Raw genomic sequence first — 55837 nt, forward strand, 5'->3', positions numbered from 1 at the left:
CGAAAATGCCAGCGCCGGATCACGCTCAGTAACGCCATGTCGATCACTCCAGAGCCCCCGCTGAAACACGCGAGGGACGGTTGAAACATGGGTCAATTCTCGATGGAAATATCGGGCTGCGCCGGGTCAGCTCTCAGTGGAAATCAACAGTCCGACCTCTCTAAGCGGCCTCGTCCATAGCAAAATCTTCGCGTAGTGCGGGAAGCCAGTAGGCCTCAAGGTCCTTGCCGTCCTGCCAGTCGCGCAGAAAGTCCCGAGCTATGCCTGCATCTGGGATCGATAGGGCAAGCTGTATGGCAAGGCGAGGATCGGCGGTGAGTTCGGCTGCTGTGGGCAGGGTATCGGCTGTGAGGGGCATCAGGCGTTTCTCCGAATTGAAGTTACGCGCCCTATTATGTGCATATTACTTTGTTTGGCAACAGATATAAACAGTGCTGAAGCATAGTGTTGTTTTCTGCAAATTCATAATAATTGTAATGTATTATGGATTTACATCGTGCAATTGCGTAGTGTCAGTCTTCTATTTGGCAGCGTAAGGCCTGCATCTCGGCGCGTCGGGCCACTAGAGCCCTCTAGGCTGGTTGAGCCTGCGCAGGTTTGCTGTTATGGTTTTGAGTGAACTGGCTATGAAAAGCTAAATGTTTTCAATGCTTGGTGTGCCCTTTGAGGAGCTTCAATCCTCTCTGGCAGCACCATTCTCCTCCCTTGATATTTCAAGAAGTTAAGTGTTATCAGGCGCTTGAGGATGCCCCGGCTATGTGCAGAGGGCATGTACATGGTGCTTCCTGTGCCCAATCCCTCAAATTCCAAAGACGGCGCCTACTACTTCATTGAGCGCGTCCTTACTCAAGCTCTTGCTGAACCTGCTTGCCTCCATCGCTGAGTTCGAGCGGGAGTTGATGCTGGAGCGGCAGCGCAGGGCCTCGCCAAGGCCAAGGCGGAAGGGATGTACCAGGGACGCGCCCGACCGCACGCTGCAAGGCTGATGACATTCACCGGATGAAGGCCAAGGCAAGACGGTGGACGCCATCGTGGTTGCGCTAGGTGTGAACCGGTCCAGTGTCCTTAGGATGCTACGCGAGGCGTGATGCCGCGCGCATCTGAATTGATCTGACCTTGTCTCTGATGGGGCGATAATGTCTTTTTGTGGCACAGAGAAGTTGTTGCGCCAAAGTTCCAGAGTTTGCTATCCGCATAGCCACTATCTAGTGGGGAAGACGAGAAGTATGAAATTTCGGAAGCCGCTCAAAATAACTCAGAGAACCTCATCAATTACAAACAGTTTTGTTCAATCTATCATCCCGTGGGTTCCGCCCACGCAAGACGAGCGGGTCGAAGCTCTTGGTGTTTTGGGCATGTCCGAGGATGATATCGTTTGTGCGTATTGCGGAGGAGGTGCGTCGGATTGGGATCATCTTCGGCCACTGGTGAGGGCTAAGCGACCAACAGGATACATATCGGACTATAAGAACCTCGTCCCTGCATGTGGTCGATGCAATCAGTCCAAAGGGGCACAAGAGTGGCGTACGTGGATTTCTGGAAAGGCTACAGGCTCTCCCGCTACGAGGGGGGTCGCAAATCTCCAGTTAAGAGTTGAGGCACTTGAGCGGTTTGAATCGTGGGGAAATGTCGAGCCGATACCTTTGGACGAAATGGCTCCTGCTGATATGTGGGAGACGCACTGGAACAATCTCCTAAAACTGGAAGAGGCACTACAAAAAGCGCAAGAGCACGCTTCTTTGCTTCAATCCGAGGTGCATCGCCGCGTAAGTTTTTCGTGATGGCTTGGGAGTAGGGGGGACGTGCTTGTGAGTAGAGATGATATTCAGAAGCTGATCGATGCCGAGAAACCAGCATTCGAGTATGCACGCATGTTCCTAACCACGATAGCGTGGTGGACATTGCTCATCATTGTCGGGACGGCGATGATTGGTCGAGCTAAGGGGACTTTTTTCGTCTACGTAGTGGGCGCGCCGATCTTTGCCATTGGTGGCCTGTTTGGCCTGTTCCTGCTGGTGCGTATAAATCTGCTTACTGAACGCCTCGTTGAAATGTTTCTTCAGCAGGCTAAGACCCTCCCTGTGTATGTCAGGTTGCCTTTGATTTCTGTTGTTAGTCTGACGCCTATATCGTCGGCGTGGCTGATTGTGTGGGCGCTGATGTTCTCGGATTTGTCTGGGCAGTAGACTAGAGGCCCCAATACCCCGTGTGAACTGCTCGCGCCCTCGCAATGGGCGGCGGTGAGGCATAGCTATCGCATGTTCCACCGCTCGCAACAGGTGTCGGGACGTCTAGGCCTTTCCGGCTGTGGCGGGGCGCTCCTGGACATACGCATTCCTAGAACGCGACTTGGCTTAGTTCTGACAACTGATGACGCAAGGCGGGGGGAAGATTGACGGTGGATGCGCTGGACTAGTTTGGGCGCCATACAGGCTGGGAGGGGTTCTAGCCACGGGTTATGTGCGGGGCTTGTTTACTTGGGAAGATATTATTTTAAATCAATTTGTTAGCTGAATTTCGCCGGGTTCAATGCTCTCTGGCAGCACCATTTCCCCCTTAAGAAAGTTGCCCGGTCTTGCGCGCTCAAGCGTTCGCGCGCCGTGGCCTTCGTCACCACAGCATGTGCGATGTTGCTGAGACGAGCGAGTGTTACGCTTTGTTAAGCGGCGATCTGACCAGGGCCTGCAGGCTCGACAGCCGACAAAACCCACTCCCTATGTCCCAAAACGCCCGTTTGCTCTGTGCGCGCCGGTTTGGGCTGTCGATTTGAGGCGCTGATGGCGCAGGCAACTGAAAGCCGAACGGTTCGGCGGGCATGCCGCCGCGCTCTGTCCAGTATTCGTCCAGATCGGCCTGCATCAGCCGGCGGCGCTTGCGGCGGCGCTGGTTGATGACATGCTTTGCATTGGAAACGGCCATGATGTGCGGCGGGTTGGCCGCCGAAACCAGGCCATGAAGCACGAGCAACATGGCATCCTTGGGCCGCAACCCGCCAAGGCAACGGGTTGCGGTGATGACCGAGCGCTTGGCGTCAGCGCCCTTGGGGCCTTGCATGCCGCCGATCGCCAGGCTGGGGGTGCCGTCTGCGCCGCGGACAAAGACGAAGCTGGCCGTCCACAGGCTGTAGTCGTCGCTTGCCCGCGCCATTTTGAGGGCGAAGACGCCTTCGTGGCGGCTGCCGCAATGATCGGCGAGCAGCATCTGCATGTTGTAGGTTTCATTGCGTCCGCTGACGCTGCCGAGATCGAGGCGCTCGCCGCGCCAAAGGGCCGCGAGATCGTCGTGCCTCAGCATATTGGCCGCGATTCGAAAATGCCCGGCCATCAGCTTGAGACGATCGGGGCTTGGGATTTTCTGGATGAAAAAGACATCCAGCGACTTGCGCAGCAGGTCGTCATGCGGACGGCCGAGCGAGAGCTGTCGCGAAAAATCGTCGAGGAACTTTATCCAGCCAAAGGTGCTGACCGGGCGGCAGGCGAATCGCAGGCAAAACACCACCGAGCGCTTGAGCGAGACGCGTGCGCCAAGGCCTAGCGTCTGGAGGAAGACAGAGGGCCGCCTCGTGGCGCGTGCCGGCAATGACTGGGCCTGCGCGGCGCACTGATCCAGTTCCGGCTTCCATTCATGTCGCACGGGAAGGCTCCTTTAGACTGCTTGCGCCGGTTCCGCAGAATTCTGGAACCGGCCAGGCGATCTAAAGGGCGAGCCGCATTGCGCCTGCATTGCATCTTTTTGGTCAGTGCGCGGCTTTTGATGTGAAGTCGATTTGTGGCGTTTGGCTGAGCTTGTCAGCTCACAGCTGCGACTCGATCGGCAGATAGCTGATGACCTTGGCCAGCAGGCGGCGCCGGAGGCTGGCGCGTGGCTCGTGTGTGAGTTCGCGTGCGCCGTTTGCGGCACGGTCGCTCCAGGTCAGTCTGCCGCCGCGCAGCGAAAGTTTGTAGCTGCCGCGCGGCGAGATCTGTGCCGCGATCACTGCTTCCACTTCACCGGCCAGCTCGTTTTGGCGGAACAGCACCCCCATCTCGGTGTTGAGCGAGGTCGAGCGCGGGTCAAAGTTGAAGGAGCCGACGAAGCCTGCCTGTCCATCGGCGATGAACGCCTTGGTGTGCAGGCTCGCGCCCTTGGAGCCAAACAGCGACATGTCAGTGCGCTCGTCGTCAGGCTTCAATTCGTATATTTCGATGCCGCTTTTCAGCAGCGGCTTGCGGTATCGAACATAAGCGCCGTGGACGGCGGCGACGTCGGTGGCGGCGAGCGAATTGGTCAGCACGGTAACCGCAACCCCATCCTTGGCCAGTGTCGTCAACTGATGGGTGCCAGCCTCGCCGGGGATGAAGTAGGGCGAAACGATCTTCAGCTCGCGCTTCGCTGAAGCCAAAATTGGTTTGATAGCCGTCATCAGCCAGCTGTCCTGGCCTCCGCCATAGGCCTTTTCCGGCGGGTCGGAGGCGACTTCAGCCTCGTTTGTCCAGCGCAGCTTGCCCATGCCCGACGACGCCCATTGCCGGCTCTCTTCGGTGACACGGTGAATGTATGGCTCGGCCAGGCCGGTGGTTGCCGTGCGTTCGAGGCGGACGCGTAGGGCCGGCAGGTCGCCTTTCGCCATGCCGGTGACATGACGGATCGGCAGCACCGCCTCGCTGTTCCAGAAGCGGTCGAAGATGGCTTCCGTCTGGTCGACCACGTCGCCGACGAGCAAAAGGTCCATGTCGCGGAAATTGGCGTCCTCGGACGCGTCGAAATAGGCGTCGCCGATATTGCGTCCGCCAACGATGGCCAGCCTGCCGTCGGCGATCCACGCCTTGTTGTGCATGCGCCGCGTCGTTCGCACCGCGCGCAGCAAAAGTTCCAGCCCGCGCTGCAGGCCAAAGGCCCGTGCCCAGCTCGGATTGAACAGGCGGACCTCGATGTTGGGGTGGCTGTCGAGTGCGAGATAGTTCGGGTCGTAGCCCTTGGCGTTGATGTCGTCGAGCATGAGCCGCACGCGCACGCCGCGATCGGCGGCAGCGAGCACCTCGCGCGCCAGAAGGCCGCCCGTTAGGTCGTCCTTCCAATAATAATATTGCAGGTCGAGGCTGCGCTGCGCATTGCGCGCGGTATAGGCGCGGACGGCAAAGGCATGAAGATTGGAGGAGAGCAGTGCCAGCCCGCTCTGATGCGGGCGGTTGGCCAATAGCGGGGCAACCATCGAATCGAACGGGGTTTCGTCTTCTGCTGTTGCAAGTGCCTCAGACGGCGCGCCGCGCGCGCGTTTGGCAAAGCGGCCATAGGCATAGACCGCAAACAGGGAGGCAAGGACCAGCGTTCCGACGACAGCTATGGCAATTGCGATGAGATTCATGCGTCGGGCGGCCAATTTGTTAAGTATGGAACCATAGCCTCACGATACCATTTCGGTGGAAGGCTATCGTGACGCATGTGGAAAAACTCGAACACCACGACCATATAGGCTAGAGTTGGCAACACGCCTGCCGCAACTGAACACGAATTTCCCAGAGATTCCAGACAAGTGATGGCTAGCAGACTAGGCTTTGAGATTCCCGCCGCAGCAGGTGCAGGGCACCTGCCTACAGCACAGCCGAAGCAGGACGCGTCTTCGAGCGCTGCAACCGGCAGCCACAGCGAAATTGTCGTTGCCTCATACAACGTCCACAAATGTGTCGGGCTGGACCGTCGTTTTGATCCTCAGCGCACGATGGAAGTCATTTCCGAGATCGACGCCGATGTGATTGCGCTGCAGGAAGCCGACCAGCGCTTTGGCGAGCGTGCCGGCTTGCTCGACCTCGATGCGCTTGCGCGCGAGACCGGGCTTGTTCCGGTTCCGCTTGCCGGCCGGCGCATGAGCCATGGCTGGCACGGCAACGTGGTGCTGTTTCGCAAGGGGTCGGTGAGTTCGGCGCGGCAGATCGTTTTGCCCGGGGCCGAGCCACGCGGAGCTGTCGTCGTCGATCTCGAACTCGAGGCGGGTCCCTTGCGAATCATCGCGGCGCATTTCGGCCTGTTGCGCCACTCGCGCAAGCTGCAGGCTGGTACGCTTTTGACCGCAGCCGAACTGCACAGCGACAAGCCGACGGTGCTTGTCGGCGACCTCAACGAATGGCGGCTGGGCAAACGCTCGTCGCTGCGCAGCCTGGAGCCGGCCTTCGGGCCGATGCATGCGATCGTTCCGAGTTTTCCCTCGCGCTTTCCAGTGTTGGCGCTCGACCGCGTCATGGCGAGGCCGCACAATTTGCTCACCGAGATCGAGGCCCACGATACGGCACTTGCGCGTATCGCCTCCGATCATCTGCCGATCCGGGCCGTCATCCGGCTGAACGTCAAGCGCAACGGCTTGGCCGAAGCGGCCTGACGCCGCCCGCATCCGCGTCACAATCGCCCCTTGCACCGACATGAGGATGCCATATCAGGTAGCCTCAATGGGGCGAGGAACGAAGCGCAACGGCTGGAGCGAGGCGAGACATGGTGCAAACGCGGATAGGCTGCGAAAGCCTGCGATCCAAGGTGATGAGCGCCGAGGATGCGGCCTCCCTGATCAAGTCGGGCTCCACGGTCGGCATGAGCGGCTTCACCGGTTCAGGCTATCCCAAGACAGTGCCCTTGGCTCTGGCTGCCCGCATCGAGGCGGAGCATGCCAAGGGCAATCCGTTTAGGCTGCGTGTCTGGACCGGCGCTTCGACCGGCCCTGAACTCGATGGCGCGCTTGCCAAGGCCGACGGCATCGAGTTCCGTCTTCCCTACAATTCCGATCCTATTGCCCGCGAAAAGATCAATCGCGGCGAGATGGAATATTTTGACATGCATCTGAGCCAGGTGGCGCCGATGGCCTGGCAGGGCTTTCTCGGCCCGCTCGACACCGCCGTCGTCGAGGTCTCGGGCATCTTGCCGGACGGCTCGCTCATCCCCTCGTCGTCGGTCGGCAACAACAAGACCTGGCTCGACCGCGCCGACCAGGTAATCCTCGAGGTCAATCGCTGGCAAAACAGCCAGTTGGAAGGCATGCACGATATTTACTATGGCACGGCGTTGCCGCCGCACCGCGTGCCGATCCCGCTGGTGCGCGCCGACGACCGCATCGGCGAGACAGTCTTTCGCTGCGACCCCGCCAAGATCGTTGCCATCGTCGAGACCGATGCGCCCGACCGCAATTTGCCGTTCTCCAAGCCGGACGGCGTCGCCCATGCGATCGCCGGGCATCTGCTGGAGTTCTACGGCCATGAGGTCGCCAAGGGACGGCTGCCGGCGTCGCTGCTGCCGATCCAGTCGGGCGTTGGCAACATCGCCAATGCGGTGCTGACCGGTCTTGTCGACGGCCCGTTCGAAAACATGACCGCCTACACCGAGGTGATCCAGGACGGCATGCTGGATCTGATCGATTCCGGCAAGCTGCGCATGGCCTCGGCAACGGCCTTTTCGCTCAGCCCCGAGGCGGCCGACCGGCTCAACACCGACATGGGGCGCTATCGCGACAAGATGATCCTGAGGCCGCAGGAGATCAGCAACCACCCCGAGCTGATCCGGCGGCTCGGCTGCATCGCCATGAACGGGCTGATCGAGGCCGACATCTATGGCAACGTCAACTCGACCCATATCATGGGCTCGCGTATCCAGAACGGCATCGGCGGCTCAGGCGATTTCGCTCGCAATGCCTATGTCTCGATCTTCATGACGCCCTCGACTGCGAAGGGCGGCAAGATCTCTGCGATCGTGCCTCAGGCAAGCCATGTCGACCACATCAACCAGGATGTGCAGGTGCTTGTCACCGAGCAGGGACTTGCCGATCTGCGCGGCCTGTCGCCCAAGCAACGCGCGCGGCTCATCATCGAAAAATGCGCCCATCCGGACTACCAGCCGGCATTGGCCGACTATTTCGAGCGCGCGCTGAAGCATTCCTACGGATTGCAGTCGCCGTCGCTGCTCAATGAGGCTTTGTCCTGGCACCAGCGCTACATCGAGACCGGCTCGATGCGGCTGTAGCTACTGGACGACGAAGAAGTCGCTGATCCGCCCCGCCATCTGCCTGAGGATCGGCAGGATTTCGGTTTCCATCTCGGCAGGCGAATGACGGGAGGTCTGCGTCGAGACGTTGATCGCCGCGATGATCGCGTTCGAGCGGTCGCGCAACGGTACAGCGATGGAACGCAGGCCGATTTCCAGCTCTTCATCGACGATGGCGAAATCGTCTGCGCGTACTTTTGCGATGATGGCGGTAAGCCGGGCCCTGTCGACAGTGGTCTTGGGCGTGCGCTGCGTGATCGTTGCCCGCGCCAGAAATGCTTCGAGATCGCTTTCGGCGAGCCCCGAAAGCAGCACGCGCCCCATGGCGGTGCAGTGGGCGGGCAAATGCGCCCCGACCTGCAGGTCCACCGCGATGATGCGCGGGCCTGGAACACGCGCGACATAGACCATATCTTCGCCCGACAGGATCGCCGCCGAACAGGATTCCTGCAGCTTGGCTGCGGTTTCGCGCATGAAGGGCTCGGCGAACGTCCATAACGGCACGCCATGAAGCCAGATGCGGGCCTGCGCCAGAAGCCTGGGCGACAGCGAGAAATTGCGACCTGCTTGGACTGCGTAACCCGTCGCCACCAGCGTCAGCAGGAATCGTCGCGCGCCGGCGCGGGTGAGGCCTGCCTTCTCAGCTGTTTCGGTAAGCGTCAGGCCGGTGGGATTTGCAGCCAGGATCTCCATGACGGCGAGCCCGCGTTCCAGCGAGGTGACGTGATCGCGGCCAGCTTCTTCGTCACTCATGCGGCATTCCTCGGGAAATAGCAGCGCTGCGAAGTCATCTCATTGACTCCAGCGTCATCTTGGCTCAAAAATGTATCGCATAGAAAACAAATGTTCGCAATACGAACTTTCTAGCAAACTTTGGACAAACGGGACGAAACGCGATGACCAAATTTCTCCCCCTGTCGCAGGCGGTCGCCGACAATCTCAACAGCGGCGACACCGTGGCCTTCGAAGGGTTCACGCACCTCATTCCCACCGCGGCCGCGCATGAGGCGATCCGCCAGGGCTTCAAGGACCTGACGCTGGTCCGTATGACGCCTGATTTGATCTACGACCAGATGATCGGCATGGGCATGGCCAAGAAGGCGATCTTCTCCTACGCCGGCAATCCCGGCGTCGGCCTGCTGCGCCGTTTGCGCGACGCGGTCGAAAGCGGCTTTCCGCACACGCTTGAGATCGAGGAGCACAGCCACGCCGCCATGGCCAACGCCTATGAGGCGGGAGCGGCAGGCCTTCCTTGCGCGATCTTCCGCGGTTATCGCGGCGCAGAGCTTGCCAGGGTCAATCCGAACATCAAGTCGGTGACCTGCCCGTTCACCGGCGAGGTGCTGGCAGCCGTTCCGTCGGTTCGTCCTGACGTCACTTTCATCCACGCCCAGAAGGCCAACAAGAAGGGCGACGTGCTGGTCGAAGGCATCATCGGCATCCAGAAGGAAGCAGCTCTTGCCGCCAAGCGCGCCGTGGTCACTGTCGAGGAGGTGGTCGACAATTTCGACGACCTGCACCCCAACCTGACAGTGCTGCCCAACTGGTCGGTGACGGCGATTTCCGTTGTGCCGGGCGGGGCGCATCCGTCCTACGCGCATGGCTATTACATCCGCGACAATGCTTCTTATCTCGAATGGGATGAGATCGCGGCAGACCGCGACCGCTTTCGTGAGTGGATGCAGAAGAACGTCATCGAAAAGAGCGCCGACGATTTTGCGGCCCGCGTCGAACACCTGAGGAACGTGGCATGAGCGAACTCGGCTTCACCCCCAATGAGATGATGACGATTGCCGCGTCGCGCGCCTTGAAGGGCGACGACGTCTGCTTCGTCGGCATCGGCGCGCCTTCGGCCGCTTGCAATGTCGCGCGTCTCACCCATGCGCCCGACATCACGCTGATCTATGAATCAGGCACCATCGGCACGGCACCTGACGTGCTGCCCCTGTCGATCGGCGACGGCGAACTGTGCGACACCGCCGTCACCACCGTCTCGGTGCCGGAGATGTTCCGCTACTGGCTGCAGGGCGGACGCATTTCGATCGGCTTCCTCGGTGCCGCCCAGCTCGACAAGTTCGGCAACATCAACACGACGGTCATTGGCGACTACGCTCATCCCAAGACGCGCCTTCCGGGCGGCGGCGGCGCACCGGAGATCGCGACGTCGTCGAAGGAAATCTACATCACCATGGCGCAGACCAAGCGCGGCATGGTCGAAAAGATCGATTTCTACACCTCCTTCGGCCACGGCGAGGGCGGCGATCATCGCCAGCGTCTCGGCATCGACACCAAGGGACCGACGCTGTTGATCACCGATCTAGCGATCTGGAAGCCGGACCCCGTCACCAAGGAGTTCACTGTCGTTTCGCTGCATCAGGGCGTGACCCGCGAAAAGGTGCAGGAAACCTGCGGCTGGACCGTCAAATTCGCCGATACGCTTGAGGAAACCCCAGCACCGACCGAGCTGGAACTGAAGACGCTGCGTGATCTCAAGGCACGCACCGACGCCGCCCACAAGGGCGAGGCCGTTGGCGCAAAGAGAGGATCGAAGGATGGCTGAGGCCTATATCTGCGACTACATCCGCACGCCGATCGGCCGTTTCGGCGGTTCCTTGTCGTCGGTTCGGGCTGACGATCTGGGTGCTGTGCCGCTCAAGGCGCTCATGGAACGCAACGCCTCGGTCGACTGGGCTGCGGTCGACGACGTCATCTATGGCTGCGCCAACCAGGCCGGCGAGGACAACCGCAACGTGGCCCGCATGTCGCTGCTTCTGGCCGGCTTGCCGCAGGCAGTGTCGGGCACGACGATCAACCGGCTCTGCGGCTCGGGCATGGACGCGCTGATTGCGGCTGCCCGCGCAATCAAGGCCGGCGAAGCCGAGCTGATGATCGCTGGCGGTGTCGAAAGCATGAGCCGTGCGCCCTTCGTCATGCCCAAGGCGGACGCGGCGTTCTCGCGCCATGCCGAAATCCATGACACCACCATTGGCTGGCGCTTCGTCAATCCTGTGATGAAGAAGCAGTACGGCGTCGATTCGATGCCCGAGACCGGGGAGAACGTGGCGGAAGACTTTGCCGTCTCCCGCGCTGATCAGGATGCCTTCGCGCTTCGCAGCCAAAACAAGGCCGTTGCCGCCCAGGAGAACGGCCGTCTCGGCAAGGAGATCACGCCGGTGATCATCCCGCAGCGCAAGGGCGACGCAGTGGTTGTTGCCAAGGACGAGCACCCACGCGCCGGCACCACCATCGAAACGCTGGCCAAGCTGCCAACGCCGTTCCGCCAGGGCGGCTCGGTGACGGCAGGCAACGCTTCGGGCGTCAATGACGGTGCGGCGGCACTGATCGTTGCTTCTGAAGCAGCGGTGAAGAAGTATGGCTTGACGCCGATCGCCCGCGTGCTGGGCGGTGCGGCTGCTGGCGTTGCCCCGCGCATCATGGGCATCGGTCCGGCGCCGGCAACGAAGAAGCTGTGCGCTCGCCTCGGCATTCAGCCATCAGACTTCGACGTCATCGAACTCAATGAAGCATTCGCCTCCCAAGGCATTGCCGTGCTGCGTGAGCTTGGCATCGCCGAGGACGCGGAGCACGTGAACCCGAATGGCGGGGCCATCGCACTGGGCCATCCGCTTGGCATGTCGGGCGCCCGCATCGCTGGTACCGCGGCGCTGGAGCTCGGCTTGCGCGGTGGCAAGCTGGCGCTTGCCACCATGTGCATCGGTGTCGGGCAAGGCATTGCGATCGCACTCGAAAGAGCCTGAGCAGTACCGTCCTGATACCGAAAATGAAAACGCCCGGCTTTGCCGGGCGTTTTGGTCGGTAAAGCTCACTCGAAGAGACTGAACAGGAATCGCACGCTGATCAGCAACAGGAATATGCCGAAGGCGACTTCCAGTTTCCGCTTCGACAGCGAATGGGCCAGGCGCGCGCCCAATGGTGCAGTCAGCACGCTCGTCGGAACGAACAGGATCAGCCCGACGAGCGAGACATAGCCCAGCGAGAGCGGAAACTGCAGGGCTGCGACATCCGGGTACTCTGCCGCGCGGGGCCAGCCGGCATAGATGTAGCCGAGTGCACCGGGGATGGAGATCAGCACCCCGAGGCCAGAGGAAGTCGCAACCGCCTGGTGGATCGGCCGGCCGTAAAAGGTCATGAACAGGTTGGAAAGCTGGCCGCCGCCGATGCCCATCAGGCTCGACAGCACGCCGATGATCCAGCCATAGACGTTCATGATGAGCTTGCCCGGCATGTCGAGTCCGAGCCGCCACGAATCCTTGCCAAACAAAAGCCGGATCGCCGAGAAACCGGCGACGACGACGAACACCGCCTTGAACAGGTCGGCCGGTGCGTAGCGCGCGATCACGCTGCCCATGGCGACGCCGACAATAACCGGTATAGCCCATTGCTTGAGGATCGCCATGTCGACAGCGCCCTTGGCACGGTGTGCGTTGAACGAGCGTATCGAGGTCGGGATGATGATGGCGAGAGAGGTGCCGACGCATAGCGGCATGCGAACCTCCTCGGGGACTCCGACTGACTGGAACAGTTCGTAGAGCACCGGCACGATGACGGTACCGCCGCCGACGCCGAAGACGCCCGCGAGCAGGCCGGTGATGGCGCCGGCGCCCAGAAGGGCAACGGCGAGCCAGATGATTTCAAACGTCGATATACCGGCCATGTCGGGAAAATCTCTTGCGATAAGGAAGCGGGGGCGGGGTGCGCAGGCACGCAGGCGCGCCCATCGAACCTCCCCTAGGGTTAGCGGCGCCACATATGGCACGAAGCATCGGGTCAGTCTCCCCCCGAATGCCATGCCAGAGTCAGGTTCGATTGGCCGTCAAAACATCGCAACAGTTTTGCTGAAAACCACCCGGATGGGTGGTTGCCTGTCATGTGTTATATCCATATGAATATAACGAATGCGGCTGTGCTGCGGCTTGAACAATCATGGAGGACTGACGATGTTCACGCGTAGGGGATTTGGGGTGTGGCTCGCCGCGATGGTCGGTGGTCTTGCAGCGGTGCTATCGCTTGGGCTGCCGGCAGCACGCGCCGATGGCGACGTGGTCGTGTTCGCTGCTGCCAGCCTCAAGAACGCGCTTGATGCCGTCGATGCCGCCTGGAAGGCTGAAGGCGGCAAGTCCGCAACCGCCTCTTATGCTGCAAGCTCTGCGCTTGCCAAGCAGATCGAAGAGGGCGCTCCCGCCGATGTGTTCATCTCCGCTGACCTCGACTGGATGAAGTATCTCTCCGACAAGAAGCTCATCAAGGATGGCTCGGAAGTGAAGCTGCTCGGCAACCGCATCGTGCTCGTTGCGCCGAAGGATTCTGCCGCCAAGGCAGAGATCGCCCCCAATTTCGACCTCGCAGCACTGCTCGGCGACGGCCATCTCGCCATGGGCGACGTCAAGGCCGTGCCCGCAGGCAAATACGGCAAGGCGGCACTGGAAAAGCTCGGCGTCTGGTCGTCTGTCGAAGGCAAGATCGCCCAGGCTGAAAACGTGCGCGCCGCACTCAAGCTGGTCGCGACCGGCGAAGCCCCGCTCGGCATCGTCTACCAGACCGACGCGAAGGCCGAACCCGGCGTGAAGATTGTTGGCATTTTCCCGGAAGACTCGCATCCTCCCATCGTCTATCCGGTAGGCCTGACGGCGGACTCGAAGAGCGCGGACGCGGCTGCGTACGTGAAATATCTTCAGTCCGCCAAGGCTAAGGAGCTGTTCGAGGCGCAAGGTTTCACTATGCTTGCGCCCGTCGCTTCCAACTAAAGGCATTCAGACTGACGCATGACATGGCTGGACCTCACTCCTGACGAATGGAATGCGGTCCATCTGTCGATCAAGGTGGGGCTGTGGGCGATGGCCGCCACCCTGCCTTTCGGCATTGCGATTGCCCTGTTGCTGGCGCGGGGCAAATTCTGGGGCAAGTCGCTGCTCAACGGCGTCGTCCATTTGCCGCTCGTCCTGCCCCCCGTCGTCACCGGCTACTTGTTGCTTTTGAGCTTCGGCCGACGCGGGCCCATCGGCTCGTTTCTCGACGAGCATTTCGGCATCGTCTTTTCCTTCCGCTGGACCGGTGCCGCCCTTGCCTGCGCTGTCATGGGCTTTCCCTTGATGGTGCGGGCCATCCGCCTGTCCATCGAGGCGGTCGACCGGCGGCTCGAGTCGGCAGCCGGGACGCTGGGCGCTAGCCCATTGTGGGTGTTTCTCACGGTGACGCTGCCTTTGATCCTGCCTGGCGTTGTCGCCGGCATGATCCTGTCTTTCGCCAAGGCGATGGGCGAGTTCGGCGCCACCATTACCTTCGTCTCCAACATCCCCGGCGAGACCCAGACGCTGCCATCGGCGATCTACACCTTCACCCAGGTGCCAGGCGGTGACGCTGGCGCCATGCGCCTGACGCTGATCTCGATTGCCATTTCGATGATCGCGCTGATCGTCTCCGAGATATTCGCCCGCCGCATCGGCCAACGCATGGATGTCGGATGACGCTGCTCGTCGATGTCCGCCACAGCCTCGGCGCGCTGGATCTTGAGGCCCGTTTCGAAAGTGCGGGTCACCTGACTGCCTTGTTCGGCCCGTCCGGCTCGGGAAAAACCTCGCTCATCAACATCATCGCCGGCCTGATCCGCCCCGATGCCGGTCGCATCGTCATAGGCGAGAAGACGCTGGTCGACACGGCTGCTCGCAAGTTCGTGCCCGCCCACAGGCGCCGGGTCGGCTTCGTCTTCCAGGACGCGCGGCTGTTTCCGCATCTAACAGTGCGCTCGAACTTGCTCTATGGCCGCTGGTTCACGCCGCGCACGGAACGCTATGCCGAGTTCGATCGCGTCGTAGACATGCTCGGCATTGGCCATCTCCTGGCGCGGCGTCCGGCGCTGCTTTCGGGTGGCGAAAAGCAGCGCGTCGCCATTGGCCGGGCCCTGCTGGCAAGCCCGAGACTGCTCCTGATGGACGAGCCGCTTGCCTCGCTTGACGACGCCCGAAAGTCCGAGATCATGCCCTATCTCGAACGGCTTCGCGACGAGACCAGGATACCGATCGTCTATGTCAGCCATTCCATATCGGAGGTCGCGCGGCTCGCCACCGACATCGTGGTGATGGCCGAGGGCAAGGTTGCAGCGTCCGGGCCGACAATCGAGATCATGCAGCGCCTAGACCTGTTGCCGCCGGAAGAGGTGGGCGAGGGCGGTGCCGTGCTTGATATGAAAGTCCTGCACCACGACGAAATTTTCGGCATGACCGTCCTTGGCGCTGCGGCTGGCGAAATGCGTGTGCCGCGTATCGGGCTGGCCGAAGGCACGACGGTTCGCGTCCGGGTGAGGGCGCGCGACGTGATGATCGCCACCGAGCGGCCGCAAGGGTTGAGCGCGCTCAATATCCTGCCCGGCCGCATCGCCGAGATCGGCCAGGTCAATGGTGCGCAGATCGACCTTCGACTCGACTGCCACGGCGACATGCTTGTCTCGCGCATCACCCGCCAGTCGCTGGAGACACTTCAGCTCAGTGTTGGCCGCGACGTCTTTGCCGTCATCAAGACCGTTGCATTCGATCGCGCCAATCTTTCTCCAGGGGCGCCGCTTGTGCTAACCAGCGACTGACTGGAGCAGCCGATGCCATCTCTGACCTTGCGCTTGTATCTCGACCCAAAGGGCCGTCTGGGGCCGGGTAAGGTCGAACTTCTCGAACAGATTGCCGCAACCGGTTCGATCTCAGCTGCGGCGCGCGCCATGGAGATGTCCTACAAACGCGCCTGGGACCTTGTCGAAGAACTCAAGGAAATGTTCGGCAAGCCGCTGGTTGCGGCCAAGACCGGGGGCAAGCATGGCGGCGGTGCCGAGCTTACCTCAGTCGGCGAAGAAGTCGTGCGCCAGTTCCGCGACATGGAGCGCGCGGTCAACGAGGCCGCAGCACCTCACATCAAGGCGCTGCAAGCCGAAGCTGACGCGAAGTAGTTTATTTCCCGAGTTCGATCGAACGAACCCGCGCTGCCTCGACCGCTTCAGTGAGCAGGTTCTTCAGCCGGTCTTCGCCCATCAAAACGCTGAGCGCTGCCGCCGTAGTGCCATTCGGGCTGGTCACCTGGCGGCGCAGGACGGCTGGGTCTTCGCGGCTTTCGGCAGCAAGGCTGGCGGCGCCATAAACTGTCTGCATCGCAAGGAGCGAGGCGGTCTTGGACGGAAGTCCGGCATTTTCGGCCGCTGCCGTCAGGCACTCGATGAAATGGAAGATGTAGGCCGGCCCCGAACCGGAAACCGCCGTCACCGCATCCATCAGCCCTTCGTCGGCGATGGTCGCGACCTCGCCGCTGGCCGACAAAAGGTCGCCGACGATGTCCTTGGCCTTTTCGGTGACGTGTTCGTTGGAATAGAGAACCATCATGCCTTTGCCGATGGCCGCCGGCGTATTGGGCATGCAGCGCGCGATCGGCGTGTGGCTGCCGAGGATCTCGGCGAATGTGGCGACGGGAGTGCCTGCGGCGACGCTGACGAAAGTAGCCTTGGCATTGCCGAAGCGGCGATAGCCTGACGTGACCTCGCGAATGACCTGCGGCTTCACGGCAATGACGATGATTTCAGGGTCGGCATCGACCGGTATGCCGCCAACTTCCGAAGCGACCCGGCTACCGAGTTCAGCCGCCCGGGCACGAAGCTCCGCGTTGGGCTCGACCACGAAGGTTTCCTCCGGCGCGAGCTTGCCCGAATTGAGCCAGCCCGTGAGCATGGCGTAGCCCATGTTGCCGCAACCGGCGAGGATCAGTCTGATGGTCATGCAAAGCCCTCCGAACGCAACTGACATAGACCGTCTTGAGGCCTTGCGGAAGGGCGATGTGCCACTTCAGCGTGTGCCATCCAACGCCTTGCTGAAAGCGTTGGTGAAGGTGACGCCGCCACGCGGGCCGGCCTCGGCCAAAACGACATCCATGAAGGCGTCTGTTACCCGGATGACGGCAAAGCCGCCCATGAAGGCTGCTTTCGGCTTGAACAGGTCGAGCCCGTCGCGCTTGTAGATCATTGCGGTGTCGTGCTGGTGGCCGTGGAAGACGCCAATCACGTTGGTGCCGGCGATGGCTTCAAGCAGCCCGCGCCGCTGGTCATCGCTCCACCAGTGTGGCTCGCCGCGTCCCGCATCATTGAATGTATGGGCATCCGCGTCCCACCTTTCAGTCGAGAATGGGTCCCAACCATAATGCTGGAACAGGATTACCGGTCGCCCGTCGCTGGCAAAGGTCTTGAGGTCCTGCTTGAGCCAGTCGAGCCCGCTGATCGCGCCCTTGGCGGTGTCGCCGGCGAACCTGTGGGTCTGGACCAGGTGCAGGCCGCCCCAATCCCATGAATAGCAGTCGGATGGCGCGTCGTAGTTGGTGGCAGGCACCGGCGGCTTGAAGAACACGCTGGGCCGGTGGTTGATTTCGACATAGTCGCGCATCTCGCGCCGGTACCAGTCGACATGCGGCGGCGGGCCGTCCTGGTCGAGGTCGTGATTGCCGAGCCCGACATAGACAGGCATATGCACGCGGTCGGGGCCGTTGCCTTCCTGGTAGCGCTGGCTGAATTGCAGAAGCTGCGTGCCTTCATGCGGCTGCGTCACTTGGCCCCCGCCATCGTCGGTGGCATCGCCGCCGATGACCAGGCCGAGCGAACGTCCGATCCTTTGGCCAGCCCCCGCCAATCCGCTTGGGGCACCGGCGATCTCGCGCGGCCAAGCGAATTCACCGACCTCGTTCAGCGCGGCGATATGCCGGCGCAGATTTTCGTCGGTCTTGCCTTCGGCCTGGCAATTGGGACTGAGACCGCTTGCCATGCGGCAGGCATGGATGTCGGCCGAAAACAGGAAGGTCGCATCGATCTTCGGCCAGCTGGCACTCCGCGCCGTGGGCACCTTGAGCAACGAGACGAGGCCGATGCCCAGTGTCTGGGCAAGCATCTGGCGTCTGGAAACACTGGTGATCATGGTGCGAGAATGTCTCTCTCGCCGCGCATGATCAAGTGCGCTGCTCAGGCACTCGATTTGTGGATGACCGTGCGCGAGACCAGCCGGAGCCCGAGCACACCGAAGACAAAGAACATCCACACCGGGTCGGTACGGCGGAAGAAGAAGCTTTCGAGGAAGGCGTTGAGCGACGTGAACAGCACCACCATCATGAAGAAGTCGCCGAGGAAGACGTTTTCCTTGTAGAGCGGGATGCGCATGTAGTCGCGCATCGGTGCGATCAGGAAAACATAGGTTGCCACCACGAGTGCCGGTAGTCCCATGGCCACCGCGAGATCGATGTAGCCATTGTGGCCATGCACGATCCCGCTGATGTCCCAGCCCTGGTCGAAGGTCTGATCGATCCTGGTGACAATGGGCGTACCCCAGAAGCTTTCATAGCCGTAACCGAACCAGGGCTGCCTGGCGATCATCTTGCCGGCAAACTCCCAGATCGTGGTGCGGCCGGTATAGGTGAGGTCCGGAAAGAGATGGGCGGCAAGCTGCTTCAGCGGGTCGATGAAGACGATGCCGAGCGTGGCGAGTGCTGTGCCGGTCACGGCAAGTGCAAACACCAGCGGCACGCCAAGCCGCATGCCGATCATTCCCGGCAAAAGCACCAGCAGGATCGACAGCGGCACGAGGCCTGCCGTGGTCTTCGAGCCGGTATGCGCCATGAAGACCATGGCCAGCAGAAACAGAACGATACCCGACCAGCGCCAGCCGCGGCGGAACAGGTAGATGCCGGCGAAACTGAAGCAGGCCATGACGGGTGCTGCGATGTTCTTGTGGGAGAAGGCGCCGCGCCATAGCCCTGCGTGTTCCGGTTCGAAGCCGCCGGAGCTATGGATCGCCACGCTCGGATAGAAAATGACGCCGCCATAGCAAAGCCCGACGACAACGAAGCCGGCGAAGGCGAGCACAGTCGAATAGGCATCACCGTCACGCGGCAGCGCCAGAACGGTGGCCATGGCGATGATACCGATGAGGGTGAATGTCGCGGCGCGGAAGGCGGCGCTCGGATCGATGGCATTCGCCACCGAAATCATGAAAAAGCACAAAAGCAGCAGCCAGGGCATGCCTGCCAGCGCGCGCAGCCGGCCCGGACCGGCCAGCGTCAGCAGCGCAAAGATGGCGAATGCGCCGAGCGATCCGAAACCGAGCTGGTTGACGATATCGCCGCCGCCATCGACGTTGGCACTCGCCGGCTGGAACGGCCGGAACGACACGATGACGATGGTCAGCACCATCGCGGCGACCGCCGTGGCAACGCCCGCTGGGGTGAACGCCGCCGAAAGCGGCGCCATTTCAGTTCTTTTCAGGCTGCCGATATTGCTCATTGGCATAACCGAAGTCGGCCATCACACGGCCGAGCGCCACATGGATCGGATAGATCGCGACCGACGGCGAACCGGTGACGACAAGACGCTTCAAAGCGCGCAGGGGCGAGACGGCAAGCAGCGCCAGGCTCTTGAGAAACACGCGCGTATTGGCGAATGGCGTGCCAGCATATTTCTTCTTGGCAACCAGTGTCGAGATGACACCGTTGCGCAAGGACCGGGCGCGGATCCAGTCGGCCTCAAGGCGCCGCTCCGGCACCGTTTCAAACAGCTTTGCTTCGGCGCACCAGCCGAGCTTGAAGCCCTTTTGCGCCGCCCGGCTCAGGAAGTCCGAATCGCCACCGCCCATGAAGTTGAAGCGCAGGTCGAGGAAGGGCGGGCCCATGGCCAAAAGCACATGGCGGCCGACCAGAAGGTTGCCTGACGAATAAAGTGCAGCGACGTGCCCGGTGGTGGAGTAGGGCGGCGCGAAGACCGGATGCGTCGCCCAGACTTGATGCGCAGGGTCGGCGAAGACGGGCACCTGCGGTCCACCGACGATGTCGACGCCAAGGCTTTCGGCGGCGGTGCACATGGTTTCAAGCCACAGCGGATCGGCCAGTTCATCGTCGTCGATCACCAGAAGCTTGGTGAAATTCGGAAAATTCAGGAGTGCCGTGTGCCAGCCGGCATTGTAGGCGCTGCAATTGCCACGCTCATGCGCGACGATGACGAGGCCTGCCATCGCACCGCTTTCAAACAACGGCAGCGCCGCGCGCATGCCTTCGCCGCCTTCGGCGTCGTTTTCCATGACGATGACAGCGAATCGTCGCGCGGTCTTTTGCTTGGCGAGCGAAGCGAGCGTTGCCAGCAACTGCTGTGGCCGGCGGAAGGTCGGTAGGGTGACCACCACTTCCACATCATCCACCGCCAAAGCAGGCGACATGCCTGCAATGGTCACGGATTTGAGAGGTGGCAGAGCATTCATGAAAGGGCGCCGGTTTCAGATGCCCCTCCCTATCACCGGCACCATAACGGTCGGTTAAATAGACCGCTAGCGGGTAGGTGGGCGTATTCCACAGCCCGCGTGAATTACTTAATGAAGACTTCACCGCGCGCTGCTAGGGCATGGGCAGGAATTTTGTTGCGATGCATCTACTGTTTGCCACATCCATCGTGCCTGACGGAGCGCTTTCCTCAGGCTACGAGATCGCCAATCAGGCGATCATCGATGCGCTGCGCCGTGCGGGCGTGCGCGTGACCGTGCTCGGCTTCGGCTGGCCGGGCAAGGCGCCGTCCGACCCTGAAACCATTCTCCTCGCTTCGCTTGATGTGCGTACCGACGCAGCACCCCTGCCGCGCAAACTCTCCTGGCTGGCGAGCGCGTTTGCCTCGGGCCTGACATTCGCGTCAGCCAAGCTGCGCGTGGTCTCCGATGAGACGGTGCGCCAGGCGATCAAGGCAGCCGGCCCGTTCGACGGCTACATCCTCAATTCGGTCCAGATGGCTGCTGCTTTTGAAAGCGTCTTTCAGGACCGGCCTTCGATCTTCGTTGCGCACAATGTCGAGTTCCGCTCGGCGGCGGAGAATTCGCAAGCCGCCAATGGTGCGTTTCAACGCGCCTTGTTCCGGCGGGAAGCAAGGCTTCTCGAAGTCATCGAGAAGCGGTTGTGCCGCAAGGCGCGTTTTGTCTTCACGCTGGCCGAGGAGGATCGCGCCGAGCTCGACGTTGCCTCCGAAACGCGCTCGGTGGCGCTGCCGCTGGTCACGCGTTCGGAGCTTTCGACCGGGTCCGGCATACGAAACATCGAATGCGACGCGGCCCTGATCGGCACCTGGACCTGGGAGCCCAATCGCATCGGCCTCGACTGGTTCCTGGGCAAGGTCGTGCCGCATCTGCGCGAGGATTTCCGCATCCATATCGCTGGCAGTGTCCCGGCCGGCGTGTCCTCGTCGCATCCCGGCGTCAAGTTCGTTGGCCGGGTGCCGGACGCCCAGGCCTTCGTACGCAGTGCCGCTGTCATCCCGCTCGTCAGCACGTCGGGCAGCGGTGTCCAGCTCAAGACCATCGAGACCTTCGAACTGGGCCTGCCTTCGGTGGCAACCGCGCACTCGCTGCGCGGCATCGCCCACAAGCCTCAGAACTGCATCATGACCGACGATCCCGCAGCCTTCGCCAGAGCGCTCGAACAAACCGTCGATCAGCGGGTCGCCGACGTCGACGGCAGCGATTTCCATCGCCGGCAGATCGAAGCACTCGACAGCGCGATTGCGCTTGGCCTCGCCAAGCTTTGTGCCGGCGCGCGTGAGGTGGCGGCGTGAGCATGGCGATGTCGAACCCAGCTGTGCCGGTCCGGCGCATCCTAGGCGTCCGGGTCGCCAGCCTGCGGCGTGACGAGGCGCTTGCCTTGTTGTCACGGGTTCTCAAGGAAAAGGCCTTCACCAAGGTCAGCTTCCTCAATGCCCACAATGCCAACATCGCCTGTTCCGACAAGGAATTTGCCGCGGCCCTCGACGATTTTCTCGTTCTCGCTGACGGCGTCGGTGTCGATCTCGCCGCGCGCTGGCTCTATGGCGCGCCATTTCCCGACAATCTCAATGGCACCGACTTCGTGCCTGCCTTGCTCGAGGCGTCGGAGAGGCCGCTGACGGTCGCTCTGCTCGGCGCAAAACGCGTCAATGCCGAGCGCGCCGCGGAGCGGTTGGCGGAGATCGCGCCAAAGCATCGTTTCGTCGTCGTTCACGATGGCTTCTTCACCGCTTCGGAAGAACCCAAGATCGTCGCCGATATTGGCGCGCTTCGCCCGGACATCTTGCTTGTCGCCATGGGAGTTCCGCGCCAGGAATTCTGGATCGCGCGCAACCTGAGGCCGGAACATTGCACGCTGCCGATAGCGGTAGGTGCGCTGCTCGACTTCCTCAGCGGCTCGGTGCCGCGCGCGCCTGCATGGATGCGCCATCTGCGCCTCGAATGGTTGTTCCGCCTGATAATTGAGCCGGGCCGGCTGTGGCGGCGCTACATCGTTGGCAATCCGCTCTTCCTGTTTCGCGTGCTGCGCCAGAAGTTTGGCGGGCAGGGCGGGGAGGACCGCTCTTGAACGCCAAGGGCACATCGGTGGCTCCGGATGCCGCACTGGTGACGGCCAGCTATGCCGCCGATTTCGAGCGCTGCCGCCTGCTGTGCGAGACCGTCGATCGCCACGTTATGGGCGCCTCGCATCACTATCTGCTGGTCGAGCACCGCGACGTGGCGCTGTTTCGTCAACTCGAAGGCAGCCGCCGCACTGTGATTGACGAGCGCGATCTGTTGCCGTCCTGGCTGCGCGACATACCCGACCCGACAAGCCTGTTTAAGCGCCGCATCTGGTTGAGCCTGAAGGCACCGCCGCTGCGTGGCTGGCACGTCCAGCAGTTGCGGCGCATGGCCATTGCCGAAAAGATCGAACAGGAGACACTTGTCTATGTCGATTCCGACGTCGCGTTCCTGAAGCCATTCGATTGCGCCAGGTTCTGGCGCGACGGCAGGTTACGGCTTTTTCGCCGCGATGATGCGCTGCTTGCCCCTGGCCACGAAAACCATCGTGTGTGGTCTGCGAATGCCGCCGCCGTGCTTGGCATTGCTGCGCCCGACATTTCGCCGCACGACTACATCTCGACGCTGATCGCCTGGCGTCGCTCAAGCGTACGCGACATGCTCGCCCGGATCGAAGAGATCAGCGGCCGGCATTGGGTCGAAGCGGTGTGCGCACGGCGCAAATTCTCCGAATGCATGATCTATGGCCGCTTCGTCGACGAGGTCATCGACGGTGCCGGGCATTACCACGGATCGGAGGAATTCTGTCGGGTCCATTGGACCGGAACGCCACTTTCGGATGCGCAATTCGAAGCCTTCGTCGCGGCGATGTCGCCGGAACAGGTGGCTATCGGCATGCAGTCTTTTATCGGTACCGATCTTGGCCGTATCCGCAGGCTGGTCGCCGCCTGACGCTCAGATCGCCCGGGCTGGCCGACGCAGAGCCGAATAGGTCACTGCGGCCGAGGCGAGGTACAGCAGCGCGAACATGCCGTTCAGCGACCATATCAGCGTCTCGGTATCGGCGACCCGTAGCAGCAACATCGACAATAGTGCAGCCTTCAGTCCTGCGAGCAATGCCAGATTGCCGGCGCGGATCAGGGTCTGGCCGCGCGCGAACAAAAGCTCTGCGTGATATTCGACGAGATTGCGCAGGGCCGGCATGAAAAGCGCGAGCCCAACCAGCGGTGCGGCCTCCGAGACATTGCGTCCGAGGAAATTGGGATAGAAGTGCAGTACCACGGCGAGGAACAGCAAGGCCGATGTGGAGACAATAAGGATGCCGGCTTCGATGCCGATCTTGACCTTCAGCTTGGCCAACATTTGCGGCGCTCGCATCATTCGCTGCACCAGCATCATCGAGAAGGTGCGGATCGGGATGGCCGTGAGGTCGACCAGCCGCATGACGATGGCGTAAATGCCGGCGAGATGTGGCCCGCCCATGGCCAGTACCAGCAGCTTGTCGAATTCCATCTGCAGATAAAACAGAACCTCGGCGCCGGCGACATAGATCGAATCCGAAAGCCTGCGCCAGTAGAGATCCGGTGTCAGCCTGAGCCGCTGGCGCGGATAGAACATGCCGAAAGCCAATGCCAGCGAGACGAGATTGCAGGCGACGTAGAAGCCGGCCCAGGCTTCGATCGTGTGGCTGGGCCAGAAAATGAACAATGCTGCCGCCGCAGCTTTTATCGCTGACGTCAGGATCGCCAGTATTGCCGCCTTGCCGAAGCGCCCGAGACCGTTGTTGACGATCATTGCCACCTCGACCGGCCGCCAGAGCAGGGCTTCGGCGAAGATCACGGTGGCGAAAATTGCGGCGGGCAACGTGTTCTTGAAGAACAGGAACCAGGTCAGCGCCGAGGCCGCCGCTAGCAACGGCAGCGACAGCAGCGCCAGCATCAGGAAGCCTGCGGTGTAGCTGCCGATCAGCCGGGGACGGATTGTTGCCGTCCGGTAGAGAGCCGAGATGAAGCCGAAGGCAAGTGTGCGCGACAGCATCACGCCGGCGGCTGAGGCAGTGGCGAAAAGTCCGAAATCGGCGATCGTCAAGGTGTTGGCGAGTGCCACGAAATAGATCAGCGAAAAGACCAGTCGTCCGGCAGAGCCGCTGATCGCCGAGAAGTAGTCGCGCAGGACAGCGCGTCGACCCGACAGGAAACTGCCGATACGCTGGCGCAGCGGCATGCGCGGTATGTCATTTGCCTGGGTCATGATCGGGCCGGAGGATAGGGGCCAAAACTTAATGTGCCGTTCCGCGACGGATGCATAAAATGCCACAAAGGCAGATAATTAACCTTTTGTTTCCCACGCCTGTTTAGCTTGGGTTAACGACCGGACAATGATCCGGACTATCCTGTTGGAAGCTGCCCGAAACATGGACGAATCTGGAAATCGCGACGACGGGAGGCGCAAGCGTTCGCTGCTCGCGCAGGACCAGCACGCCGCTACGCCCAAGTCCAAGGGGGCCTCGCTTCTCTCGATATCCGTCGACGAGCATGAGGAGGCTGGGGCGCAGGATCCGGTGACTCGGCATCGCATGGCGCGCCTACGCCGTGAAGCCGACCGTGCCGCAATCGCCGAGGCTCCGCATGCGGCGGAGGTGAAGCCCAACAACGTCAAAGACGCGTCTGCAAGCGAAGGCGCAGCGTCGACTCCGTCCTCGATGATCGGCAACTGGCGCGACAGATTGCTTGGCCCTACGGTTCCCGCTGCCGCGATGGTTCAGCCTGTGGTCCCGGATACGGCGTCATACGATCAAAGTGACCATGACGATGTCCGTTGGAAGCCGCTGATCGATCCGATGAAAGTCATCGGCGGGATTACCCGCTCGAAGCTGCTGATCGCCTCGACCACATTGGTGGGCGCGCTCATGGGCGTGGCGATCGCGCTGTCGACGCCCAAGATGTATCAGGCGTGGACCGAGATGATCGTCGATCCGCGCAACCTCAAGCTCTCCGACCAGGAGTTGACTGTTGGCAACCTGCCTTCGGACGCGACGCTTGCCGTCGTCGAAAACCAGGTGCGCGTGCTGACGTCGGGGTCGGTGCTGACCAAGGTCGTCGACAAGCTCAACCTTGCGGAAGATCCAGAGTTCAACGGCACCGCTGGAGGCGGTTTCAGCGTTCGTTCTTTCCTGCGCTCGCTGATTTCCCGCGATGATACGGCAACAGGAGATTCGGCCGGTCGCAAGCACACTTTGGCAACGACGCATCTCGCCGAAGCGCTGACCATCGAGCGCGGCGCAAATACGTTCGTCGTCTCGATTGGAGCAAAGACGGAAGACGCCGAAAAATCGGCGCTCATCGCCAACACGATGACTGAAGTCTTCATGCAGACCTTTGGCGAGTTGCAGGCTGGAACCGCGGGACGCGCGACCGACGAGCTTAGTGCCCGCCTCAATGAAATGCGCAAGTCGGTTGAAGCAGCCGAACGCAAGGTAGAGGCCTTCAAGGCCGAAAATGAACTTATCGATCCGCAGGGACGGCTGATCACCGACGACGAAATCCAGCGGGTCAACGACCAGCTGACTGCTGCGCGCTCGCGTACTTTGGAACTTAACGCGCGCGCGGCATCGACACGCGGTCTCGGCGTCGACGCGGTCTTGAGCGGAACCTTGCCGGAGGCCATCAACTCTCCCACGATCAATGAATTGCGGGCGCAGTACGCAGCACTTACCCAGGAGGCGGATCGGGCGGCAGTGAGGCTTGGTCCTCGCCACCCAGAACGTCTGGCTATCGAGGCCCAGTTGACCGGTGCACGTGAGCGCATCGCAACGGAGCTGCGCCGTGTCGCGGCTTCCATCCAGGTCGAGCTCAAGCGCGCCGTTCAGATGGAGCAGGAGCTTGCTGCTCGCCTTGCCCAATTGAAGGTGCGCCAGGGCAGTGTCGGTGATGAGCTTGTCACGCTGCGCGAGCTCGAACGCGACGTCACCGCCAAGCGCGCCGTCTACGAGGCGTTCCTGCTCAGGGCGCGTGAAACGGGTGAGCAAAGGGACATCAACTCGGCCAATGTGACCGTCATTTCGACGGCTTCGCCGCCGCTTCAATCGACCGGGCCGTCGCGCGCCATGATCTCGATCGCCGGCATGCTGCTTGGTTTTGCATCGGGCGTTGGCATCGGTGCGTTACGCGGCGCGCTCGAAAGCCTGCGCGATACCGCCAATCGCCGCGCTCGCGCCAAGCCGGTATCGCGCCGCAGGCCCGAGGAGACGACAGGAAGCGAGTCGGACGCGCGTCCCACGGCACCTGCGCCCAGGGCCGAGGTAGCTGCGCCCCCGGATGCTCGCTTGGCTGAGTACCCCGCGGCCGATCAGGCGATACCGGCGCCGCTGCCGGTTCAGCCGCAGCCGATGCACCCGCCGGCTGGTCAGCCGACTCCACAAGGCGGTTTCGTGCAGTCATATGCGCCCTATTCGCAAGCAGGCTACGATGCAGCCGTGCCGCCCCAGCCTGGCTATCACACGCCATATCCCTACCCGCCGCAGCCGGCCGGCTATCATCCCTGGCCCCCTGTGCAACCACAGGTGCCGCGCACCGAGCCGCCGGCAGCGCAAAACCAGATCGACGAGATCAGCGAGAGCCTGCGCGAGGTGCGCAAGGAGTTGAACCAACTCAGGGAGCGCCGCTCGCGCCGCTACTTCTGAAATTCTACCCAGCGGTTTCGAGTTTACGGCACCGGACGCCGCAATGGCGAGGTTGCGGGTCGGAAATTTGATGACAATGCCGCCTCGAACGATGCAGCAGACGGAGTGAGCCATGGCTGAGATCATTGACGGAAAAAGTGTCGCGGCCGAGGTCGTCGAAGGCGTCAAGAAATCGGCGGCGACACTTGCCGAGCATGGCGTGAAGCCAGGGCTCGCCGTGGTCATCGTTGGCGAGGATCCGGCCAGCCAGGTCTATGTCGCCAACAAGTCGCGTACGGCCAAGGAATGCGGTTTCCATTCGGTCCAGCACACGCTTGCCGCCGAAACCTCGGAAGTCGATCTCGTCGCGCTGGTCGAAACGCTCAATGGCGATCCTGATATCCACGGCATTCTCGTCCAGCTGCCGCTGCCCGGCCATATCGACGCCGGCAAGATCATCCAGACCATCGCGCCAGACAAGGATGTCGACGGCTTCCATTTCATCAATGTCGGCAAGCTCGCCACCGGCGAACTGGACACGGCGCTGGTGCCTTGCACGCCGTTTGGGTCGATGCTGCTCATCGAGCGCAAGCACGGCAAGGACCTGTCGGGGCTCAACGCCGTTGTGGTTGGCCGCTCCAACATCGTTGGTAAGCCGATGGCCAATCTCCTGCTTGCCGCCAACGCGACCGTCACCATCGCCCATAGCCGCACCAAGGACCTGCCGGCGCTGTGCCGCACCGCCGACCTTCTCGTCGCTGCTGTCGGCCGGCCTGAAATGGTCAAAGGCGACTGGGTCAAGCCAGGCGCCACAGTCATCGACGTCGGCATCAATCGCATTCCGGCACCCGAAAAGGGTGAGGGCAAGTCTCGCCTGGTTGGCGATGTCGAGTTCGCTTCGGCCGCCAAGAACGCTGGCGCCATAACCCCGGTTCCGGGCGGCGTCGGGCCGATGACCATCGCCATGCTGATGGCCAACACGCTGGTGTCGGCCTATCGCCATGCCGGCCTCGAACATCGGGGGTTCTGAGTGAAAGCGGCGTTGTTGAAACCGGCGCCGCTTCCTTGCCCAAGCCTGCGCTTTCTGTAGATTTGGCTTCGATGTCAGAGCCCCACCCCGAAGGTCGCCAGTTCGCATTCCTGCTGGTCGACAAATTCTCGATGTTCTCGCTTGTTGCCGCTATCGACACCTGTCGGTCGGCCAACCGGCTGCTCGGCCGCGACGTCTATGGCTGGACAACGGTTTCGGCCGATGGCGAGGCAGTGATCGCCTCCAACGGGCTGCCGCTCAAGGTCGACTATTCCGTCGCCGACGTGCCGGCGGTCGACATCATGTTCGTCTGCGTCGGCGTTGCCACCGAATTTCCAGGCAAGAGCAAGGTACTTGGCGCGCTCCGATCCTGGGGGCGGCGCGGGGCAGCGCTCGGAGCGCTTTCGGTCGGCTCCTACTTGCTCGCCGAGGCCGGCCAGCTCGACGGGTACCGCTGCACCATCCATTGGGAAAACCGTGCCGGTTTCATGGAGAAATTCCCCGATATCGAGTGCACCAACAATGTCTTTGAGATCGACCGCAAGCGCTACACTTGCGCCGGCGTGACCACCTCGATCGATCTGATGCTCGAGATCATCCGCCGCGATTTCGGTACCAATCTCGCCAATGAAGTCGCCAACCAGTTCCAGCACGAGCGCATCCGTTCGGCCGGAGACCGCCAGCGTGTCGGACCCGAGCGTGATCTCACTGGCAAGTCGGACAAGCTGAAGCGCATCGTCGAGCTGATGGCCGACCATCTCGACGAGCCGTTGTCGGCAGTGCAGCTCGCCAAGACCGCAGGTCTGTCCGTCCGCCAGGTCGAGCGGCTATTCCTGCGCCATCTCAACGTCACGCCGGGGCGCTACTACATGCGGCTCAGGCTTGAGCGCGCCCGCGAGCTTTTGCGTCAGACCAACATGCCGATCCTCGACGTGGCGATCGCCACCGGCTTCACCTCGCACTCCTATTTCGCCCAGAGCTATCGGCTGCAGTTCGGCCGCCCACCAAGCGAAGAGCGCCGCACCACCTATTGATCGATCCCAGGGTTGTCAGTCTGATGCCCCTTGTTTAGCCTCGCCGCATCAACCTGAATCGGCGAGGGATGGCATGAAGGCGTTTACACGAGGCATCCTGGCGTCTGCCCTCATGCTGTCGGCAATGGCCACCGCGCATGCCGCCGACCGGACCATCATCGTGCTCGACGCCTCGGGATCGATGTGGGGTCAGATCGACGGCAAGCCCAAGCTGGAGATCGCGCGCGAGGCGCTGCGCACGGTGCTGAAGACGGTGCCGGCCGACGCAGAGCTTGGCCTGATGGCCTATGGTCACCGCGAAAAAGGCAGCTGCACCGACATCGAGCTTGTCGTGCCGCCAGCCGCCGGTTCGGCGAGCGCCATCACCGCTGCCGCCGACGGCATGAAGTTCCTTGGCAAGACGCCGCTTTCCGCCGCCGTCAAGCAGGCCGCCGAAGACCTCAAATACACCGAGGAGAAGGCAACCGTCATCCTCATCACCGACGGGCTCGAGACCTGCAACGCCGATCCGTGCGCCCTCGGCAAGGAGCTCAAGCAATCGGGCGTTGACTTCACCGCCCATGTTGTCGGTTTCGGCCTGACGGCGGAAGAGGGCCGGCAGGTCGCGTGCCTCGCCGAAAATACCGGCGGCAAATACATTCAGGCCTCCGACGCCAAGGCGCTGGAGGAGGCGCTGGTACAGACGGTTGCAGCACCACCAGCGCCCGCGCCGGCTCCAACTCCTGCACCCGAGCCGGCCAAGCCGGAGTTCAATTTCGTGCCTGAAGTGACGATGGCAGCAGGCGGCCAACCGCTCAAGGATGCCGGCAACGCCTACGAGATCTACAAGGCCAATGACGACGGCACCAAGGGCGAACGTGTCGCCACCGAGTACAACAACTACAAGGGTTCGCTGGAAACCGGCGACTACATTGTCCGTGCTGTTCTCGGCGAGGCAGCAGTCGAGCAGCCGCTCAAGGTCGAGGCTGGCCAGGTCTACAAGCCGCTTTATGTGCTCAACGCCGGCACCCTGGTTGTCCGCCCGCGCCCGAGTGAAGGTGCTGATGTCAATGATGGCGCAACCGTCGTCGTCGAATATCCCGGTGGCAACGGCCCTGCCACCAACTATGGCCAGACCAGGATCGTTTTGCCCGCCGGCGCGCAGACGCTGACGGTCAAGATCGGCGAAGGCGAAACAAGCGAGACGATCCAGCTTGCCGCCGGCCAGACCATCGAAAAGGATGTCGTGGTCGGCGTCGGCCACGTGCTGGTCAATGCACTCTATGCTGAGGGCGGCGAGAAAGTCGACGCGTCGGGCCTCGACGTGAAGATCTACAAGGCCAAGAAAAAGATCGACGGCACGCGCGAGCAGGTGACCTATGCCTTTGGCTCCGACGCCAAGTTCGATCTCTCCGCTGGCGACTATGTCGCTGTTGTGAGGATGGACCAGGCCGAGGTCGAGCAGCCCTTCAATGTCCGGATTGGCGAGCGCGGCGATGTAACGGCTGTTCTCGACGCCGGCGTTTTGGCCGTCAGCGCCCCGGGTGCCAAGACGATCAAGGTGTTTTCGGCCAAGAAAGACATCCAGGGCGAGCGCAAGGATTTCGGACTGGCTTATGACGAGAAGCACCAGACGACGCTGCCTGCCGGCGACTATGTCGTGGAAGTCGATCGCGAGGCCAATGGCGGCAAGAAGGAAGGCACGGCGACCGTCCATGCCGGCGAGCGCAGCGAAGTAACCATCCAGTAGGATTGCAACTTGGTGCGAGCGCGGCTATTTAGACAGCGCAACTCGTCAAACAAACAAAGGAGGGCTGCGTGTACACGTTTTTTCGTCACCATCGTCAGCGCGGCCCCGTCCACGCCCTGCAAACAAGTTTGCAGGGCTGACCACAGACGATCGCCAAAGCGTATCTCTTTATTGGTCTGCCCTTCGTGGTGATGCAGCGCTGAGCCTATGAGCTCGCGCCGCACGTGACAATCCACCGGTCCAGCTTCCCCAGATGCATCCCTTGACCGGATGCGGGATGACGGTCCGGACCGACCAGAGAACGACTATGGCATTGATCAATCTGAGGTCCCTTGGCGTAACGCTTGGCGCGCGCCTTTTTTCCAATCTCAATCTTTCCGTCGAGCCGGGCGACCGTCTCGGCATCGTCGCTGCCAATGGCCGTGGCAAGTCCACGCTCTTGCGTTCCATATCGGGCGGCTTCGAACCGACGTCGGGCGACATCACCCGCGCGCGCGGCCTACGTGTGGGCCATGTCGAGCAGGACGTGCCGGCCAGCCTGAACGCCGCGACGTTTTTCGAGGCGGTTCTTGGCGCCCTGCCACAGGATCAGGCAGAGAGCGAAAGCTGGCGCGTCGACATCGTGCTCGATGAGCTCGATGTGCCCGAAGCCATGCGTGAACGCCCAATGTCCCAGCTGAGCGGCGGCTGGCAGCGGCTGGCGATGCTGGCCCGCGTCTGGGTGACTGAGCCCGACATGCTGTTGCTCGACGAACCGACCAACCATCTCGATCTTGCCAAAATCAGCCAGCTCGAAGGTTGGCTGAACGCGCTGCCACGTGATGTGCCGGTGGTGATCTGCAGCCATGACCGCGCCTTCCTCGACGCCGTGACCAACAAGACGCTGTTCCTGCGCCCGGAAAATTCGCAGGTCTTCTCCTTGCCTTATTCCAGGGCACGGGCGGCGCTCGATGAAATCGATGCCTCCGACGAGCGGCGGTTTCAGAAGGACATGAAGACGGCGCAACAACTGCGGCGGCAGGCGGCCAAGCTCAACAATATCGGCATCAATTCGGGCAGCGACCTTCTGGTGGTGAAAACCAAGCAGCTGAAGGAAAGGGCTGAGAAGCTTGAGGATGCGGCTCGGCCCGCACATCAGGAGCGATCGGCCGGTGCTATCAGGCTCGCCAATCGCGGCACGCATGCCAAGGTGCTGGTCACGCTCGACGATGCGCTTGTTACTACGCCCGACGGAACGCTGTTGTTCAGGACAGGCAGGCTGTGGCTGCGCCAGGGCGATCGTGTCGTGCTGCTGGGCCGCAACGGCACCGGCAAGACGCGGCTCGTCAACATGGTCAGGCAGGCGATCGGCGCCCCTGAAAATGCCGGCGATGCCGTCAAGGCGACGCCGTCTCTGGTGCTTGGCTACGGTGATCAGGGCCTGTCCGATCTTGAAGATCGCGACACGCCGCTCAGTGTGCTCACCAGGCGTTTCGAGCTTGGCGAACAGCGCGCCCGCACCTTGCTGGCCGGTGCCGGCATGGGCATCGACATGCAGACGAGCCAGATCGGCCGCTTGTCAGGGGGCCAGAAGGCGCGCCTCGGCATGCTGGTGCTGAGGCTGACCAATCCGAACTTCTACCTGCTCGACGAACCGACCAACCACCTCGACATCGACGGGCAGGAAGCCTTGGAGGACGAATTGCTGAAGCACGAGGCGAGTTGCCTGCTCGTGTCGCACGACCGCAGCTTCGTGCGCGCCGTCGCCAACCGCTTCTGGCTGATCGAGAAGAAGCGCCTGATCGAAGTCGAGAGCCCGGAAGGCTTCTTCACCGACGTGGGGAGGAACGGCGCCTAGCTTCTGGTGCGAGAAAAACCCTGCTGGAGCTTCGGCTTCGGCAGGCCTTTTCACCGTGCTATCGTTCTTGCAAGAAACGCGAAGTCAACGGAGGTAGAAATGCGTTTGTTCTTGGCGGCAATGGTGCTGGCGTCAGCCGTTGGCACAGCCTCGGCGACCAACGTCACTTTAGAATTGCCCGGCGACGCCAAGGTCGAGCGGCAGTCAGTCGCCTACAAATGCGGCGACCGCGACGTGAAGGCTGAATACATCAACGCCGGCAGCAATTCGCTTGTCGTGCTTGGGCTTGACGACGAGACAGTCATTGCCGTGACGGTGCTCAGCGGCTCTGGCGCCAGATACGCCGGCCAGCAATATGTCTGGTGGACCAAGGGCGACAATGCCGACCTTTACGACCTGACCAAGGGCGAGGAAGCGCCGGCGGTGTTTTCGTGTGAAGCGGTGAAGTAGCTCCGTTCAGGCCAGCAGCTCTGCCTCGACGCCGATCTTCCTGACTAGGCTTGCCGCCTTCTTGTCAAAAGTGAGGAACGTCGAGCCGCCTGACTGTGCGCCCTCGAAGGCGATGACGCCGTCTGCAAAATCGCCGCCGGCGAGCAACACCGCGATGCCCGCATCGGCGGCCGGCCGGTTCGTTTCGACAATACTGGAGGCAAGGAGCTGTCGAAGCGACGCTGCCACATTTGCGGCCGGGCGTTTGTAGCTCTGCCTCAGGACCCAAACCAGCTCGCAAAGTGTGGTCAGTGGAACGACGATGCTGTCGGCGTTCTCCAGAGCGCGCAGGGCGGTCGCTGTCTGGATTTCGTCATCCATGACCGCGATCCGCACCAACACATTGGTGTCGGGTGTGATTTTCACCTCTTGCCGGCCCAGCCATCACGAATGGCCTGGTTAATCTCTTCAAGGGTGCGGGCTCGCTCCCCCGGCTGGTGCAGGCTGCCGATGAAGCCCTTGAGTGCATCCTTTGGCTTGACCGCGCTCAGGCTTGCCTTGCCGTCGGGCAAAACGTCGACGGCAATCTTGTCCCCGGGCTTGACGCCCAGATGTTGCAACACCTCCTTGCGGAGCGTGACTTGGCCCTTGGCTGTAACGGTCAGGATGGTCATGACGCACCTCTGGCCGAAAAGTAAGGCAGAACTGCCTTACTTTCAAGCCGATGTCACGCCGTCCCGAACACGCTTGCGCCATGGTCGGCGCGGCCGGCCATCTGGCGGAAGCCGGCGAAGAGTTCGCGGCCGAAGCCATATTCATTGCCTGAGAGGTCGCAGACTGGAGCGGGGCGCAGCGCCAGGTCGCCGGCTGAAACTAGCACTTCAAGCGTGCCTTCTTCGGCGTCGAGCCGGACGATGTCGCCGTCATGGACGCGGCCGATGGGGCCGCCTTCGAGCGCTTCGGGCGTGACGTGGATCGCCGCTGGCACCTTGCCCGACGCGCCCGACATGCGCCCGTCGGTGACCAGTGCCACCTTGTGGCCGCGGTCCTGTAGGATGCCAAGTACCGTGGTTAGCTTGTGCAGTTCCGGCATGCCGTTGGCCTTCGGTCCCTGGAAGCGGATGATCGCGACGAAATCGCGGTCGAGCAGGCCGGCCTTGAAGGCATCGTTCAGCCCTTGCTGGCTGTCGAACACCAGCGCCGGCGCCTCGATGATGCGCCTATCCGGCTTCACCGCCGATGTCTTGATGATTGCGTGGCCGAGATTGCCGCCAAGCACCTTCAGCCCGCCGCTCGGCTGGAAAGCCTTCGATGCCGGCGCCAGTACTTTTTCGTCGCCGCTCAGCTTGGGGGCTGGTTCGCGCATCACCGAACCATCGGCGCCAAGCTTGGCCTCGACCGCATAGGGACGCAAGCCTTCGCCCCACACCGTCTGCACGTCCTCATGCAACAGGCCAACGTCGAGCAGTTCGCGGATCAAGAAGCCCATGCCGCCAGCCGCCTGGAAGTGGTTCACGTCGGAAAGCCCGTTCGGATAGACGCGCGCCAGCAGTGGAACCGCGTCCGACAGATCCGAAATATCCTGCCAGGTCAGCCGGATGCCGGCGGCTGCCGCCATGGCGATCAGGTGGATCGTATGGTTGGTCGAGCCGCCTGTGGCATGCAGCCCAACGACGCCATTGACCACCGAACGCTCGTCGATCATGCGCCCGGCGGGCATGTATTCGTTGCCAAGCGCTGTGATCGCCAGCGCGCGCTTGGCAGCCTCGCGGGTCAGTGCTTCGCGCAGGGGCGTGCCCGGATTGACGAAGGATGCACCCGGCGTGTGCAGGCCCATGATCTCCATCAGCATCTGGTTGGAATTGGCGGTGCCATAGAAGGTGCAGGTGCCAGGGCCGTGATAGGATTTCGACTCGGCTTCGAGCAGCTCGGCGCGGCCGACCTTGCCCTCGGCATAGAGCTGGCGAATCTTGGCTTTCTCGTCATTGGGCAGGCCCGAAGTCATCGGCCCGGCGGGAATGAAGATTGCCGGCAGGTGGCCGAATGTCAGTGCTGCGATCACAAGCCCCGGCACGATCTTGTCGCAGACGCCGAGATAGACCGCGGCGTCGAACATGTTGTGGCTGAGCCCGACAGCAGCAGCCATGGCGATCAGGTCGCGCGAAAACAGCGACAGCTCCATGCCTGGCTGTCCCTGCGTGACGCCATCGCACATCGCCGGCACGCCGCCGGCGACCTGGGCGATGCCGCCGGCCTCGCGCGCCGCATCCTTGATCAGCTGCGGATAGGTCTCGAACGGCTGATGCGCCGACAGCATGTCGTTGTAGGAGGTGATGATGCCGATATTGGCGACCTTGTCGCCGCCGAGCGCCACCTTTTCAGATGGGCTGCACACGGCAAAGCCATGGGCGAGGTTGCCGCAGGAGAGCACGGCGCGGTTGGCCGTCTTGCCGGCCGCCTCGGTGACCCGGCCGAGATAGATCTCGCGGCTGACCTTGGAGCGTTCGCGGATACGCTCGGTGATGGCTTGGATGTCGTTCCTGGCGGTCATGGCCTTAGTCCTTTCAACTCGGCGCCCGAAGCTTGGGAGAGGGCATCGGGCAATGGACGTCCGCTCAGGGCGCCCAATAAATCTCGGCGGCGCGCGGTGCCCGGTCGAGCACGGTGCGGATTGGCAGAGCCTTTTTCGCCGCCATGGCGCCATCAAGCACGGAACGCTTTTCAGCACCTTCGATGTGCACGACCAGCAGCCCGGCTCCGACCAGTGCCGGAAGCGTCAGTGACAGGCGCGGCTCGCCCGCGCTTGCGGCATGCACCGGCATGACGATGCGCGCCGAAGTCGGGTCGAGCAGGGCATCAAGCCCCTGTGCGTCGGGGAAAAACGAGGCCGTGTGGCCATCGCCGCCCATGCCCAGGATCGCGGCATCCAGCGGCCAGGGCAGGGCGCGGATTTCGGCATCGGCCATCGCCGCAGCGTCTCCGACGGTAGCAGCCTCATGATAGAGCGGCGCGAACCGGGCGGCGGCGGCATTGTTCTGCAGCAGGTTCGCCTTGGCCAGCGACGCGTTGGAACGCGGCGAACTCTCAGGAACGAAACGCTCGTCGACTAGCGTCACGATGACCTTGCTCCAGTCGAGCTTTTCCTGGGAAAGCGCTGCCATGAAACGGCCCGGCGTGGTGCCGCCTGACACGGCGAGGAAGGCCTCACCGTGCCGTGCGATCGCCGCTTGCAGCGCGTCGGCGACCTTGGCGGCAAGTGCTGCCGCCAGTTCATCGCGCGTCGCAAACTCGTTCCAGCGGGGCAGGGCCATGGTGCTCAATTGCTTTCGTGCCAGGTGCGGCCGTCGCGTTCGATCAGGGCGATCGATGCCGATGGGCCCCAAGTGCCGGCGGTATAGCCTTGGGCTTCCTGGCGGCTGGCTTCCCAGGCGTGCTGGATCGGATCGATCCATTTCCATGCCGCCTCGACCTCGTCGCGGCGCATGAACAGTGTCTGGTTACCACGCACCACATCCATGATCAGCCGCTCATAGGCATCGGGCGACCGCCCGTCGAAGGACTGGGCAAAACTCATGTCGAGCGGGATCTGGCGCAGGCGCATGCCACCAGGACCCGGATCCTTGATCATGATGAACTGCTTGACGCCCTCGTCGGGCTGCAGGCGGATCACCAGCTGGTTGTTGAAGATCGGCCCGGCACTCTCGCCGAAGATCGAATGCGGGATCGGCTTGAACTCGATGACGATCTCGGAAACGCGCGAGGCCAGCCGCTTGCCGGTGCGCAGGTAGAAAGGCACGCCAGCCCAGCGCCAGTTGGCGATTTCGGCCTTGATGGCAACGAAGGTCTCGGTGGTGCTTTCGGCACCTAGTTCTTCGATGTAACCCTTGACCGGTCCGCCGGCGGAAGCTCCGGCGCGGTACTGGCCGCGCACGGTGTGCTTTGGCGCCTCATTGCCGTTGATGCGCTTCAGCGCGTTCAAAACCTTCAGCTTTTCGTCGCGTACCGCATTCGCCTCCATCGAGGCAGGTGCCTCCATGGCAACGAGGCAGAGCAGCTGCAGCATGTGGTTCTGCACCATGTCGCGCAAGGCGCCGGCCTTGTCGTAATAGGTGACGCGGTCCTCAAGGCCGACGGTCTCGGCGACGGTGATCTGGACATGGTCGATATTGGCCGAGTTCCACAGCGGCTCGTAGAGCGCGTTGGCGAAACGCAGCGCCATCAGGTTCTGCACCGTCTCCTTGCCGAGATAGTGGTCGATGCGGAAAATCTGGTGCTCGCCAAAATCGTCGCCGATGATGTCGTTGAGCGCCTTGGCCGACTCAAGGTCCCGGCCGATCGGCTTTTCCACGACAATGCGCGAATCTGGGGTGACGAGCTTGTGTTCCTTGAGATGGTCGGAGATGTCGCCGAATAGGCTGGGTGCCACGGCGAGGTAGAAGACCCGGATGCGCTTGCTATCGGCAACCGACTTCTTCAACTCGGCAAAGCCATCACCCGACTTGGCGTCGATCGCGACGTAGCTCAGCCGGTCGAGAAAGGTCTTAAGCTCCGCCTCTTCGATATATTCCGGTTTGACGTGATCCGAGATCGCCTTCTTGGCGAAGGCGCGGAATTCCTTGTCGTCCATCTTCGTGCGCGAGGCGCCGATGATGCGCGTCGGCTCGGAAAACTGGTGGTCGCGCTGGCGATGATAGAGCGCCGGCAGCAATTTGCGTTCCGACAGATCGCCGGTGCCCCCGAAAATGATGAAGTCGAAGGGATCGACGGGGATGATCTGGCTGGTCATTTTCTATCCGTTTCCAAGACGGTCGCGATGTCGCCGCCCGATATATGCTAATCGATTTAAAAACGCCAGTGCCTAGGTGTCACAGTTTCGTTTTCGACACAGCGGTCGCACCAGCCCAACATAGGGCCACGGCGTCTGGAAATCCAAGCACTAGCCGCTGGCCCGATACATCGGCTGCTCTGCCTTGCATCGAGCATTGCGGTCAACTGTGGCGGCGGCTAGATCGACAGGGAAGAAAATCGACAGGGCGGAAAGACGATGCGTCTCAAGGACAAAGTAGCGATCATCACCGGGGCTGCGGCAGGTTTCGGCGAGGGCATGGCCAAGCGCTTTGCCGAAGAAGGCGCCAAGGTGGTCGTCGCCGACCTGAACGCTAGGGAAGCCGAGCGTGTCGTTGCCGAGATCGGCAACAACGCCATTGCCGTCACAACCGATGTCTCGCTGCGCTCCGAATTCGACGAGCTGGTCTACGCGGCCAAGAGTGCCTTTGGCCGCATCGACATCATGGTCAACAATGCCGGCTACACCCATCGCAACGGCGATCTGGTCGATGTCGAGGAGGATGTTTTCGACCTCATCACGGCAGTCAACATGAAGGCGATCTATCATGCGGCGCGCGCCGTGGTGCCGATCATGGAGCGCCAGGGCGGCGGTTCGATCCTGACCACGGCATCGACCGCAGGCCTGCGCCCGCGTCCGGGCCTGACCTGGTACAATGCCTCGAAAGGCTGGGCCATCACCGCCACCAAGTCGATGGCCGTTGAACTGGCGCCGAAGAACATCCGCGTCAACTGCCTTTGCCCGGTGGCCGGCGAAACCGGCATGCTAGAAAAATTCATGGGCAAGGACACGCCTGAAATCCGCGAAAAGTTCAAAGCCTTGATCCCGCTCGGCCGTTTCTCGACGCCGCTCGACATTGCCAACGCTGCGCTGTTTCTCGTCTCCGACGAAGCTTCGCTGATCACAGGCGTTGCCATGGAAGTGGATGGCGGCCGCTGCATTTGAGCATTTCTGCCGCGAGGTAATCGCGCTTTCGACCTGAAATTGTGGTCGCAAAGCTTGACCGCTGCTGCCTGAACCTTATTCCAATGGCTCAAAACCAACGGGAAACGCCATGCACAGGGTTGCGATCAGCGGAACCGGCATCTTCACGCCGGAGGAAGTCATCACCAACGCCGAGTTGGTGGCCTCCTACAACGAATATGCCCACCGCCAGAACAAGCTGCACGCCGACGCCATCGAGGCCGGCGAGCGCGCGCCGATGGCGATGTCGTCGGAAGAGTTCATCGTCAAGGCGTCGGGCATCGAGCGCCGCCACGTCGTCTCCAAGTTCGGGATCCTCGATCCGGGCATCATGCATCCGGTGCTGCCCGAGCGCGCCGAAGACGAGCTGTCGCTGATGGCCGAAATTTCGGTCAAGGCGGCCGACAAGGCGATGAAGAAGGCAGGGCTGACCGCTGCCGATATCGACGCCGTCATCTGCGCTGCCTCCAATCATGAGCGCGCCTATCCGGCGATTGCCATCGAGGTGCAGCAGGCGCTCGGCATCAAGGGCTTCGCTTTCGACATGAACGTCGCCTGCTCCTCGGCGACCTTCGGCATCCAGCTTGCCACTGATATGATCCGCACGGGCTCGGCCCGCGCGATCCTGATGGTCAATCCCGAGATCACCTCCGGTCACCAGGAATGGCGTGATCGCGACTGCCATTTCATCTTTGGCGATGTCTGTACTGCGGTCGTGTTGCAGCGCGCCGACGAGGCCAAGGCCGAAAACCTCTACGAGGTTGTATCTACGCGTTGCCTCACCGAATTCTCCAACAACATCCGCAACAATAATGGCTTCCTCAGGCGCACACGCGAGGGCCACATGGCCGACCGCCGCGACATGCAGTTCCACCAGGAAGGCCGCAAGGTCTTCAAGCAGGTGGTGCCGATGGTCGCCGAACTGATGCTCAGCCATTTGTCCGACCAAGGCATCGAGCCGACAAGCCTTTCGCGGCTGTGGCTGCACCAGGCCAACAAGGGCATGAACGACTTGATCGGCTCGCGGGTCCTGGGCCACGAGGCAACACGCGACGAGCAGCCCAACGTGCTGCAGGACTATGCCAACACCTCGTCGGCCGGCTCGATCATCGCATTTTCGAAATTCTCCGACGACCTGCCTTCGGGCAGTCTCGGCGTGATCTGCTCGTTTGGTGCGGGCTACTCCGCAGGCAGCGTCATCGTCAGGAAGATTTGATCGGCGTTACTGCCCGCGCAGCCGCTCGACCACCTGATCGGCCATGCGTTCGCAGCGCACGCCGTTGAACGGGAACAATTCGGCAAAGCCGCTCGAAAGGCGTTTTTCGATGGCCGCCCGCATTAATTTGCGGGCGCGGTGCAGGCGCGTCTTGACCGTTTCAGGCTTGAGCGCGAGCTGCGTTGCGGTCTCGTCGATGCTCATCTCCTCGACGTCGCGCAAGATGAAGACGATGCGGAAAGCCGCCGGCAACTCGTCGATCGCCTGTTCGAGCAGAGCGCGGACCTGCCCGCGAGCCAGCTCGGCATCCGCACCTGGTGGTGTCAGCGACGTCGGAAACATGATCACTTGGCCTCCGTTGCCCGCAGCCGCGACATCCAGTTCTTCCAGCTCGGCCACCGGTCGCCGCTTGCGGATGCGTGTAAGCGCTTCGTTGAGTGCGATCTTTGTGAGCCATGTCGAAAACATCGCATCGCCCTTGAAGCTGTCGAGCCGGGTGAAGGCCCTGACATAGGCTTCCTGCACCACGTCCTCGGCTTCTGCGTCGTTGCGCATGATGGCGCGGGCGACGCGAAACAGCCGCTGGTTGTTGCGTTTGATGAGCGCGCGGATGGCATTTTCGCCGCCTTGGCGCGCGAGTGCCACCAGTTCCTCGTCGCGGCGTCCGTCGAGATCGACCTGTTGCCGCAAGTTTGCCAGTTGCATGCTGTCGCCTCCCTTTGCCATCGCCGTTCAAACGCGGCGGACGATGCCCTTGGCGATGATCTCGTCGACAGGCGGAAACCCGTTCAGCGCCACATCGGGCAGCGGCGTGAGCGAGGGGTTCGCTGCACTTGGCGTGACCGGCAGCGGTATGCCGACCACGATGCGCCCGACCATGCCGGCGTGCTCATGCGGCACGCAGTAATAGTCATACACCCCCGGCACGGTCAGCGTCACCGAGAAGGACTGGCCCGGCAGCAGATAGTCGGAATTCCAGGGCTTGGCGTTCGCCGGGATGCGCAGTGGCCGGTCGAAGACATCAGGATGATATGACGTCACCGTGTGCGAGTTGCCCGGGTCGCGGTTGGTCCAGCGCACCGTCTGTCCGGGCTCGATATGGATGCCGGCAGGGTCGAACCAGACATGCGCGCCATCGTCCTTGCCATGCATCTCGACATCGACAATGTCGTTGCCTGCGGCGAATGCCTGCCTGGGGAGGAGCACGGCGAGGAAAAATCCCCCGCCGGCTCCGATCAGCTGTCTGCGGGTGGCGGTCATTTCGCTACCCGTGCCTCATCGGCTTTGGACACATGCCATAGAACGACATGGGCATGCGGCTCTTCCACTCCGGGGTGGCCGGCGTTGTAGTAGACGCTGACATGGTCGACATTGCCGCCTGGCGAGGCGAGGTCGTCGAAGCGCTTGTTGGGATTGAGGTCCTTGATCGGCAGCATGTAGATGGTGCTGACCAGCTTGCCGTCATGGTCGTAGGCGAGGAATGGGCCAGCCGGCAAGGTGGCCGGATCGACGAAGAGCTGGCCCATGCCGGGCAGGAAGTCCGGCAGTTTGACCAGGGTGCTCACAGCCTTGAAAGCGCCTGGGGGCGGGGCTTTTGCCACGTCTTGGGCGAGCGCGGGCAAGGCGCCGGCGAGCATGAAAGCGAGTGCGGCGGAAACCATTTTCATTGGAACATCTCCCGGTAGAACGCCCCGCATTGCGCGGCGGCATCGAACCATTGGATGCGGCGTTAGCGAAAAGGTTCCCGGAAATCGTAGCGGCAAGGCCCCCGGATCGATCTCCTCCGGGATCTGCAATGTAGGTGCAACCTTGGCGGCGTAGCTGCGTGCAAATCGTCCAAGTTTGGGATCAGACATGTCTTCCAGCAATGCCAGCCGCGCTGTCGGCGTTCTTGTTGCCGCCGCGACGGTTTTTCTCGCCGGCTGTATGTCCGATACGATGAGGAACTACATTGGCCAACCGGTGGAGTCGGTCATCCTCGACTATGGCCCGCCGGTGGCGGTGCTTGAGCTCGGCCGTGGCGAACGCGCCTATCAATGGCGCAAGATTTCGACGAATGTCGTGCCTGGTTCGACGAGCGGCGAAGTCAGGGACACCAGGCGCGGCACGCGCTACGAGGAGACGACAACGCCAGGCTATGTCGAGGAGCAGGAATGTTTCTACACATACTACGCCAGCATGTCTGGCGGCCGTTGGTACATCACCAACTTCCGCAAGCCAAAGTTTGAATGCGAGTGAGCAAGTCCATCTGTCGTCGTGTCGGAGGTATGGACGCCGCGCCGGCTAGTGTTGCGATTATCGGTCCGTGGCCCCTTTGAAGGAAACTGCCCATGCGCATTTTGCTGCTCGAGGACGAGCCGGAGATGGCTTCGGTGCTGAAGTCCGCCCTCGCGCGCCGCAATGTGATCGTCGATCATGTCGCGACACTTGCCGATGCGGAAGCAGCCGCGGAGTTCGGACCATACGATGCGGTGGTGCTCGATCGTCGCGTGCCTGATGGTGAAGGTCTCGACCTCATTCCGAGACTGCGGGCGCTGCGTGTCGATGCACCGATCTTGATGCTGACCGCGCTCAGTGGCATCAACGACCGCGTCGCCGGGCTCGATGCTGGTGCCGACGACTATCTGGTCAAGCCGTTTGCCATGGAAGAGCTTATGGCGCGGCTTCGTGCGCTGCACCGGCGTCCTATTGCTTTGAAGGCCGAGCAGACGGTGATTGGCCGTCTCACCTATGATTTCCACCATCGCGAAGCTTCGGTGGGTGACAAGCCGCTGGAACTTTTGCGGCGCGAGCAACTGGCGCTGGAGGCACTTCTCCGCCGGCCCGGCCGAACCGTCCTGCGCGCGACGCTCGAAGAATCGGTCTATGCCATGGGCGACGAGATCGGCTCCAATGCGCTCGATTCCCATGTCTCGCGTTTGCGCCGCAAACTCGATGACGTCGCTGCCGGCGTCGAAATCCGGGCCATCCGCAACCTCGGCTATCTCCTGCGCGCCGTGGCATGAAAAAGCTGCGGCCTACTTCACTGCAATGGCAGCTCGTGCGCAGGCTGATTCTGCTTCAGGCGGCGACCCTGCTCGCATTTGTTGCGCTCATCTGGCTGGTGCTTTTCTTGCTCGAGCCGAGGCTGCTCACCGACAACGAAACCGCGATGGAGGCCGTCGCCGGTGCTGTAAGTAGAGACATCAACGGCAATCTTGTCTTGCTCGACACCCCGGATATGCGCTCAGCGCGCGAGAATTATCCGAAGCTCTGGCTGATGGTCCGCGACAAGGCGGGAAAGACTCTGCAGCAGGGGCAGGTTCCCGCCGTCTATGCCAACGAAAATGTCGAGTTGCCGTGGGGCATCGACAATGTGCTTCTGCGTTTTCCGATCTATGACGTTCGTCCGGATGCAAAGATGGCCAATCGCGAAACCGCAGCAGGCCCTGTCCAAATACTCACCTCGACGGTCTACACGCGTGCGGATATGGACGGTGTCGATGTTACCTTTCAGTTGAGCATCGATGGCACCCGTGATTCCGATGGCCAGATCGCCTGGCTGAAAATCGGTCCCATCGTTGCGCTGATCATAGTGGCGATTCTGGCTCCGTTCTTTGTCGTGATGGGAGGAACGACCCTGGTCGCGACCCCGGCAGTTGTGCGCCGCTCGCTTGCCGGCCTCGTTGCCACCGCCAGCCAGGCCGGCCGCATCGACATTGACAACCGTGCCGTCCAGCTGCCGACCGAGCAGGTGCCGACCGAGGTTGCGCCTTTGGTTCAAGCCTTCAATCGCGCACTGTCACGCCTCGGACAGGGTTACGACCAGCGCAACCGTTTCTTGACCGATGCCGCGCACGAACTGCGTACGCCGATCGCTATTCTGCGCACCCGCGCCGAACTGCTGCGCGAGGACCCCGAAAGCGCGCGCCTGCTGAAAGACATCGAGCGTCTGTCGCATCTGGCGCAACAGCTGCTCGACCGGCAGGTGCTCGACCACTCGGCAGGTGCCCGCGAGGTCGTCGACCTTGTCGAGTTCGCGCGCCACCTTGCCGCCGATTTCGCGCCGCTGGCGCTGGCGGCAGGCTATGATTTTTCCTTCGAGCCGGCAGGTTCGAGCGTGTTCGTCAACATTCAGCCCTCGCAGATCCAGCAGGCCGTCACCAATCTTTTGCGCAATGCCATCGACCATGGCGGCGGCGAGGGCACCATATCGGTGGTGGTGGACGCCAAAGGCGGGCTAGAGATCCGCGACGAGGGGCCTGGCATCCCTCACGAAGAACACGAACGCGTCTTCCAGCCGTTTTATCGCTTGCGCCCTCGCAACAGCGGCGCAGGCCTGGGGCTCAATCTTGCCCGTGAAATCGCCAAGCTACATAGCGGCAACGTCGAAATCCTGGTGGGCCCATGGCACGGCGCCCGCTTCAGACTACAACTGCCGCTGGTCGACGGGCTGCAAGCAGCCGGGGTTAAATCCGATCGCGCAGCGCAAACCAGTTGAGCGCCAGAAACAACAGCGGCGCGCGAAAACGCCGCCCACCCGGGAAGGGCGGTATCTTCAGGTCCTCGATCAGCTTGAGCCTGTCTCGGTTGCCGGCCACCGTCTCGGCATAGAGCTTGCCGAAGAAGTTGGCCAACATCACGCCATGGCCGGAATAACCGCCGACCGAGATGACATTGGGCATCACCTCGCGCACGAAAGGTTTGCGCGGCATGGTGATGCCGACATAGCCGCCCCAGCCATGGGTGATTTCGACGTCCTTGAGCGTCGGGTAGATCTCAGCGATCTGCTTGCGGATGTGGATATGGATGTCCTTGGGGTCGTTGACGCCGTAGATTTCTCGGCCGCCGAACAATAGTCGGCCGTCCGGCGATTTGCGGAAGTAACGCACTACAAAGCGGGAATCGTCGACCGATTCGCCGCCGGGGATTACCTTGGACTCGGCGCCCAGCGGCACCGTCGAGCCGATGAACGAACCGATCGGCATGATGTGAGACGCACTTATCGGTTCCAGATTACCGCCATAGGCGTTGACGGCGATCAGGCATTTCTGCGCGGTAATCGTGCCGCGCGGCGTTGTCACGCGTACCTTGCCGCCTTGGGAGGTAATGCCGGTCGACTGGGTGTTTTCGAACAGCTGCGCGCCGGCCTCGGCAGCAACCCGCGCCGTGCCGATCACCAGTTTGAGCGGGTGGATATGCCCGGTGCCGGTGTCGCGTGTGCCGCCATAGTAGTGCGTCGAGCCCAACCGCTCGGCGGTCTCCCGCGCATCCATGAATTTGACATGCGGGTAGTTGAAGCGGCTTGCCATGATCTCGGCATGGGCCTTGTAGTCGTCGACAAAGCGCGGCTTGTGCGCCACCGACATCTGCCCCGGCATGTAGTCGATGTCGATGCCATGGGTGGCAGCGAAGTCGAACAGATGCGCCTTGGCCTCCTCGGCGAGGTCGAACAGCGCCTTTGCCCGGGTGAAGCCGTATTCGCCCTCCAGCTCCTCCGCCCAGGCACGCTGGCCGGTGCCAAGCTGGCCGCCATTGCGCCCCGAAGCGCCGTCGCCGAATCGATAGGCCTCGATCAGCACGACATTTGTGCCGGATTTTGCCAGATGCGTAGCCGCCGAGAGCCCGGTGAAGCCGCCACCGATGATGACGACGTCGGCCTGCCTGTCGCCGTCGAGCGCCGGATATTCAGGCCGCGGCCCGGCGGTGTCTTCGTACCAGGAAAGGCCGGGCGAAATCGGGGATTGGTAGGGCATGATGCGCTTTCAGTAGGGCAGTAGGGCAGTAGGGCAGTAGGGCAGTAGGGCAGTAGGGCAGTAGGGTTACTCGTTCGATAGCTTTCGGATCAGCAATCGCAGCAGCTTGCCGACGCTTTCGCTCATTGTCATCACAGGTCGAATTGCCTCACCAGTGGTGATACCAACGCGCTCGGCAATGAGCAGGTGTGTTTCCATTTCTTTGAGCGACCCTTGTGCAATCCGCAGGAACTGCTGGTAAGAGCCACGGTTTTCACGGCCATAACCCTCGGCGATGTTGGCTGGAACGGAGGTGGCAGCGCGCCTGACCTGGCTGGTCAGCCCGTAGAGTTCCTCCTTCGGCCAAGTCCTGGTCGAGCTGTAGATGGCAGTGGCCAATTCCATCGCCTGCTGCCAGACGACAAGGTCTCGATACGAGTTGATCTCGGTCGGCACGCTCGATCCCCCTCGCTGCCGCGCTACTGCCTTACTGCCCTATTCCCTTACTGCCTTACCCATCACACATTGAGCAGCAAATACTCCCGCTCCCAGGGGCTGATGACCTCCATGAAGGTCTCGAACTCGGCCCGCTTGATCGCCGCATAGGTGGTCGCAAACGACTGCCCCAAAAGCGACGTCAGCTCTTCGTCGCCCTCAAACAGGTCGACCGCTTCGAGCAGGCCGCGCGGCAGGTCGATCTCGTCCTCGTTGGCCGTGGTCAGCACCGGCGCCTCGGCCTGCAGCTTGCCGGTGAGGCCGATAAGCCCGCAGGCAAGCGACGCTGCCAGCGCCAGATATGGATTGGCATCCGATGAGGGAATGCGGTTTTCGACACGACGGCCGCCGGGATCGGAACGAGGCACGCGGAAGGCAGTGGTGCGGTTGTCGTAACCCCACTTGTTGTTGACCGGGGCGGAGGCCGCCTGGGTCAGCCGGCGATATGAGTTCACGTAAGGCGCAAACATCACCAGCGCGTTCGGCACATGCTTCTGCATGCCGCCGATGAAGTGGAAGAAGGCCTCGGTCTCCGAGCCGTCTTCGGCGGAAAAGATGTTCTTTCCGGTCTTCTTGTCGATGATCGACTGGTGGATGTGCATCGCCGAACCTGGCTGTCCCTGGATCGGCTTGGCCATGAAGGTGGCGTAGATGTCGTGCTTCAGTGCCGCCTCGCGAATGGTGCGCTTGAACAGGAACACCTGGTCGGCGAGTTCAATCGGATCGCCATGGCGCAAGTTGATCTCGAGCTGGCCGGCACCTTCTTCGTGGATCAGCGTGTCGATCTCCAGGCCCTGGGCCTCGGAGAAATGGTAGATGTCGTCGATCAATTCGTCGAATTCGTTGACGCCGGCGATGGAATAGCCAGCACCTCCGCCGATCGGGCGGCCGGAGCGGCCAACGGGCGGTGTCAGCGGATAATCGGGATCGGGGTTCTTGCGAACGAGGTAGAATTCGATTTCCGGCGCAACGACCGGCTTCAGCCCAAGCTTGTCGTATGCGGCGACCACGCGCTTGAGCACGTTGCGCGGCGTGAACTCGACCTGGCGCCCGTCCTGGTGGGCGAGGTCGCAGATCACTTGCGCGGTTGGATCGTCTTCCCACGGCACGACGCTCAGCGTCGAAAGATCGGGCACCAGCTTCAGGTCGCCGTCATCTTCCGGATAGGCAAAACCGTTGCCGTCTTCCGGATAACCGCCCGAAATCGTCATCATGAACACCGCCGATGGCAGCGCCAGCGAGGTGTTGGAGGTGAACTTGGAAGACGGCATCATCTTGCCGCGGGCGACGCCCGCCTGGTCGGGGGTGATGCACTCTATGTCTTCGATGCCGCGCCATTCCAGCCATTCGGAGGCTTCTTTCCAATTGCGAACACCACGGGTGTTTTTCACAAAAGCGGGCGTGCGGGCGCGAGCCCCCCGAGTGGTCGGACGGACTTCCTTCTTTGCAGGCGGCATCAATCACCAGGTTGTGGTTGCAGATTGCCGAGTATAGCCGTGCCCCGTGAAGGAAGAAAAGGGGGGCTGGCGAGCGATTCCAGCAAACTGTTAGGGCCAAGCCGCTGGTTTTGAGCTGATTTCTGCCCTAGATCATCGCCATGACCTCCAAATCGACCCAACTATCCACCATCGGATTCGATGCCGACGACACGCTGTGGCAGAATGAACAATTCTTCCGCATGACGGAGAAGCACTTCGCCGAACTGCTTGCCGAACATGGCGAGCAGGAGCAGTTGATGGCTCGGCTGCTCGATGCGGAGAAGCGCAATCTCGGCACCTATGGCTTCGGCATCAAGGGCTTCACCTTGTCGATGATCGAAACCGCCATCGAGGTGACGGAGGGCCGCGTGCCGGCCCCGGTGATCGAAAAGATCCTGGCCGCCGGCCGCGAGATGCTGAGCCACCCGATCGAGACGCTGCCCCATGTCCACGACACGCTTGAAGCGCTCGCCGGGCGCTACCGCCTGGTCCTGATCACCAAGGGCGACCTGTTCGACCAGGAGCGCAAGCTGGCCCAATCGGGCCTTGGCGACTTCTTCGATGCCGTCGAGATTGTCAGCGACAAGTCGCGGCCGACCTATGAACGCATCTTCGCTCGCCATGGCGACGGTCCGGCCCGCAGCATGATGATCGGCAATTCGCTGAAGTCAGACGTCGTGCCGGCGATCGAGGCTGGCAGCTGGGGTGTCTACATTCCCCACGACCTGACCTGGGCCTACGAACATGTCGACGAGCCGACAAAAGCCAAGCGCTTCCGCAAGCTGCCGCATCTCGGCGAGCTTTCCGAGCTGTTGAAATCCCTGGACTGAATTCAGGCTCGTCCGACGAGTTTTTCGACGACAGGCTGCAACCGCTCCGGCGTGATCGGCTTGGCCACAACGATGTCGATTGCGCTCGACAGCGAAAGGCTCTCACGTGTTCCCGGACGGTTGGACAGCAGTATCACCGAGGGCAGGTTCGCGCCTGAGGCGAGCCTCAGCGACAAGATCGAAGGCATCAGCGCATCGCAATCCGCGTTGTCGCTGCCACCATCCAGAATGATTGTGCCCGGCGCCATCTTGCGTAGCATGGCCAGGGCGGTATCGGGTGATTCCGAGATTGTCTTGAGGCCAGAGCGCTCGACGATCTTGGCGACGACGACGCGGTTGATCGGCGAGCGGCCAACGATGAGCACCTTTGAAAGATCGGCGACAAGGCGGTCAGGAGTGCGCGCATTCGTATCCGGGCCTTGGCCCGAATTGAGTTCATTGCGTTTCATTTGGCTTAGCCGACAGCTGAGGGGCGTCTGTTCAATGCGTGGTTGCGTTCGGTACCTTACGTTCGCGTCAACTGTGAGAAGTGTCAAGTAATACACTCAAAATGACGTACGACTTTAGTCTTAGACGATAGCATTTCTTCTCGCTAATCAAAGTCCAATACACAGTGCCGCCAAAGACAAACCCCGCCCGCAGCCGGGGCTGCGAACGGGGTCCGGGGGGCAGGGGCAGGATGTTTTGACTGCTAGCCGTGCGGCTGCTGCGTCACGATGACAGGGATCAGCAGATCGCCCCAGTTGCCATCGCCACCGTGGTGGCGAGCCGAGCGGACCAGTTCCACCGACACGCCGGCCTCGACTGCCTTCATGACCGACTGGTTGAGTCGGTGCAGGTCGTTGGCGACAATACGGATCACGGCCTGCTGGTCAGCACTCATGGTCGTGGCCTGTTCTTCGGCTCGTTCCTTGACGCGGGTGCGCGGTGCCATTGTGGTTCTCCTCGGGGTGTTGCCTTGCCCTTGTGGGGGCGTTTGTTTCGTTTGTCGCCGGGCCTATTCGGCGGCCGGGCGGAACTGCTCGTGCTCGGTCGATTCATGCATCGCGGTCGTCGACGACTTGCCGCCTGTGATCGCCATCGACACGGCATCGAAGTAGCCGGTGCCGACCTCGCGCTGGTGCTTGGTCGCGGTGTAGCCGTTGACTTCGGCGGCGAATTCCGCCTCCTGCAACTCCGAATAGGCCGCCATCTGGCGATCCTTGTAGCCGCGGGCCAGCTCGAACATGCCGAAGTTGAGCTGGTGGAAGCCAGCCAGCGTGATGAACTGGAACTTGTAGCCCATCGCGCCCAACTCGCGCTGGAACTTGGCGATCGTGGCGTCGTCGAGGTTCTTTTTCCAGTTGAATGACGGCGAGCAATTGTAGGCCAGCTTCTTGCCCGGATGCGCCTTGTGCACGGCTTCGGCGAACTTCTTCGCCTGAGCGAGGTCCGGCTTGCCGGTTTCCATCCAGATCAGGTCGCAGAATGGAGCGTAGGCGATGGCACGGGCGATGCAGGGCTCGATGCCGTTGCGCACCTGATAGAAGCCTTCCACCGTGCGGCCGGCGTCATAGTCAACAAAGGGCTGGTCGCGCTCATCGATGTCGGATGTCAGAAGCTTGGCAGCCTCGGCGTCCGTACGGGCAACGATCAGCGTAGACGTGCCCATCACGTCGGCGGCGAGGCGCGCGGCGTTCAGGTTGCGGATGTGGGCGGCGGTCGGGATCAGCACCTTGCCGCCGAGATGGCCGCACTTCTTTTCCGAAGCGAGCTGGTCTTCGAAGTGGACGCCTGCAGCACCCGCCTCGATGAACGCCTTCATGATCTCGAAGGCGTTGAGCGGGCCACCGAAACCGGCTTCCGCGTCAGCCACGATCGGCGCGAACCAGGTGTCGACCGACAGGCCCTTGCCTTCCGAGACCTCGATCTGGTCGGCGCGCTGCAGCGTGCGGTTGATGCGCTTGACCAGCTCAGGGGCCGCATTGGCCGGGTAGAGCGACTGGTCGGGATACATGGCGGACGCGGTGTTGGCGTCGGCCGCAACCTGCCAGCCCGAGAGGTAGATCGCCTTGAGACCGGCGCGAACCTGCTGCATCGCCTGGTTGCCGGACATGGCGCCCAGCGCGTTGACGAAATCTTCCTCATGGATGAGCTTCCACAGGCGGTTGGCGCCCATCTCGGCGAGGCTCTGCTTGATCTGGACCGAGCCGCGCAGCCGCTTCACGTCCTCCGGCGAATAGGGGCGCTCGATGCCATCGAAACGGCCTTCCGGGGCTGAAGGGACGAGGTTGTAAAAATCAGTCATTGTCGACTCCGTCTGATCACTTTGGGGCTTGAGGCGGTCGCCGCGTCTTGGCTTCTTGCGGCGATTTCTATGTGACTTGTTTGACATCGCCGCGCCGAAGCAGCCAGAAAATTCAACAATTTGGCCGCGAGATAAGAGAAAACCTGTGTTGCGTTTGACAAAGGCTCGCTGTAAATTTGTAAAGAATGTAAAAGGTCGGGTAGGGTGAAAGCCCTACTTTCGTTGTAAAAATGGTGTAAAAGCCGATGGCCGAGCAGAAAATCTTCGCCGGACCGCGCATCCGGCGCATCCGCAACCAGAAGGGCCTGACCCAGACGGCGATGGCCGAGGGGCTTGGCATTTCGCCGTCCTATCTCAACCTCATCGAACGCAACCAACGGCCGCTGACGGTCCAGCTGATCCTCAAGCTAGCCTCGGTTTACAAGGTCGAGCCGGAGGAGCTTCAGGGCGAGGCGCGCGGTTCGATCGCTTCGCTGCGTGAAGTCTTCGCCGATCCGCTTTTGGCCGGCGAACTGCCAGGCGATCAGGAGTTGGTCGAGATCGCCGAGGCAGCCCCCAATGCGGCGGCGGCGGTGATCAAGCTGTTTCGCGCCTATCGCGAGCAGGCCGAGCGGCTGTCCGATCTCACCGAACTGCTGGCGCGTGAAGGGCATACGACGGCACTGTCAGGCGCGCGCTTGCCGATCGATGAGGTGCATGAAGTCTTCGAGCGCCGGCCCAATCATTTTACCGCGCTTGAAGAGGAGGCCGAGGCCTTCACGACGCTGCTCGATCCCGGCGACGATTTGTTTGGCGCGCTGAAGGCCTGGCTCAGACGCGAGCATGGCATCGTCGTCAAGGTCTTGCCGGTTGCCACCATGCCCAACTGGCGCCGACGCTACGACCGCCATTCGCAGCGTCTTTTCCTGTCTGAGCGGCTGTCACCCTTTGACCAGCTGCGCGAAGTGGCGATGGAGGCGAGCCTCATTCGCATGCAGGTGGCTGTTGCCGCCGAGATCCAGGCGCTGAAGCTGACGTCGGACGAGGCGCGTCGGCTCGCCCGTTTCGAGCTCGGCCGCTACGCCGCACATGCGCTGATGATGCCCTATCAGGCGTTCTTCGCAGCCGCCCAGCGCGCGCGCTACGATGTCGACGTGCTGCGCTCGCGCTTCGGCGTGTCCTTCGAGCAGGCCGCCAACCGGCTGACAATGCTCCAGCGCTCCGGCGCGTCTTCGGTGCCGTTCTTCATGCTTGAGGTCGACAATGCCGGCAATCGCTTTCGCAAGGCGGGCGCGCAAGGCTTCCCGCAAAGCCGCTTCGGCGGAGGCTGCCCCAAATTGCCGGTGCATGCCGCCTTCACCCAGCCCGGCCAGATTTTTGTCGAGGCGGTCGAGATGCCCGATGGTGCCGAGTTTCTCTGCGTTGCTCGCACGCTTGAGGGGCCGCAAGGCGCGTTCAGCGAACGGCCCCGGCGCACGGCGATCCTGCTTGGCTGCGACATCGGCTTCCGCGACGAGATCGTCTATGGCGCAGCCTTGCCGGCACCTGCCGTGGGCGCCAAGCCAGGCGCGGTCGCCGCGACGCCGATTGGCCCGGCCTGCCGGCTTTGCGAACGCTCCGGATGCCTGTCGCGCGCCGAGCCGCCGATCACCCGCCCTCTTGGTCTCGACGAGATGGTGACGGGGCTCTCGGCTTTTGACTTCCAGTAGACGTTCAGGCGATCAGTCTGGATGCAGTCTCATCCGTGCCCAGGCCGGTGTGGGCCAAGAGACGCGCGGTGCCGGAATCGAGCGGCCGGCCATACAAGAAGCCTTGCGCCTCGTCGCAGCGCCGATCCTTGAGGAACGCTGCTTGGAAATCGGTCTCGACGCCTTCGGCCAGCACCGGGATCGACAGCTTGTGGCCAAGCTCGATGACTGTCTCGATGACGCTGGTTGCCTGCGCCTGCCGACCAAGCGCGTTGAGGAAGCTGCGGTCGACCTTGATCTTGTCGAAGGGGAAGGAAAACAGCGTCGACAGCGACGAATAGCCGGTGCCAAAATCGTCCATGGCGATCCGCACGCCCAGGGCCTTGATCTGGCGCAGGACATGGAGCGCCTGACCGGGATTTTCGATCAGCGCTGTTTCGGTGATCTCGATTTCGAGGCGGGTGGGGGCCAAGCCGGTCTCGGCCAAAATCTCCTTGAGACGCTCGGCGAAATTGGGACGCATCAGCTGGATAGGCGACACGTTGACGGCGACACCCAGCGGCGCCGGCCATAGGGTTGCCTCGCGGCAAGCCTGCACCATCACCCAGTCGCCGATCTCAACGATGATGCCGGTCTGCTCTGCCACCGGGATGAAATCGGCGGGCGAGACGTCGCCGAGCGCGCTGCTGGTCCAGCGCAACAGGGCTTCGAAGCCCAGCAATTCGCGCTTCTTCATCGCAATCTGCGGCTGGAACACCAGGCGCAGCGAACCGTCGGCAACAGCGCTGCGCAGGCCGATGGCGATCTGTCCGCGCCTGCGGCCGTCTTCGTCGGCATCGGCGTCGAACCAGCACCAGGTACCGTCAGGCACTTTTTTCGAACGGTACATGGCAAGGTCGGCGCGCATCGTCAGCTCGTCGATGCTGTCGCCATCCTTGGGGTAGACAGCGATGCCAATGCTGGCGCTGGTCGAAAAGCGCGCCTTCCCAAGTTCATTGGGCCGCGAAAAGGCATCGCTGATGCGCGCGGCAAACTCCTCGACTTCGTTTTCGCGCGTGAACGGTTTTACCGCGATGAATTCGTCGCCGCCGGTGCGGGCAAAGAACTCGCCGTCGATCAGTGCCGCACGCATGCGCGCTGTTGTCTGGCTCAACACCGCATCGCCAGCCGCATGGCCGTAGACGTCGTTGATTTCCTTGAAGCGGTTGAGGTCGATGGCAATGAATGCCAACGACGTACCACCTGCCTGCTTCAGCCGCATCGGCAGTTCGTCGCGAATGGCGGCGCGATTGGGCAGGCCGGTCAGTGGGTCGTGCATGGCCAGATGCCTGTAGTGCGCGACGGCGTCCTGCTGGCCCTGTTCTTCGGCAAGGTGGGTGATGGCGCCGAGCACCACCACGAGCACCGTCACCACAACAACAAGGATCCCCAGCACGCTGTCGGACATCAGCTGGCCGGGGACCGCGACGCGCGGGTCGGGCGTGATCTGCACCGCACCCATGGCGGTGAAGTGCATCATTCCGATCCCCAGGATAAGCGCGGTCATGCCGACATACTGGCTGCGGCGGGTGGTTCCCCGCGCCACGCGGTTGGTCGCCAGCATTCCGAGAACGGCACCGGCAAAGATAGAAAAGGCAACGAGGGCCGGATCGTAAGAAACCGTGCCGGCCACAACGAAGCCGCGCATGCCGGTAAAATGCATCAGCGCAATGCCGGCGCCGATGATGCAGCCGCCCATCTCGATCATCCAGCCACGTTCTCGACTGGCGGCGATCAGGAAGCCAGCCATCGACGTGGCGATCGCAAAGGCCAGCGAAAGCACGGTAAAGTTCGGTTCGAAACCATGTTCGACACTCGGGGTGAAGCCCAGCATCGCCAGGAAATGTGTTGTCCAGATCGTCATGCCGCCGGCGACGCCGGCCATGAAGACGAAAGCCGCGTGCTTGGCGCGCCTGACGTTGCGGGCACGCGCAAACAATCGCATCGACACCACGCAGCCGACGGCGCAGATGACCAATGCCGCGGCGACAAAGCGGTAATCATGTTCGGTGACGAGGCAGTTGAGTACGGTCAGCATGTGCGGTTCCTTGCGTGCCTCGGCCCGACGAATTGCGATCGTTTTCGACAGGCGTGGTGCGCAGATTCAAAGAATTCGACTGCTCTTATCGAGGGCAAAGATTGCCGATCCGTTTCTTCACGCTCGGACAGGGCGCGCGGTTGACGTGCCAGGTAATTGAATGGCGTGTGCTCCCCACCCATGTGCTGTTCCAGATTGGGCGATGGCACAGTATCTGGAGAGGTGGCTATGAGTAGTTCTGATGTCGGGCCTAAGTGGAAGCGGTGGCTGAAGCGCGGTGCGCTCGCGGTTGTGGCGTTGCTGATTGTCGTTGTGTTGCCACTCAGCTTCATCCTGTATCCGGTTTTCAAGTCCTATCCGTCATTGGATATATCGACCGGGGATTCTCTGGCTGACAAGAACACGCAGGATTTGGCCCATCTTCGCAATATGCAGATGATCGAACGAAGCTTTACGGCTCAAACCAGCAAAGCCTTTGGCCAGGCGCTTGACGAACTCACTGCCCGAGCCTCCGAACTCGACCGGCCTGCACTGGCGATGGGAGCGGCAAAGGCCGTCGCCCTTGCGCAAAACGGTCACACCAATGTTCTGGGCCTTGCCGGCGGACAAGGCTTCAACGCCGTTCCGCTGCGTCTCGGCTGGTTTGCCGACGGTCTTTTCGTTGTCCGCGCCACCAGCGAGCATCGCGATCTTGTGGGTGCGCAAATCCTGGCGGTGAATGGCCAGTCGCCCGATGAACTGGTCAAGGCGTTGCGCGCATATGTCGGCGGCACCGACCAATACGCACGGGAGCTTTCGCCGAATTTCATGATTTCGCCTGAACTGCTCCACGCGGCCAAACTGGCTGGCAAGCCGACCGAAAGCGAGTTTCGCGTTCGCAAGGCTGATGGTTCCGAGATCGAGCGCACGCTTGCGGCATTGCCAGCCAAAGGTGAGCCTTTGACGAGAACCGTGTGGCCAAAGCGGGATCTAAGTCCGGTTGGGGTGAGCGAGAGTGACGCCACATGGGTCCATGTTCTGGATGGCGTTGAAACGCCTGGCTATCTCTCGCGTCCCGATCAGAACTTCTGGCACAGCTATCTGGAAGCGGACGATATCCTCTACGTGCAGCTCAATCGGTTCCGCGACCAAGAGCCAGTTCTGATCTCCGACTATCTCGCAGAACTGCTTGCCGAGGCCGGCAAACGCGAGGTCAAGCATGCTGTCGTGGATCTGCGGTTCAGTCC

The 55837-nt window shown here is 62.0% G+C and carries 53 protein-coding genes and 1 pseudogene (1 of these 54 cut by a window edge); 29 read left to right on the forward strand and 25 right to left on the reverse strand.

Annotation, left to right across the window (positions count from 1 at the left end):
• Positions 1 to 160: 160 nt before the first annotated feature.
• Positions 161 to 358, reverse strand: coding sequence for a hypothetical protein (locus AC1DLV_RS13590; RefSeq protein WP_476802007.1), 198 nt, complete (start codon positions 356 to 358; stop codon positions 161 to 163).
• A gap of 490 nt (positions 359 to 848) precedes the next feature.
• Here AC1DLV_RS13590 and AC1DLV_RS13595 point away from each other — a divergent pair.
• The 3 genes and pseudogenes from AC1DLV_RS13595 to AC1DLV_RS13605 form a co-directional block, all read left to right on the forward strand.
• A pseudogene (locus AC1DLV_RS13595) lies at positions 849 to 1088 on the forward strand (recombinase family protein); the annotation flags it as partial.
• A gap of 267 nt (positions 1089 to 1355) precedes the next feature.
• Positions 1356 to 1781 (forward strand): HNH endonuclease, encoded by a 426-nt coding sequence (locus AC1DLV_RS13600; protein ID WP_476802143.1) that lies wholly within the window; start codon positions 1356 to 1358, stop codon positions 1779 to 1781.
• A gap of 27 nt (positions 1782 to 1808) precedes the next feature.
• Positions 1809 to 2186: a hypothetical protein gene (locus AC1DLV_RS13605; protein WP_476802008.1), complete on the forward strand. Its 378-nt coding sequence runs from the start codon at positions 1809 to 1811 to the stop codon at positions 2184 to 2186.
• A 463-nt stretch (positions 2187 to 2649) separates the two neighbouring features.
• Here AC1DLV_RS13605 and AC1DLV_RS13610 read toward each other — a convergent pair whose 3' ends face one another.
• Entirely contained in the window at positions 2650 to 3633 is a 984-nt protein-coding gene (locus AC1DLV_RS13610) for a DUF535 family protein (RefSeq protein WP_476802009.1), read from the reverse strand.
• Between the two features lie 160 nt (positions 3634 to 3793).
• Entirely contained in the window at positions 3794 to 5344 is a 1551-nt protein-coding gene (locus AC1DLV_RS13615) for a phospholipase D family protein (RefSeq protein ID WP_476802010.1), read from the reverse strand.
• Positions 5345 to 5515: 171 nt separating this feature from the next.
• Between AC1DLV_RS13615 and AC1DLV_RS13620 the strand changes: the two genes are divergently transcribed.
• Both AC1DLV_RS13620 and AC1DLV_RS13625 read left to right on the forward strand, forming a co-directional pair.
• Positions 5516 to 6352 (forward strand): endonuclease/exonuclease/phosphatase family protein, encoded by an 837-nt coding sequence (locus tag AC1DLV_RS13620; protein WP_476802011.1) that lies wholly within the window; start codon positions 5516 to 5518, stop codon positions 6350 to 6352.
• A gap of 110 nt (positions 6353 to 6462) precedes the next feature.
• Positions 6463 to 7977 carry an acetyl-CoA hydrolase/transferase family protein gene (locus AC1DLV_RS13625; RefSeq protein ID WP_476802012.1) on the forward strand — a complete coding sequence of 505 codons (1515 nt, stop codon included), beginning with the start codon at positions 6463 to 6465 and terminating at the stop codon, positions 7975 to 7977.
• Here AC1DLV_RS13625 and AC1DLV_RS13630 read toward each other — a convergent pair whose 3' ends face one another.
• Positions 7978 to 8751, reverse strand: coding sequence for an IclR family transcriptional regulator domain-containing protein (locus AC1DLV_RS13630; RefSeq protein ID WP_476802013.1), 774 nt, complete (start codon positions 8749 to 8751; stop codon positions 7978 to 7980).
• A gap of 143 nt (positions 8752 to 8894) precedes the next feature.
• Here AC1DLV_RS13630 and AC1DLV_RS13635 point away from each other — a divergent pair, with 143 nt between their 5' ends.
• The 3 genes from AC1DLV_RS13635 to pcaF are packed head-to-tail and all read left to right on the forward strand — an operon-like array spanning position 8895 to position 11756.
• Positions 8895 to 9752: a CoA transferase subunit A gene (locus tag AC1DLV_RS13635; protein WP_476802014.1), complete on the forward strand. Its 858-nt coding sequence runs from the start codon at positions 8895 to 8897 to the stop codon at positions 9750 to 9752.
• The gene (locus AC1DLV_RS13640; RefSeq protein ID WP_476802015.1) at positions 9749 to 10558 is read left to right on the forward strand and encodes a CoA-transferase subunit beta; all 810 of its coding nucleotides are present in this window, start codon (positions 9749 to 9751) and stop codon (positions 10556 to 10558) included. Before AC1DLV_RS13635 ends, AC1DLV_RS13640 begins: the two co-directional genes overlap by 4 nt.
• The gene (gene pcaF / locus AC1DLV_RS13645) at positions 10551 to 11756 is read left to right on the forward strand and encodes a 3-oxoadipyl-CoA thiolase (RefSeq protein ID WP_476802016.1); all 1206 of its coding nucleotides are present in this window, start codon (positions 10551 to 10553) and stop codon (positions 11754 to 11756) included. Before AC1DLV_RS13640 ends, pcaF begins: the two co-directional genes overlap by 8 nt.
• A gap of 65 nt (positions 11757 to 11821) precedes the next feature.
• Here pcaF and AC1DLV_RS13650 read toward each other — a convergent pair whose 3' ends face one another.
• Complete coding sequence (locus AC1DLV_RS13650) at positions 11822 to 12673, reverse strand: sulfite exporter TauE/SafE family protein (RefSeq protein WP_476802017.1); 852 nt, start codon at positions 12671 to 12673, stop codon at positions 11822 to 11824.
• 283 nt (positions 12674 to 12956) lie between these two features.
• Between AC1DLV_RS13650 and modA the strand changes: the two genes are divergently transcribed.
• The 4 genes from modA to AC1DLV_RS13670 are packed head-to-tail and all read left to right on the forward strand — an operon-like array spanning position 12957 to position 15949.
• Positions 12957 to 13763: a molybdate ABC transporter substrate-binding protein gene (gene modA / locus AC1DLV_RS13655; RefSeq protein ID WP_476802018.1), complete on the forward strand. Its 807-nt coding sequence runs from the start codon at positions 12957 to 12959 to the stop codon at positions 13761 to 13763.
• Between the two features lie 18 nt (positions 13764 to 13781).
• A complete protein-coding gene (gene modB, locus AC1DLV_RS13660; protein WP_476802019.1) occupies positions 13782 to 14483 on the forward strand; it encodes a molybdate ABC transporter permease subunit in 702 nt (233 codons plus the stop codon).
• Complete coding sequence (gene modC, locus AC1DLV_RS13665; protein ID WP_476802020.1) at positions 14480 to 15595, forward strand: molybdenum ABC transporter ATP-binding protein; 1116 nt, start codon at positions 14480 to 14482, stop codon at positions 15593 to 15595. Before modB ends, modC begins: the two co-directional genes overlap by 4 nt.
• 12 nt (positions 15596 to 15607) lie before the next feature.
• Positions 15608 to 15949: a winged helix-turn-helix domain-containing protein gene (locus AC1DLV_RS13670; RefSeq protein ID WP_476802021.1), complete on the forward strand. Its 342-nt coding sequence runs from the start codon at positions 15608 to 15610 to the stop codon at positions 15947 to 15949.
• A gap of 1 nt (position 15950) precedes the next feature.
• On the opposite strand, the gene proC is transcribed toward AC1DLV_RS13670, so the two are convergent.
• The 4 genes from proC to AC1DLV_RS13690 all read right to left on the reverse strand — a co-directional run bounded on the left by proC (position 15951) and on the right by AC1DLV_RS13690 (position 20273).
• A complete protein-coding gene (gene proC, locus AC1DLV_RS13675; RefSeq protein WP_476802022.1) occupies positions 15951 to 16766 on the reverse strand; it encodes a pyrroline-5-carboxylate reductase in 816 nt (271 codons plus the stop codon).
• Between the two features lie 66 nt (positions 16767 to 16832).
• Positions 16833 to 17948: a metallophosphoesterase gene (locus AC1DLV_RS13680; protein WP_476836172.1), complete on the reverse strand. Its 1116-nt coding sequence runs from the start codon at positions 17946 to 17948 to the stop codon at positions 16833 to 16835.
• Between the two features lie 44 nt (positions 17949 to 17992).
• Entirely contained in the window at positions 17993 to 19306 is a 1314-nt protein-coding gene (locus AC1DLV_RS13685) for an O-antigen ligase family protein (protein ID WP_476802024.1), read from the reverse strand.
• The gene (locus tag AC1DLV_RS13690) at positions 19275 to 20273 is read right to left on the reverse strand and encodes a glycosyltransferase family 2 protein (RefSeq protein ID WP_476802025.1); all 999 of its coding nucleotides are present in this window, start codon (positions 20271 to 20273) and stop codon (positions 19275 to 19277) included. Before AC1DLV_RS13690 ends, AC1DLV_RS13685 begins: the two co-directional genes overlap by 32 nt.
• Before the next feature lie 161 nt (positions 20274 to 20434).
• Between AC1DLV_RS13690 and AC1DLV_RS13695 the strand changes: the two genes are divergently transcribed.
• From AC1DLV_RS13695 to AC1DLV_RS13705, 3 genes are read left to right on the forward strand one after another with little or no spacing between them, the layout of a single operon-like run.
• Positions 20435 to 21607 carry a glycosyltransferase gene (locus AC1DLV_RS13695; RefSeq protein ID WP_476802026.1) on the forward strand — a complete coding sequence of 391 codons (1173 nt, stop codon included), beginning with the start codon at positions 20435 to 20437 and terminating at the stop codon, positions 21605 to 21607.
• A gap of 8 nt (positions 21608 to 21615) precedes the next feature.
• A complete protein-coding gene (locus tag AC1DLV_RS13700) occupies positions 21616 to 22383 on the forward strand; it encodes a WecB/TagA/CpsF family glycosyltransferase (protein WP_476802027.1) in 768 nt (255 codons plus the stop codon).
• Positions 22380 to 23270, forward strand: coding sequence for a DUF6492 family protein (locus AC1DLV_RS13705; RefSeq protein ID WP_476802028.1), 891 nt, complete (start codon positions 22380 to 22382; stop codon positions 23268 to 23270). Before AC1DLV_RS13700 ends, AC1DLV_RS13705 begins: the two co-directional genes overlap by 4 nt.
• A gap of 3 nt (positions 23271 to 23273) precedes the next feature.
• On the opposite strand, the gene AC1DLV_RS13710 is transcribed toward AC1DLV_RS13705, so the two are convergent.
• On the reverse strand, positions 23274 to 24569 hold the full coding sequence (locus tag AC1DLV_RS13710) for a lipopolysaccharide biosynthesis protein (protein WP_476836173.1): 1296 nt from the start codon (positions 24567 to 24569) through the stop codon (positions 23274 to 23276).
• 163 nt (positions 24570 to 24732) lie between these two features.
• Between AC1DLV_RS13710 and AC1DLV_RS13715 the strand changes: the two genes are divergently transcribed.
• The 6 genes from AC1DLV_RS13715 to AC1DLV_RS13740 all read left to right on the forward strand — a co-directional run bounded on the left by AC1DLV_RS13715 (position 24733) and on the right by AC1DLV_RS13740 (position 33059).
• The gene (locus AC1DLV_RS13715; RefSeq protein WP_476802030.1) at positions 24733 to 27000 is read left to right on the forward strand and encodes a GumC family protein; all 2268 of its coding nucleotides are present in this window, start codon (positions 24733 to 24735) and stop codon (positions 26998 to 27000) included.
• 112 nt (positions 27001 to 27112) lie between these two features.
• Positions 27113 to 28009, forward strand: a complete 897-nt coding sequence (gene folD / locus AC1DLV_RS13720; protein ID WP_476802031.1) for a bifunctional methylenetetrahydrofolate dehydrogenase/methenyltetrahydrofolate cyclohydrolase FolD — start codon at positions 27113 to 27115, stop codon at positions 28007 to 28009.
• A 71-nt stretch (positions 28010 to 28080) separates the two neighbouring features.
• Positions 28081 to 29043 carry a GlxA family transcriptional regulator gene (locus tag AC1DLV_RS13725; protein WP_476783550.1) on the forward strand — a complete coding sequence of 321 codons (963 nt, stop codon included), beginning with the start codon at positions 28081 to 28083 and terminating at the stop codon, positions 29041 to 29043.
• Between the two features lie 73 nt (positions 29044 to 29116).
• Positions 29117 to 30772 carry a vWA domain-containing protein gene (locus AC1DLV_RS13730; protein WP_476802032.1) on the forward strand — a complete coding sequence of 552 codons (1656 nt, stop codon included), beginning with the start codon at positions 29117 to 29119 and terminating at the stop codon, positions 30770 to 30772.
• Between the two features lie 307 nt (positions 30773 to 31079).
• Entirely contained in the window at positions 31080 to 32609 is a 1530-nt protein-coding gene (locus AC1DLV_RS13735) for an ABC-F family ATP-binding cassette domain-containing protein (RefSeq protein WP_476802033.1), read from the forward strand.
• Between the two features lie 99 nt (positions 32610 to 32708).
• Positions 32709 to 33059, forward strand: coding sequence for an MliC family protein (locus AC1DLV_RS13740; RefSeq protein WP_476802034.1), 351 nt, complete (start codon positions 32709 to 32711; stop codon positions 33057 to 33059).
• Between the two features lie 6 nt (positions 33060 to 33065).
• On the opposite strand, the gene AC1DLV_RS13745 is transcribed toward AC1DLV_RS13740, so the two are convergent.
• The 5 genes from AC1DLV_RS13745 to zwf all read right to left on the reverse strand — a co-directional run bounded on the left by AC1DLV_RS13745 (position 33066) and on the right by zwf (position 37824).
• Positions 33066 to 33464 (reverse strand): type II toxin-antitoxin system VapC family toxin, encoded by a 399-nt coding sequence (locus tag AC1DLV_RS13745; RefSeq protein ID WP_476802035.1) that lies wholly within the window; start codon positions 33462 to 33464, stop codon positions 33066 to 33068.
• Positions 33461 to 33712: an AbrB/MazE/SpoVT family DNA-binding domain-containing protein gene (locus AC1DLV_RS13750; RefSeq protein WP_476802036.1), complete on the reverse strand. Its 252-nt coding sequence runs from the start codon at positions 33710 to 33712 to the stop codon at positions 33461 to 33463. The genes AC1DLV_RS13745 and AC1DLV_RS13750 overlap by 4 nt, the downstream gene beginning before the upstream one ends.
• 53 nt (positions 33713 to 33765) lie before the next feature.
• Positions 33766 to 35589, reverse strand: a complete 1824-nt coding sequence (gene edd / locus AC1DLV_RS13755) for a phosphogluconate dehydratase (protein WP_476802037.1) — start codon at positions 35587 to 35589, stop codon at positions 33766 to 33768.
• A 64-nt stretch (positions 35590 to 35653) separates the two neighbouring features.
• Positions 35654 to 36349 carry a 6-phosphogluconolactonase gene (gene pgl, locus AC1DLV_RS13760; protein WP_476802038.1) on the reverse strand — a complete coding sequence of 232 codons (696 nt, stop codon included), beginning with the start codon at positions 36347 to 36349 and terminating at the stop codon, positions 35654 to 35656.
• Between the two features lie 5 nt (positions 36350 to 36354).
• Positions 36355 to 37824, reverse strand: coding sequence for a glucose-6-phosphate dehydrogenase (gene zwf / locus AC1DLV_RS13765; protein WP_476802039.1), 1470 nt, complete (start codon positions 37822 to 37824; stop codon positions 36355 to 36357).
• 258 nt (positions 37825 to 38082) lie between these two features.
• Between zwf and AC1DLV_RS13770 the strand changes: the two genes are divergently transcribed.
• Together AC1DLV_RS13770 and AC1DLV_RS13775 are read left to right on the forward strand one after the other, a co-directional pair.
• The gene (locus AC1DLV_RS13770; protein ID WP_476802040.1) at positions 38083 to 38829 is read left to right on the forward strand and encodes an SDR family oxidoreductase; all 747 of its coding nucleotides are present in this window, start codon (positions 38083 to 38085) and stop codon (positions 38827 to 38829) included.
• Positions 38830 to 38938: 109 nt separating this feature from the next.
• Complete coding sequence (locus AC1DLV_RS13775; RefSeq protein WP_476802041.1) at positions 38939 to 40063, forward strand: beta-ketoacyl-ACP synthase III; 1125 nt, start codon at positions 38939 to 38941, stop codon at positions 40061 to 40063.
• A gap of 6 nt (positions 40064 to 40069) precedes the next feature.
• On the opposite strand, the gene AC1DLV_RS13780 is transcribed toward AC1DLV_RS13775, so the two are convergent.
• Genes AC1DLV_RS13780 through AC1DLV_RS13790 form a run of 3 tightly spaced genes read right to left on the reverse strand, consistent with a single transcriptional unit; the run spans position 40070 to position 41730 of the window.
• Positions 40070 to 40768: an RNA polymerase sigma factor gene (locus tag AC1DLV_RS13780; RefSeq protein ID WP_476802042.1), complete on the reverse strand. Its 699-nt coding sequence runs from the start codon at positions 40766 to 40768 to the stop codon at positions 40070 to 40072.
• A gap of 27 nt (positions 40769 to 40795) precedes the next feature.
• Positions 40796 to 41323 (reverse strand): plastocyanin/azurin family copper-binding protein, encoded by a 528-nt coding sequence (locus AC1DLV_RS13785; protein WP_476802043.1) that lies wholly within the window; start codon positions 41321 to 41323, stop codon positions 40796 to 40798.
• Positions 41320 to 41730 (reverse strand): DUF5602 domain-containing protein, encoded by a 411-nt coding sequence (locus tag AC1DLV_RS13790; RefSeq protein ID WP_476802044.1) that lies wholly within the window; start codon positions 41728 to 41730, stop codon positions 41320 to 41322. The genes AC1DLV_RS13785 and AC1DLV_RS13790 overlap by 4 nt, the downstream gene beginning before the upstream one ends.
• A gap of 187 nt (positions 41731 to 41917) precedes the next feature.
• Between AC1DLV_RS13790 and AC1DLV_RS13795 the strand changes: the two genes are divergently transcribed.
• The 3 genes from AC1DLV_RS13795 to AC1DLV_RS13805 all read left to right on the forward strand — a co-directional run bounded on the left by AC1DLV_RS13795 (position 41918) and on the right by AC1DLV_RS13805 (position 44543).
• Positions 41918 to 42301, forward strand: coding sequence for a hypothetical protein (locus AC1DLV_RS13795; protein WP_476802045.1), 384 nt, complete (start codon positions 41918 to 41920; stop codon positions 42299 to 42301).
• A gap of 92 nt (positions 42302 to 42393) precedes the next feature.
• Positions 42394 to 43068, forward strand: coding sequence for a response regulator transcription factor (locus AC1DLV_RS13800; RefSeq protein ID WP_476802046.1), 675 nt, complete (start codon positions 42394 to 42396; stop codon positions 43066 to 43068).
• A gap of 35 nt (positions 43069 to 43103) precedes the next feature.
• Positions 43104 to 44543, forward strand: a complete 1440-nt coding sequence (locus AC1DLV_RS13805) for a sensor histidine kinase (protein WP_476802047.1) — start codon at positions 43104 to 43106, stop codon at positions 44541 to 44543.
• On the opposite strand, the gene AC1DLV_RS13810 is transcribed toward AC1DLV_RS13805, so the two are convergent.
• The 3 genes from AC1DLV_RS13810 to AC1DLV_RS13820 form a co-directional block, all read right to left on the reverse strand.
• Positions 44512 to 45798, reverse strand: a complete 1287-nt coding sequence (locus AC1DLV_RS13810; protein WP_476802048.1) for an NAD(P)/FAD-dependent oxidoreductase — start codon at positions 45796 to 45798, stop codon at positions 44512 to 44514. The two genes, AC1DLV_RS13805 and AC1DLV_RS13810, sit on opposite strands and share 32 nt — an antisense overlap.
• A 66-nt stretch (positions 45799 to 45864) precedes the next feature.
• A complete protein-coding gene (locus AC1DLV_RS13815; protein WP_476802049.1) occupies positions 45865 to 46233 on the reverse strand; it encodes a four helix bundle protein in 369 nt (122 codons plus the stop codon).
• 62 nt (positions 46234 to 46295) lie between these two features.
• The gene (locus AC1DLV_RS13820; RefSeq protein WP_476802050.1) at positions 46296 to 47729 is read right to left on the reverse strand and encodes a glutamine synthetase family protein; all 1434 of its coding nucleotides are present in this window, start codon (positions 47727 to 47729) and stop codon (positions 46296 to 46298) included.
• Between the two features lie 140 nt (positions 47730 to 47869).
• Here AC1DLV_RS13820 and AC1DLV_RS13825 point away from each other — a divergent pair, with 140 nt between their 5' ends.
• The gene (locus AC1DLV_RS13825) at positions 47870 to 48580 is read left to right on the forward strand and encodes an HAD family hydrolase (protein WP_476802051.1); all 711 of its coding nucleotides are present in this window, start codon (positions 47870 to 47872) and stop codon (positions 48578 to 48580) included.
• Between the two features lie 2 nt (positions 48581 to 48582).
• On the opposite strand, the gene AC1DLV_RS13830 is transcribed toward AC1DLV_RS13825, so the two are convergent.
• The 3 genes from AC1DLV_RS13830 to aceA all read right to left on the reverse strand — a co-directional run bounded on the left by AC1DLV_RS13830 (position 48583) and on the right by aceA (position 50867).
• Complete coding sequence (locus AC1DLV_RS13830) at positions 48583 to 49029, reverse strand: response regulator (protein ID WP_476802052.1); 447 nt, start codon at positions 49027 to 49029, stop codon at positions 48583 to 48585.
• 242 nt (positions 49030 to 49271) lie between these two features.
• Positions 49272 to 49514, reverse strand: coding sequence for an SMc00767 family acetate metabolism repressor (locus AC1DLV_RS13835; protein WP_067965227.1), 243 nt, complete (start codon positions 49512 to 49514; stop codon positions 49272 to 49274).
• Between the two features lie 63 nt (positions 49515 to 49577).
• Positions 49578 to 50867, reverse strand: coding sequence for an isocitrate lyase (gene aceA / locus AC1DLV_RS13840; RefSeq protein ID WP_476781367.1), 1290 nt, complete (start codon positions 50865 to 50867; stop codon positions 49578 to 49580).
• Between the two features lie 245 nt (positions 50868 to 51112).
• Here aceA and AC1DLV_RS13845 point away from each other — a divergent pair, with 245 nt between their 5' ends.
• Positions 51113 to 52555, forward strand: coding sequence for a helix-turn-helix domain-containing protein (locus tag AC1DLV_RS13845; protein WP_476802053.1), 1443 nt, complete (start codon positions 51113 to 51115; stop codon positions 52553 to 52555).
• Between the two features lie 4 nt (positions 52556 to 52559).
• On the opposite strand, the gene AC1DLV_RS13850 is transcribed toward AC1DLV_RS13845, so the two are convergent.
• Positions 52560 to 54611 (reverse strand): putative bifunctional diguanylate cyclase/phosphodiesterase, encoded by a 2052-nt coding sequence (locus AC1DLV_RS13850; RefSeq protein ID WP_476802054.1) that lies wholly within the window; start codon positions 54609 to 54611, stop codon positions 52560 to 52562.
• 195 nt (positions 54612 to 54806) lie between these two features.
• Between AC1DLV_RS13850 and AC1DLV_RS13855 the strand changes: the two genes are divergently transcribed.
• Positions 54807 to 55837, forward strand: the 5' portion of a protein-coding gene (locus AC1DLV_RS13855) for a hypothetical protein (RefSeq protein ID WP_476802055.1). Its footprint extends 442 nt past the window's final position; the window shows 1031 of its 1473 coding nt (coding positions 1-1031); its start codon is at positions 54807 to 54809; its stop codon lies off the right edge, out of view.

The sequence above is a fragment of the Aminobacter sp. 01T433 genome (assembly GCF_056398585.1).

Bases quoted from the DNA above. Each gene is read 5' to 3' on its own strand.
- AC1DLV_RS13590 (WP_476802007.1), bottom strand. From the start codon at position 358: ATGCCCCTCACAGCCGATACCCTGCCCACAGCAGCCGAACTCACCGCC.
- AC1DLV_RS13600 (WP_476802143.1), top strand. From the start codon at position 1,356: ATGTCCGAGGATGATATCGTTTGTGCGTATTGCGGAGGAGGTGCGTCG.
- AC1DLV_RS13615 (WP_476802010.1), bottom strand. From the start codon at position 5,344: ATGAATCTCATCGCAATTGCCATAGCTGTCGTCGGAACGCTGGTCCTT.
- AC1DLV_RS13620 (WP_476802011.1), top strand. From the start codon at position 5,516: ATGGCTAGCAGACTAGGCTTTGAGATTCCCGCCGCAGCAGGTGCAGGG.
- AC1DLV_RS13625 (WP_476802012.1), top strand. From the start codon at position 6,463: ATGGTGCAAACGCGGATAGGCTGCGAAAGCCTGCGATCCAAGGTGATG.
- AC1DLV_RS13630 (WP_476802013.1), bottom strand. From the start codon at position 8,751: ATGAGTGACGAAGAAGCTGGCCGCGATCACGTCACCTCGCTGGAACGC.
- AC1DLV_RS13635 (WP_476802014.1), top strand. From the start codon at position 8,895: ATGACCAAATTTCTCCCCCTGTCGCAGGCGGTCGCCGACAATCTCAAC.
- AC1DLV_RS13640 (WP_476802015.1), top strand. From the start codon at position 9,749: ATGAGCGAACTCGGCTTCACCCCCAATGAGATGATGACGATTGCCGCG.
- pcaF (WP_476802016.1), top strand. From the start codon at position 10,551: ATGGCTGAGGCCTATATCTGCGACTACATCCGCACGCCGATCGGCCGT.
- AC1DLV_RS13650 (WP_476802017.1), bottom strand. From the start codon at position 12,673: ATGGCCGGTATATCGACGTTTGAAATCATCTGGCTCGCCGTTGCCCTT.
- modA (WP_476802018.1), top strand. From the start codon at position 12,957: ATGTTCACGCGTAGGGGATTTGGGGTGTGGCTCGCCGCGATGGTCGGT.
- modB (WP_476802019.1), top strand. From the start codon at position 13,782: ATGACATGGCTGGACCTCACTCCTGACGAATGGAATGCGGTCCATCTG.
- modC (WP_476802020.1), top strand. From the start codon at position 14,480: ATGACGCTGCTCGTCGATGTCCGCCACAGCCTCGGCGCGCTGGATCTT.
- AC1DLV_RS13670 (WP_476802021.1), top strand. From the start codon at position 15,608: ATGCCATCTCTGACCTTGCGCTTGTATCTCGACCCAAAGGGCCGTCTG.
- proC (WP_476802022.1), bottom strand. From the start codon at position 16,766: ATGACCATCAGACTGATCCTCGCCGGTTGCGGCAACATGGGCTACGCC.
- AC1DLV_RS13680 (WP_476836172.1), bottom strand. From the start codon at position 17,948: ATGATCACCAGTGTTTCCAGACGCCAGATGCTTGCCCAGACACTGGGC.
- AC1DLV_RS13685 (WP_476802024.1), bottom strand. From the start codon at position 19,306: ATGAGCAATATCGGCAGCCTGAAAAGAACTGAAATGGCGCCGCTTTCG.
- AC1DLV_RS13690 (WP_476802025.1), bottom strand. From the start codon at position 20,273: ATGAATGCTCTGCCACCTCTCAAATCCGTGACCATTGCAGGCATGTCG.
- AC1DLV_RS13695 (WP_476802026.1), top strand. From the start codon at position 20,435: ATGCATCTACTGTTTGCCACATCCATCGTGCCTGACGGAGCGCTTTCC.
- AC1DLV_RS13700 (WP_476802027.1), top strand. From the start codon at position 21,616: ATGTCGAACCCAGCTGTGCCGGTCCGGCGCATCCTAGGCGTCCGGGTC.
- AC1DLV_RS13710 (WP_476836173.1), bottom strand. From the start codon at position 24,569: ATGACCCAGGCAAATGACATACCGCGCATGCCGCTGCGCCAGCGTATC.
- AC1DLV_RS13715 (WP_476802030.1), top strand. From the start codon at position 24,733: ATGGACGAATCTGGAAATCGCGACGACGGGAGGCGCAAGCGTTCGCTG.
- folD (WP_476802031.1), top strand. From the start codon at position 27,113: ATGGCTGAGATCATTGACGGAAAAAGTGTCGCGGCCGAGGTCGTCGAA.
- AC1DLV_RS13725 (WP_476783550.1), top strand. From the start codon at position 28,081: ATGTCAGAGCCCCACCCCGAAGGTCGCCAGTTCGCATTCCTGCTGGTC.
- AC1DLV_RS13730 (WP_476802032.1), top strand. From the start codon at position 29,117: ATGAAGGCGTTTACACGAGGCATCCTGGCGTCTGCCCTCATGCTGTCG.
- AC1DLV_RS13735 (WP_476802033.1), top strand. From the start codon at position 31,080: ATGGCATTGATCAATCTGAGGTCCCTTGGCGTAACGCTTGGCGCGCGC.
- AC1DLV_RS13740 (WP_476802034.1), top strand. From the start codon at position 32,709: ATGCGTTTGTTCTTGGCGGCAATGGTGCTGGCGTCAGCCGTTGGCACA.
- AC1DLV_RS13750 (WP_476802036.1), bottom strand. From the start codon at position 33,712: ATGACCATCCTGACCGTTACAGCCAAGGGCCAAGTCACGCTCCGCAAG.
- edd (WP_476802037.1), bottom strand. From the start codon at position 35,589: ATGACCGCCAGGAACGACATCCAAGCCATCACCGAGCGTATCCGCGAA.
- pgl (WP_476802038.1), bottom strand. From the start codon at position 36,349: ATGGCCCTGCCCCGCTGGAACGAGTTTGCGACGCGCGATGAACTGGCG.
- zwf (WP_476802039.1), bottom strand. From the start codon at position 37,824: ATGACCAGCCAGATCATCCCCGTCGATCCCTTCGACTTCATCATTTTC.
- AC1DLV_RS13770 (WP_476802040.1), top strand. From the start codon at position 38,083: ATGCGTCTCAAGGACAAAGTAGCGATCATCACCGGGGCTGCGGCAGGT.
- AC1DLV_RS13775 (WP_476802041.1), top strand. From the start codon at position 38,939: ATGCACAGGGTTGCGATCAGCGGAACCGGCATCTTCACGCCGGAGGAA.
- AC1DLV_RS13780 (WP_476802042.1), bottom strand. From the start codon at position 40,768: ATGCAACTGGCAAACTTGCGGCAACAGGTCGATCTCGACGGACGCCGC.
- AC1DLV_RS13785 (WP_476802043.1), bottom strand. From the start codon at position 41,323: ATGACCGCCACCCGCAGACAGCTGATCGGAGCCGGCGGGGGATTTTTC.
- AC1DLV_RS13790 (WP_476802044.1), bottom strand. From the start codon at position 41,730: ATGAAAATGGTTTCCGCCGCACTCGCTTTCATGCTCGCCGGCGCCTTG.
- AC1DLV_RS13795 (WP_476802045.1), top strand. From the start codon at position 41,918: ATGTCTTCCAGCAATGCCAGCCGCGCTGTCGGCGTTCTTGTTGCCGCC.
- AC1DLV_RS13800 (WP_476802046.1), top strand. From the start codon at position 42,394: ATGCGCATTTTGCTGCTCGAGGACGAGCCGGAGATGGCTTCGGTGCTG.
- AC1DLV_RS13810 (WP_476802048.1), bottom strand. From the start codon at position 45,798: ATGCCCTACCAATCCCCGATTTCGCCCGGCCTTTCCTGGTACGAAGAC.
- AC1DLV_RS13820 (WP_476802050.1), bottom strand. From the start codon at position 47,729: ATGCCGCCTGCAAAGAAGGAAGTCCGTCCGACCACTCGGGGGGCTCGC.
- AC1DLV_RS13825 (WP_476802051.1), top strand. From the start codon at position 47,870: ATGACCTCCAAATCGACCCAACTATCCACCATCGGATTCGATGCCGAC.
- AC1DLV_RS13830 (WP_476802052.1), bottom strand. From the start codon at position 49,029: ATGAAACGCAATGAACTCAATTCGGGCCAAGGCCCGGATACGAATGCG.
- AC1DLV_RS13835 (WP_067965227.1), bottom strand. From the start codon at position 49,514: ATGGCACCGCGCACCCGCGTCAAGGAACGAGCCGAAGAACAGGCCACG.
- aceA (WP_476781367.1), bottom strand. From the start codon at position 50,867: ATGACTGATTTTTACAACCTCGTCCCTTCAGCCCCGGAAGGCCGTTTC.
- AC1DLV_RS13845 (WP_476802053.1), top strand. From the start codon at position 51,113: ATGGCCGAGCAGAAAATCTTCGCCGGACCGCGCATCCGGCGCATCCGC.
- AC1DLV_RS13850 (WP_476802054.1), bottom strand. From the start codon at position 54,611: ATGCTGACCGTACTCAACTGCCTCGTCACCGAACATGATTACCGCTTT.